Below are 56,140 nucleotides of genomic sequence, written 5' to 3' on the forward strand. Positions count from 1 at the left end.
GCCCTGATCGACAAGGAAGGCATTGCCTACGCCGACATCGATCTGTCGCGCTGCATCCAGCCGCGTCAAATGCACGACATTACGGGTCATTACAACCGTTTTGACGTGTTTGACCTGCGTGTGAACCGCAAGGCTTTGACGCCTGCCCGCTTTTACGAAGGCGATGCCGCGTCCCAGCCCGACCTGAACCCTGCCGAGTTCTCCGTTCTGGACGACAAGGAAGCGTAAGCAGGTTCAAGACGGTCCCCTTCCTGTGTTGGATCGGGACCGTTTTTTGACGGGGCGCTTTGCTCAAGCACCCGGTCAAAAACCGCTGTGGCCTGGCCGCAGTGGTCAAAGATGCACACTGCCCGTTTTTGAAAAAGGGGCAGCGCCAGCCTGGAGGAGTGGGCTGTTTTAACGGCTGCTTCCCTTCCTGCATGGGCAGGACAGGCACTTATAACGATGACATAAGATCCCCGTAGGAGATGAAATGAGCGACAAGAACCCATTGGCAGCCTTTATCCAGGCAATCGACAGCAAACAGGTCCGTTTCGTGGATCTGACCCAGACCCTGTCTCCCAGCTTCCCCGCCTTGCAGCTGCCCCCCCAGTTTGGCCAGACTGCTGGTTTCTCGATTGAGCGCATTAGCCAATACGACGAGAATGGCCCAGGCTGGTACTGGAACAACTTCACCTGTGGCGAACACACCGGTACCCACTTTGACGCGCCCGCTCACTGGATCTCCGGCAAGGATCATCCGGACAACACCGTCGACACCATTCCTGTCGACAACTTTCTGCGTCCCGCCGTTGTGGTGGACGCCTCGGCCGAAGTGGCCCAGAACGAAGACTTCATCCTGACCTCCGAGTTCTTGCAGAACTGGGAAGCCCAGCATGGCCGCATCCCTGAAGGTGCCTGGGTGCTGTTTCGCACCGATTGGTCCAAGCGTGTCAACGATGCCGCCGCGTTTCTGAACATGCGTGAAGACGGCGCTCATACGCCTGGCCCAGCTCAGGAAGCGGTGGAGTGGATGATTCACGAGCGCAAGGTGCACGGCTTTGGCGTTGAAACCATCAATACCGATGCGGGCCAATCCTACGCCTGGCCAGTGGCTTACCCTTGCCACACCCTGATGCACGGCGCCAACCGTTACGGTTTGCAGTGCCTGTGCAACCTGGATCAGTTGCCCCCTCAGGGCGCACTGATCATGTCGGCCCCTCTGAAGATTGAAGGCGGCTCCGGCAGCCCGCTGCGCGTGGTCGCACTGGTAGCTCAGTAAACGCAAAACGGGGAGAAAATGGCAGAATTGTGCACGACACGGTTCTGCTGTTTTCTCACCTAGTGGTTTTCCATTATATTCGGCAGTATATATTTATCCGTAAACTATTCATCAATAAAACAAATTCACGAAAGAATGAATAGAGATCCAGCCGTACAGCCAGTGTCGGTGTCAGGCAGCCGGTTTTAGCGGAGACAGTAGACGAGCCTTACGCAGCCTTTTGGGGCCGTCCCCTTGCCCCCTGCGGCGCTACATGATGCCATGGCTTGGCCGTTTTGGCTGGGTAATTGATGTAGTCATGCTCAATGGTAGGCACACGATGGATACTTTTGAACTCGTCATCCGGGATATCCAGAACGCATCCCCGCTGATTCGCAGTTTTACGCTAGAGCCTGCCCAGGCCGGTTCCCTGCCCGCATTTGCGCCGGGTTCGCACCTGCAGGTACAGATTCCTGATCTGAACGATCACCGCTGCTATTCCCTGATTTCCCTGGACGCTGACATGGCGCAGGGACCCCGCTGCTACCGTCTGGGCGTACGTCTGGAGGACAACAGCTCGGGTGGTTCACGGTACATGCACAGCCTGAAAGTGGGCGATACCTTGCGTGTGGCTGGCCCCAAGAATGATTTCCCTTTGCATGAGGGCGTCGAGGGTGAAACCGAGACCGTGTTGATTGCCGGTGGCATCGGCATCACCCCGATTGCCAGCATGGCCGCGGCCCTGCATCACCAGGGTCGCCCCTATCAGCTGCACTATGCAGGGCGCAGCGTGGAACAGTTGGCTTTCCTGGATGAGCTGAGCGCCTTGTCCGGCCCGGCTCTGCGTCATTACGCGGACGACAGCGAAGGCCGGTTCTGCCTCAATACCCTGCTCGATGGTTTGTCCAAAGATCAGCATATCTACGTTTGCGGTCCCAAAGGCATGATTGATGCCGTGATCGAAGCCTGCAAGCAGCGTGGCTGGCCCAGTGAGCATGTGCATTTTGAGCTGTTCGCGACCGCGGCTGCGCAGGAAGGGGACCAGCCTTTCGAGGTGGAACTGCGCCAGACCGGCGTCACGTTGCAGATCCCCGCCGACAAGACCATTGTTGATGTCATGGAAGAGCAGGGCCTGGACCCCATGATTGATTGCAAGCGCGGCGAATGCGGCGTCTGTACCTGTGATGTGATCGAAGGCGAGGTTGACCACCGCGACTATTTCCTGAGCGATTCGGAAAAAGCCAGCAACAAGGTTATCCAGATCTGTATTTCTCGTGCCAAGACCCCGCGTCTGGTGCTGGATCTATAAAGCCCAACGGCGACGGAGAACATGATGGAAAAGTATCGTGATAATCCCCAGGCCATCCGCGAATTGGTACGCGAGGCCGAGGTCCACAAGGATTTGTACATCAGCCAGGAGCTGTTTGAGCTGGAGATGGAACAGTTGTTCGCCAATACCTGGGTCTACGTTGGCCATGCCAGCCAGGTGCCCAATAAAGGCGACTTCTACACCACGACGGTCGGTACCGAGTCCGTCATTATGGTGCGCCATACAGACGACAGCATCCGTGTGCTGTACAACCGCTGCCCGCATAAAGGCGTGCAAGTGGCCGGTGAAACCTGTGGCAACACGGGCAAATTCTTCCGTTGCCCTTACCATGCCTGGACCTTCAAGACCGATGGCTCCCTGCTGTCCATCCCTTTGAAGAAAGGTTACGAAAATACCGGCTTTGAATGCACCGAAGCCAGCCAGGGCATGGCGGCGGTCAAGAATGTGCGGGTGTACCGCGATTTTGTGTTCTGCCGTCTGGCCGATGAAGGCATTGGCTTTGAAGAGTTCTTTGGCCAGTCCCTGAGCACCATCGACAATATGGTCGATCGCTCCCCCGAAGGCCGCCTGGAAGTGGCCGGTGGCGTGATGCGCTACATGCACCAGTGCAACTGGAAAATGCTGGTCGATAACCAGACCGATACCTGTCACCCCATGGTGGCGCACGAGTCCTCGGCGGGCACCGCCGTAAAAGCCTGGGAAGCGGCCCCTCCAGGTACGCCCAAGCCCATGGCGGTTGAGCTGTTTGCCCCGTTCATGTCGCCTTACGAGTTCTATGAAGGCATGGGTATTCGCGTGTGGGAAAACGGTCACGGCCATACCGGCGTGAGCAACTCCATCCACGCGGATTACTCCGAAATCCCCGGTTACTGGGACCAGATGGTCGAAGCCTACGGTGAAGAGCGTGCCAAAGCCATTTTGGGTGACACGCGTCACAACACCTGTTACTTCCCCAACATCATGGTCAAGGGCCCGATCCAGACCCTGCGTTTGTTCAAGCCCATTGCCGCGGATAAAACCCTGGTGGAGTCCTGGACTTTCCGCCTGGTGGGCGCGCCGGACACACTCCTGGAACGGACCTTGATGTACAACCGCCTGATCAACGCGCCTACTTCGATGGTCGGCCACGACGATCTGGAAATGTATGAACGCGCGCAGCAGGGTTTGCAGTCGCGGGGACGCGACTGGATGAACCTGGCGCGTCTGGTGGAAAAAGACGAAGACCAGCAAAAGAACGTGGTGATCAACGGCACCAGCGAAATGCAGATGCGCGCCCAGTTCCGTGCCTGGCTCAAGTTCATGCTGCCCGAGCAGCAGGCTAAACAAGAAGAGGAATAACCATGAGCGAAATCAGCCGTCAGGCCCTTATCGATTTTGTGTATGCGGAAGCCCGCCTGCTCGATGAAAAGCATTATGAGCAATGGCTCGATCTGTTTACCGAAGATGGTTACTACTGGATGCCGTTGGCACACGATCAGCAAGACGCCCGATTGCATGCCTCCCTGATGCACGAGGACAAGCTTTTGCTGCGTATTCGTGTTGAGCGTCTGGCTGGCCGTCGCACTTTTTCCCAGCAGCCCAAAAGCCGCAGTCATCACCTGCTCCAGCTACCCACGGTGGAAAGCATGGACGAGGAAAAAGGCGAATACACGGTACGTTGCGCCTTCCATTACACGGAAACGCGCGGCGACAAGCAGGATATCTATGTAGGTTGGAGTACCTACACCCTGGTGCGCCAGGACGACGCGTTGAAAATCCGGCTCAAACGGGTGGATCTGCTCAATTGCGACGCGCCCTTTGGCAATATCCAGTTGTTTATGTGACAGGACAGGAGAATTTTTGATGGCCAACACCACGGTCTACCAGGCTTTTCGAGACACCGCCCAGAAATGGGGCGACAAGCCCTTTGTATGTACCCTGCCTGAGACCGCCCAGATCTACGGTATTGAAGCGGGTGAGCTGACCTACGGTCAGGCGCTGGAACGCATTGACGCCCTGCGCGGGGCTTACGCCGCCGCGGGCTATGGCCACGGCCATCGCGTCGGCATTTTGCTGGAGAATCGCCCCGTATTTTTCCTGCACTGGTTTGCCTTGAACAGCCTGGGCGTGTCGATTGTGCCGATCAATCCGGACCTGCGCGCTGCCGAGCTGGAGTACCTGATTGGCCATTCCGAAATGATCATGGCCATTGCCCTGCCCAGCCGTCACCAGGATCTGGTAGAAGCGGCCCAGCGTGCAGGCCAGCCCTTTGCCATCATGGCCGACGGCGATGTGCCGCCCATGGTGGAGCGTGCCGCCGCCCGCTCCTGTGACATTCCCGATGAGCACAGCGAATGTGCCCTGTTGTACACCTCTGGTACGACAGGTCGCCCCAAGGGCTGCATGCTGTCGAACCAGTACTTTCATTATGCCGGTGAGTGGTACCGCGATATTGGTGGTCTGGCCTCGCTGGAGCATGGCAAGGAGCGCATGCTGACCCCGTTGCCCCTGTTTCACATGAACGCCATGGCCTGCTCGACCATGGCCATGGTCAAGACCGGCGGCTGCCTGATCTCCCTGGATCGTTTCCATCCACGCAGCTGGTGGGATTCGGTGCGCGAGTCGGGTGCTACCGTAGTGCATTACCTGGGGGTAATGCCCGCCATTCTGATGAAGGCCGAACCCAGCGAAAAAGACCGTCAACACCACGTGCGCTTTGGTTTTGGCGCCGGTGTGGACCGTGGTCTGCATCCTATTTTTGAAGAACGCTTCGGTTTCCCCTTGCTGGAAGCCTGGGCCATGACGGAAACCGGCGCCGGTGCCAGCATCATCGCCAATCACGAGCCACGCTTTATCGGCACCTCCTGCTTTGGCAAGGAAATGCCGGTGGTGGAAGTGCTGTTGCGCAAGGACGATGGCGAACCGGCCCAAGCCGGTGAAAACGGCGAGCTGCTGGTGCGCTCGGCTGGGGACAACCCACGTTACGGATTTTTCTCCGGCTACTGGAAAGATCCGGCAGCCACCGACGAGGCCTGGGAAGGCGGCTGGTTTCACACCGGCGATATTGTGTGCCGTGACGAGCAAGGCTACCTGCATTTTGTGGACCGCAAAAAGAACGTGATCCGCCGAAGTGGCGAGAACATCGCTGCCGTGGAAGTGGAAAACATCATGCAACAGCATCCGCTGGTGCGCTCCATTGCGGTGGCTGCCGTGCCTGATGCCATTCGTGGCGACGAAGTGATGGCGCTGGTGGTGCCCCACCAACCGATTGAAACCCAGGAGCAGCGTGAACAGGCCGCCCAGGAAATGGTGCGCTGGGGTCTGACCCAACTGGCCTACTTCAAGGTGCCCGGTTACGTCCTGTTTGTGGATGCCCTGCCGCTGACCTCGACCAACAAGATCCAGCGCGGTGAATTGAAAACCGTGGCGCTGGCAGCTTTGGACAACCCGGCCTGCGTGAACACGAATCACCTGAAAAAACGTCAGGAGGCCTGAGCCCATGGCCTTGCCGCAAGCAGCCCGCCAGGGCTATGACGATGTAGTGCTGGTCGCTCCGGTGACCATCCCCTACGAGCGCCATTCCGAGCAAACCGCCCATTGGTGGCTGGGTGCGGCATTGGGCCAGTTGCTGGCCCAATCCGGCCTGCAGAAAGCCGATGTGGACGGCGTGTGCGTGTCCAGCTTCACGCTGGGCAGCGACACCGCCGTGGGCGTGATGCAGCATTTTCAAATGAGCCCACGGTGGCTGGACCATATTCCGATGGGCGGTGCCAGCGGCGTGGTTGCCATGCGTCGTGCGGCGCGTGCCGTGCAATGTGGCGATGCGTCGATCGTGGCGTGCATTGCGGGCGATACCAATCACCGGGAATCGTTTAAGAACACGGTGGCAGGCTTCTCACGTTTCTCGCAGGATGCCGTCTATCCTTACGGTGCCGGTGGCCCCAATGCCAGCTTTGCGCTGCTGACGGACTACTACATGCGTCACTACGGTGCCACGCGTGAAGATTTCGGCAAGCTGTGTGTGGCCCAGCGTGACAATGCGCTGCGCAACCCGCACGCCCTGATGAAAAAGCCGTTGACGCTGGAGCAGTACATGGAGGCGCGCGTCATTGCCGACCCCATTCATCTGTTCGATTGCGTGATGCCTTGCGCGGGTGCCGAAGGCTATCTGGTGATGCGTCGGGAACAGGCTGAAGCACTGGGTCTGTCTTACGTTCGTATCCGCTCCACCATCGAACGTCACAACGCCTTTCCTCAAGACCCTGTTCAGTACCGCGGTGGCTGGGCCATGGACAAGGATGCCTTCTACGAACACGCGGGCCTTAGCCCGGCGGACGTGGACTTTATGGAAACCTACGATGACTACCCCGTCATCAACGTCCTGCAGTTTGAGGACCTGGGTTTTTGCGCCAAGGGCGAAGGTCCGGCATTCATCCGCAAGAACACCTTTACCGTGGATGGCAGCTTCCCCTTTAACACCAGCGGCGGCCAGTTGTCGGTAGGCCAGGCAGGCGCAGCCGGTGGTTATCTGGGGCTGGTTCAGGCCTTGCGCCAATTGACGGGTACCGCGGGTGATATGCAAGTGGCCAATGCCCGCATCGGTCTGGTGTCCGGCTTTGGCATGATCAATTATGACCGTGGCATCTGTACTGCCGCGGCCTTGCTGGAACGGGGGCAGTGATGAGCGATACCCAAATCTTGCCACCGGGCGCACGCAGCGCCACGGCAGTTGGCCTTACCGACGCCGCACGGCGTGGTGAGTTTGCCCTGCAAGTGTGCCCGTCCTGCGGCACGGTGCAGTATCCCGCCCGCGATGTGTGCGGCCATTGTTTGCACACCACGCTGAACTGGCAGGCCGTGCCCGATACGGGCGTGCTGCAGGCCACCACCACCTTGCATCACAGCAACGAGCCCTACTTTCAGGCACGACTGCCCTGGCGTATCGGTACCGTTGCGCTGGATTGCGGCCCGTTCGCCATCGCCCACTTGCCTGAAGGTGGGCAGGCGGACGAGAAAGTGCGCCTGAGTCTGGAACTGGATGCGGGTGGCGTAGCCGTGCTGGTAGCGCGCCCTGCACCCTGAATTTGCCTGGAGACAACAAGATGACACAAGCTCAATACACCGCCATTGTGACGGGCGGCAGCACCGGTATTGGTGAAGACATTTGTCGCAAGATGCTCGATCAGGGTTACACCGTGATCAGCATGGCGCGCAATGTGTTGCCCTGGACGCACGAACGTCTGCACTGCGTGCAGGTGGATCTGCTGGATGCAGCAGCAACCGAGAAGGCGGCAAAAGACATTGCCGAGCGCTTTGATGTGACCCACTTCATTCATAACGCCGGCGTGATCTGGCCGGCCTTGCTCGATGAGGTCAAACTGGAAGATTTGCAGGGTCTGACCCAGATCCACCTGGGTGCTGCCTTGCAGATTACCCAGGCGGTGGTGCCCGGTATGCGCGAGCGCCACTTTGGCCGGATCGTGCTGATGTCCTCGCGCGGCGCGCTGGGTCTGCAAACCCGGACTGCCTATGCAGCGACCAAGGCCGGCATGTTGGGCATGGCTCGCACCTGGGCGCTGGAACTGGCTGACCAGGGCATTACGGTCAACGTGATTGCCCCCGGCCCGATCACCACCAATATGTTTTACGACGTGGTGGAAGCCGGAAGCGAGCGCGAAGCCAAGCTGGCCGCCTCCATTCCGGTCAAACGCCTGGGCCGCGCGGACGATATCAGCCGCGCCACGATGTTCTTTTCAGACCCTGAAAACAGCTTCATCACCGGTCAGACTCTGTATGTCTGCGGTGGTGCCAGTGTGGGCACGTTGATCATCTGACCTGTTTGCGGCTGGGTTGACGATGATCGCGCCCTACGTGCGCGTGAAGCGCAGCCCATTTGCCGGCTTGCCTCTGAAAACCCCCTTGCCGGCTCAAGGGGGTTTTTATTTGGGTGGATTGGATTGGGGTGCAGACCTAGGGCCGCTTGCCTGTTTTTTTTTGGTGCCTGGCTCTGCAGTGGCGTTCAACTGATGGCAAATGTGGGACGTCAGCGCGCGGGTCTGCTCTGTTTTCGGCCCGTCTCAAGCCAATGTTGTCGGGTCCGTGCGCTCGCCCGGCGAGGTTTGAAGGCCGTGTGAAGGGCTGGCTTTTGTCCATGTATCGGCTCAGCCGGACGTCTTGTGACACCAATTCTTGCCATGTGAGATAGAAACCACGAATTCATGATTTTGGATGGAATTAAGGGTTTCTTTCTATTTACCTGGATTTGTTCATCTATAAACTATTTAGAACAGAAATATAACAATGTGACCCTGTTTTACGGGGCGCATGATGACCCAAAAAACAGGCCTTGTCGGGCCAAAATAAGTGGAGCTGTAATGAACGACGATCTGCCAGGAATGGAGCTGGTGCGTTCACGTGGAGTAGTACGGGTTGTTGAGACAATTCTGGATACTGCCTGTGTGGTCATCTTGATCCTGATGACAGGGATCACTACCGTGGACGTGATAGGCCGCTACGTGTTTCACGCCCCTTTACTGGGTGCGTATGAGGCCAGCGAACTGTTGCTGGGGGTGCTGATTTTTTCGGCGTTGCCGCGTGTCACCTGGCACCAGCAACACCTGACCGTCAGTTTGATTGATGCGTGGTTGGGTCCGGCGGCTCGTCGTGTCCAGCAGTTTGTGATCAATCTGATCTCTACCTTCATGCTGGCAGTGCTCACTTTCTATTTGTGGAAGCACGCCACCGAATTGAACGAGTACGGGGATATGAGCAACGCCTTGCAAGTGCCTATTGCCCCCTTTGCCTACATCATCGCCATCATGACCGGCATTGCCACCTTGGCTGCCTTGCTCAAGATTTTTAGCTCTCCACGCCGATAAAGACGGAGTTTTTTCATGTTGATTTCTATTATCGGACTGCTTGTTCTGCTCGGTAGCCTGTTTCTGGGTCTGCCCATTGCCTGGGGCATGTTGCTGGTTGGCACATTGGGTTTTGCCTTTTTTACAGGCATGGAAGCGGCCCTGATCATGGCGGCGCAAACCAGCTATGACACGGCCATGAGCTATAGCTTTACAGTGTTGCCGCTGTTTATCTTGATGGGCAACCTGGTCAACGCCTCGGGTCTGTCCAAAGACCTGTACAAGGCCGCTCACGCCTTTATCGGTCACCTGCGCGGTGGTCTTGCCATGGCAACCATTGTTGCCTGTGGTGCCTTTAGTGCGCTCTGTGGTTCCAGTATGGCCACTACAGCGGCCATGGGCCGGGTGGCCATGCCCAATATGCGCAAGTACAACTATGACGATCGTCTGGCTACCGGCAGTATCGCTGCGGGCGGCACGCTGGGCATTCTGATTCCGCCCAGCGTGATGATGGTGGTGTACGGGATCTTGACCGAAACCGATATCGGCAAGCTGTTCGCGGCGGGTTTCCTGCCCGGCATGGTGGCCATGCTGATGTACCTGATCACGGTCATGATTATTACCGCGATCAACCCCAGTCTGGGCCGTCCCGGTGAGAAAGCCAGCTGGCGCGAACGCTTTGAGGCAACCAAAGGCGTGATGGCCATTACCGTGCTGTTCATTGTCATCATGGGGGGGATTTACGGCGGTGTGTTCACACCGACCGAGGCCGCCGGCATTGGTGCTGCGGCCACCTTCTTGCTGACCCTCAAGCGTCGTGGCTGGCAGCCCCGCATGTACCTGACGGTGCTGATCGAAGCGGCGCAGACCACCGCCATCATGTTTGCGCTGGTCATTGGTGCGCTGGTCTTTACCAACTTCCTGTCCGTTGCGGGCTTGCCCAATCAGTTGCTCAGCTTCATCGAAGGCATTGATGTCTCGCCCATCATGGTGATCCTGATCATTTGTGCCATCTACCTGGTTCTGGGTTGTTTCCTGGAAACCATGTCCATGGTCATGTTGACGGTGCCTATTTTTTACCCGATCGTCGCCTCTCTGGGCTTTGATCTGGTGTGGTTTGGCGTGATCGTGGTGGTCGCGGCTGAAATCAGCCTGATAACCCCACCCTTGGGTCTGAACATTTTCATGATCAAGAACGTGATGCCCGATGTTCCCCTGGGCACCATCATCCGCGGGGTTGCACCCTTTGTCATGATGGACATTCTGCGTTTGCTCTTGCTGGTGTTTGTTCCCTGGATTGTTCTGGTCATTCCAAACAGTATGTAAAACCCGGCCCGGATGCAGTGGTGATCCGGGCAGCAGTACACCGCCGGGCCGTAACGACCCGGCAGCAAAACAATTTACGAGGAGTCGAGATGTGTGTTTTCAAGAAATTGGCCTTGAGCCTGGGCCTGGCGGCGGCAGCGCTGGCACCGACGATGCCGTCGGTGGCTGCTGAAGTGACCACTTTGCGTTTTTCCCAGTGGATGCCACCTGGCCACTTCATTGTGACCAATATGTTCGAGCCCTGGGCCCAGGAAGTGGAAAAAGCCACCGAAGGCCGTGTGAAGGTCGAGTTCATCAATGCGCTGGGCAAGCCGCAGGCGCACATGGATCTGGTGCGCAATGGCATTGCCGATCTGGGCATGTCGGTTCATAGCTACACCGCCAACCGCTTTCCCTTGATCGAGTTTGCTGAGCTGCCGTTCACCACTGATGACGGCGGTGTGAACTCGGTCGCCTACTGGCGCACCTATGAAAAATTCATGATGGATGCGAATGAGCACAAAGGCGTGAAATTGCTGGGCATGTGGACCAGTCCGGCCACGGTGATCTTCACCAGCCAGGACAATGTGCAAAGCATTGACGATCTGAAAGGCAAGAAGCTGCGCTCGCCCAGCCCTCTGTTTGATGCCATCGGCAAAGCACTGGGCATCGTGACCGTGAACGCACCGGCTTCTGACAGCTACGAAATGCTGTCGCGTGGCGTGATCGACGGCATGTACTTCCAGTACGACCAGCTGGATAACTGGAAACTGGACAAATTGGTCAAGACCGCTGTGTCGGTCCCAGGTGGTTTCGGTAAATCCAGCCAGTACCTGTTCATGAACGAGCGCAAGTGGAAGAGCTTGTCCGAGGCCGACCGCGCGGCTATTGAGAAGATCAGTGGCGAGTGGATTGCCAATGATTTCGGTTCCAAATGGCAAGCCGCCGAGCAAAAGGCGATTGAAAAGCACACGGCTGCCGGCTTGAAAACGCTGCGTCTGGAAGGTGAGGCGGCCGATCAATTGAAAGAGCGTCTGGCCTTTGTTGAAGAGGACTGGATCAAGGCGGCTGAAAAGAAAGGCGTGGATGGCAAAGCAGCGCTGGCTTATTTCCGTGAGCAGATCAAAGAGCTGAGCGCGGCCAAGTAAAGCAGCCCGCACAGCGCCCTGCCAGGGACCTGACCCCGCTGTCCAAGAGGACGGCGGGGTTTTTTTCGCGTGCTGACAGGTCCTTGCTTGTGTGGCGTGCTGGCATCGGTACGGTCATGTCGCCCTGGAGCTGGGCATCAGGGCTTGGGCGGTGCTCCTGAACCCAGGTCGTAATGCTGTCTGACTGCGTATTCAGCGATACTGGCCTCGATACCGTAGTACCTGGCCATGGCCTCGCCATTGAAGTAGGTATCGAATCGATCCCTTGAGCGCAGCGTGGTTCTGAAGTGATATCCAGGCAGGTCGATATGGGTGTGACCCTGTTCGATAGCCCGGGCAATAAGGGCTTGCCGTACATGATTTTGTTGCCAGGTGCCGTAATAACTGCGCAGTATCAGAGCAGTGGACACCAGCCAGAGTACGGCGCACACGCCCAGCGTCAAGGTCAGCGCGCGCTGGATGTTTGCGCGATGGGCGGATCGAGCCAGCAGATCATGTCCGTAGATCGACAGGGCCACCAGCAGATACATGAAAGAACCATTCAAGGCCCGTTTGGGGATATTGGGGGCCAGCATCAAGATGGCGTTGGCCAGCAGCGAGGCGGCGACCAGAAGCCAGATCATGCGTCTTGCCGGCGCGCTGGTGGTGGGTCCGCTCCAGACACGCCAGACCAGCATGACCAGGATCACTCCCCAGTAGCGCAACATGGCATCAGGAAAGCGGCGGCTGAAGTGCTCCCAGAGGCGCCAGGTCAGAGGCTGGTCGTACCAGGCGGTAAAGAATTCGGCGCGCACCTGATTGCCGGGCGCCAATACCAGCAGGCTGACTCCGATCCCCATGCATACCAGCCAGATCAGAGGCCAGGTTCCGAGGGATCGCGTGCGCCGGTAATGTTGAATACTCAGGCCGGCCAGCAGGCACCAGCTGATGATACCGGTGTTCTCGTTGGAGCAGCCTGCCAATACGGCAAGCGCACACAGGCCCAGACCGATTGCCGGCGATGTCGTCCCTTTTTGCAGACGCCAGACATAGGCCAGAGCAAAACCAAAATTGAACAGATTGGGCCATAAGTAATTGGCTGACCCCACCAGCCAAAAGGTGGTCTGCCCCAGATCCGGGTTCATGAGCCAATACAGCATGAAAACCAGCAGCACGATGGAAGGACGCAGTGTCTGTCCGGCCAGCCTGGCCCCCAGGGCTGACAGGATCAGGATCACGCCTGCGAGGGCGGCGGTACCCAGGCTGGCCTTTAACCAGGGTGGCGCCAGACTGAGCAGAGCGCTGGAAAGGGTATCCGAGACCAGCCGGCCGCTCCAGTTCAGGTAGTGGCGCGCGATTGCGTCCCAGGCAATGCCTTTGTTGGCATAGCTGAAGTCGTCCGAAATCATCGGCGTGAGTCGGTAGATGGACCAGGTCGCCGTCAGCGCCAGCATCACAAAGAAAATGAAGGTCCAGATAGCAAAACGGGGGCCGAGCAAAGGCAGGCTGAGTCGCGACTCAGCGTAAGGGAGGCTGGAGCTCATTGAAAGGAACAGCGGTACGTGTGAGCAGACCTCGGCCTTGGCATGACACCGTATCCGCGGCCCTGCGTGTTGAAGCCTTGGTAAACAGGAATATCGACCAGGCGGAAAGACAGGAAATTATCGCAGACATTCGTTGAAACGTAGCGTTTAACAGCTTTACCGAATGTCATTCTTTAAATCTAAACCAAATCGGGGTTTTCCCTGCTTTTGCGGCTTCTTGCGCTTATTGGCCAGGCGCTGCGCAAAGTGGATATACCGGCGCAAACGGCACTTCTACCATTGGCTCCATCGTCATATCTAAAAACAAAAGGAGAACGGACGTGGGGGACATGACAAAGAAAATAGCCGCCGTGGCATTGGGAGTGGGTGTTGTGGCTGCAGGCCCGGCCTATGCCATTGAGGGAAACGGTTTGCCGATTTACCCGGACGGTCTGGAAAACTTCATGAGCGGGGCCTTGCCTCCGCCCGGCGTGCATATGCTGATGTATGGCGGTGCCATGCGCTATGACTCGGTGCGCGACAAAAACGGCGACAAGCTGCCTATTCCCGATTTCAAGGTGGATGTGGCCATGGTGGCCCCTCGCCTGGTGTGGGTGACCGATCAGCAAGTCTTGGGTGGGCAACTGGCGTTCCACGCTCTGGCTCCCCTGCTGACCGTCAAGGCGCAAGCGGCTGGTCAGTCCCAGCGCCGCAGCGGTCTGGGCGATGTGGTGTTCGGTCCTGCGCTGGGCTTTCATCCCAGCGAGAAGATGCACTACATCCTGGGCGTGGACTTTGTCGCGCCTACCGGTCGTTACAAGGTGGGCGATAGCGCCAATCTGGGTCGTAACTACTGGGCCATCCAGCCGGCCGCCGCCTTTAGCTACATGCAGCCCAGTGGCATCAACTGGGATGTGAAGTTGATGGTGGACTTCAACATGCGCAACAGCGATACCGAGACCCGCACGGGTAAAGCCATTCATGCGGACTACGCCTTGGGCTGGGGCTTCGGGAACGGTCTGGTGCTGGGTGTGGGTGGTTACGCCTATCAACAGATTGAACGCGACCATGGCCCCATGGCTGGTGATGGCAAGGCCCGTTCCTTTGCCATTGGCCCGAGCCTGCGTTACGCCAACGATAAAGGGCTGCTGATTACGGCCAAGTATCAGCAGGATCTGGGTGTGCGGGGTCGTCCTGAAGGTAAACAGTTTTTTGTAAAAGTAGCGGTTCCGTTCTAAGGGCCCGCGGCAGGAGAGCGACATGAAAGGACTGAAGGATAAGGTAGTCATCGTGACCGGCGGCGCCACGCGAGTGGGCGCCGGCGTGGTCGAGGTGCTGATGGGCTACGGCGCCCGAGTGGCTGTGTTTGACATTGATGCCGCAGGCGGGCAGATCGCCGTTGGCAACGACGTTGCCAAGGCCAGATTCTGGGAAGTGGACATTACCAGCGATGACAGCCTGAATGCCGCCATTGAGCAGGTGAAAGCGCACTTTGGTCGTGTGGATGGTCTGGTCAATCTGGCCTGCTCCTATCTGGATGAAGGCATGGCGTCCAGCCGTGCGGACTGGCTCAAGGCGCTGGACATTAATCTGGTCAGCGCGGTGCAGGCGGCCAAGGCGGTGCGCCCCTTGTTGCCGCGAGGGGGCTCCATCGTCAACTTCACCTCCATCTCCTCGTCAATTGCGCAAACCGGACGCTGGCTCTATCCGGTCTCCAAGGCCGCCCTGCTCCAACTGACACGCAGCATGGCCCTGGACTTTGCCCCTGACGGTATTCGCGTCAACTCGGTCTCGCCCGGCTGGATCTGGTCGCGCGTGATGGATGAGCTGACCGGCGGTGACCGCGCCAAAACTGATCGTGTGGCTTCAGCTTTTCACATGCTGGGCCGCGTGGGTGACCCCCAGGAAGTGGGTGAAGTCGTGGCCTTCCTGCTCTCGGATTCGGCCAGTTTCGTCACCGGGGCGGATTACGCCGTGGATGGCGGTTACTCGGCCATGGGCCCTGAGCAAGGGGTACCGGCCATCCCCAAGCTGGCTGAATAAGAAAAACCGGGATGCCGCGTCGATGGCATCCCTCGCTCCCTCAGAAGGAAAAAATCATGCGTAAAGTTGCTATTGTGGGCGCTGGCCAGGCTGGCATGCCCGTTGCATTCGGTCTTTTGGCCAAGGGCTACGACGTAGCCGTTTTCACCAACCGCAGTCCCGACGATATTCGTGGTGGCCGCGTGATGTCCAGCCAGTGCATGTTTGCCGAGGCGCTGGATGTAGAGCGCCGTCTGGGCCTGAACTTCTGGGACGACGAATGTCCACCCGTGCAGGGCATCGGTTTTGCCCTGCCCAACCCTGAACAGCCTGACACCAAGGCCGTCGATTGGAGTGGCCGTCTGGATCGTGAAGCCCAGGCAACTGACCAGCGCGTAAAGATGCCTTACTGGCTGGAAGTGTTCGAGCAGCGCGGCGGCAAGCTGATCATGGAAGATGTGGGCGTGGCTGAACTGGAGCGCATCACCCAGGAATACGATCTGACCATGTTGGCTGCCGGCAAGGGCGAAGTGGTCAAACTGTTCGAGCGTGACGATGAGCGCTCCATGTACGACAAACCCCAGCGCGCTCTGGCCCTGACCTACGTACACGGTCTGGAGCCTACGCCTGAGTACTCGCGTGTGTCGTTTAACTTCATTCCGGGTGTGGGCGAATACTTTGTGTTTCCTTCGCTGACGCTGTCGGGTCCGTGCGACATCATGGTGTTTGAAGGGGTGCCCGGTGGTCCGCTGGATCGGTTCCGCGAGGCCAAGACGCCAGAGGCGCATCTGGAACAAAGCCTGTCATTCTTGCGTGAATTTCTGCCTTGGGAAGCAGATCGTGCCCGTAATGTTGAACTGACCGATGCCCAGGGTTACCTGTCTGGCGCGTTCCCTCCCACCGTACGCAAACCTGTGCTGACCCTGCCGTCGGGCCGCATGGTGCTGGGCTTGGGTGATGCCGTCGTCGTGAACGATCCCATTACTGGCCAAGGCTCCAATAATGCTGCCAAAGCCGCCCAGGTATATCTGGACAGCATCCTGCAACGCGGTGAAGGCGCGTTTGACCGTGACTGGATGCAGGCCACGTTTGAGCGTTACTGGGATTACGCCAATCTGGTGGTGCGCTGGACCAACTCCATGTTGAAGCCGCCAACCGATTCTTCGTTCGCCTTGCTGACTTCGGCCCAGCAATCGCCTGCTCTGGCCCACTTCCTGGCCAACAGTTTTAACCACCCGCCGGTGCTGTTCCCGGCCTGGGAAGATTTGACCGCCGCTCAGGATTTGATTGAGAAAACGCGCAGTCAGTCTGTGGCTGCCTGATAGACCGTATTCAAGGAGACGTACCATGACCCCCACCGCAACGCTGCAAGACTCCTCGTCCCCCACCGCTGCCCAGCGGCAGGCCGTGTCTGCCCAAGCGTTGGCAGCCGCTGACGCCAAACCCACACCGTCCAATCTGAATGTGGTCGATAGCCGTGCGTTTCGCCAGGCACTGGGCCATTTTCCAACGGGGGTGGCCATTGTCACCACACGTTGTCCTGATGGCCGGGCGGTGGGGCTGACGATCAACTCCTTTACATCCTTGTCGCTGGAGCCGCCATTGGTGATGTGGAGTCTGGTGAATCATTCTCCCAATCTGGCGGTGTTTGAGAACTGCAGCCACTTTGCCATCAACGTGATCAGCCAGGAGCAGGTGCCTGTGGCCCTGGGCTTTGCCAATTCCCAGGTCAAGGACAAGTTTGCGCTGGTCTCGCATGTGGATGGCGAGGAAGGCGTGCCCTTGCTGGACGATTGTGTCGCGACCTTTGTATGCGAGAACTACCGTCAGCACGAAGGGGGTGACCATACCTTGTTCATTGGCCGTGTGGTGCGTCACACCACCTTGACCGAGCACGAGCCCGCGGTATTTCACCGGGGTCGTTTCGCCAGCCTGACCACGCCGGACGGAGAGCGTTGAAATGAGTGACGCGCATAGCGCTGATGTCGTTATTGTCGGCAGCGGGATGAACTCCCTGACCTGCGCCGCCCTATTGGCCCAGCGCGGCCTGTCGGTGACCGTCCTGGAGCGCAATGCGGTGGCGGGAGGCTGTATCCGTACCGAGGAGCTGTTTCCCGGCTTTACCCACGATGTTCTGTCGAGCTGGTATCCCCTCTTTATGGGGGGAGCGTCTTATGCCGCGCTGGCCGAACCCCTGGCCAAGGCGGGACTGGAGTTCGTCAAGGGTGAATACAGCACGGGACTGGCCATTCCGGGGGGACCGGCGCTGGCCTTGCGTCAGGATATGGACGATACGGTACGCCGTTTCAATGCCGTGATGCCGGGTGAAGGCGATGCATTGGGAGCCATGGCGGCCCGCATGTTTGGCCCGGATGCCGGCCTGGTGTTTGGCCTGCTCGGGGGCGAGCCTTACCGCTGGCCGATGGCCAAGCTGGCTTTTGGGGCCTGGCGTGAACGCGGGCTGGATGGCTTGATGTCCTTCGGTTCGCAGGCCCTGGAAAGTTTCCGACGCTGGGCCATGCGCGATCTGCGCAGCGATCTGGCCCGCGCCATGATTGCGCCCTGGGTACTGCACAGTGGCCTGGGCCCGGACGAGGCCAGCTCGGCCCTGATCGGCAAGCTGACCTTCAGTGCCGTGGTCAGCGGCGGCATGCCCGTGGTCAAAGGTGGCAGTGACCAGATTGTGAAAGCGTTTACCCGCATTATTGAACAAGCAGGGGGGGCGGTTCTGACCAACTCGCATGTGGATCGGGTGCTGGTCGAGGGGAACAAGGCGAGCGGCGTGTGTGTCGGCGCCCAGCGCTATCTGGCGCGTCGTGCCGTGGTATGCAATGTCACGCCCGGCCAGCTGTATGGTGATCTGGTGCCGGATGCGCCACCCGCTCTGGTGAAGTCTGCCCAGGATTATCACTATGGCCGGGGCGGCATGCAGATTCATTTTGCCTTGAATGCGCCGCCCGACTGGGTGGACCCGGAATTGCGCCATGTTCCCATGGTGCATGTCACCGAAAGCATGGAGCAGGTTTGCTCCTCGGTGGTGACGGCCAGTAATGGCTATCTGCCCGCCAAACCGACGCTGGCCGTCGGTCAGCCGGTGGCCGTGGATGTGAGCCGCGCGCCGGAAGGACACTGGATTTTGTGGGTTCAAATGCAGGAGTTGCCCCGTCATATCAAAGGTGACGAGGCAGGCGAAATTGCCGTGCCCGCTGATGGGCGCTGGAACGAGGCAGTGCGCGAGGCCATGGCCGACCGTGTGCAGGCCCGACTGGAAACGGTCATGCCCGGCTTGGCCGCCAAGATTATCGGGCGTCGCAGCGTCAGCCCGGCGGACCTGGAAGCCTTGAACATGAATCTGGTCGGGGGCGACCCCTACAGCGGTGTGTGCTCGCCCGATCAGTTCTTTTTCATGCGTCCTTTTGCGGGACACAAGAACGCGCGCAGTGGCGCCACCCCCTGGCGCAATCTGCACCATATTGGTGCGTCGGTGCATCCGGGTCCAGGCCTGGGCGGGCAGTCCGGCTATCTGGCGGCCCAGCGCATCCTGAAAGGGTGAGGCGCTGCTTCAGTGCTGACCGCCGCGCACCCGCTGCAAAGTTTCGCTGGGCGTTTCGCCAAAGCGGTTGCGGTATTCGGCACTGAAACGGCCCTGGTGGGCAAAGCCCCAGCGCATGGCCAGATCGGCCAGTGTCAGATGCGGTTCGTTGGAGTGAATCAGTTCGTGGCGCAGACGATCCAGCCGAACCTGGCGCAGATACTGCATGGGGCTGACCCCGTAGTGATCCCGGAAAGCCTGTTGCAACGTGCGCGAACTGACGCCCGCAATGGCGCTGAGCTCGTCCACCGTGACAGGCAGGTGAGCCTGTTCATGCAAATGGCTGGCGACTTTTTTCAGATGGCGCGGCAGGATGCGGGTCGGGTTGACCGGCTGAATCTGGGCAGGCGGGTGCAGGTCCAGCAGGGTCGTCACGGCCAATTGCTCCAGCTGGTTGATAATCAGCGGAGAGCGTCGGATGTCCTCGTAGTTGCGCGCGCAGTCCAGCACATAACGCAGCATGATTTGCCAGGAAGGCTGGGTATGCGCCTGCAGGCGCACCGGAAACAGCAAACCTTGCGGGCCCACATCCAGGCCCATGCCGCGGGCGGCCTGCTCGACCAGATTGCGATCGATCTTGAGCATTAATTGCTCATTATTGGCGTGCCAGATCATATCCACATCCTCGTTGGGGTTGAGGATGGTGGCCGCATAGGGGCTGGAGTCCACGGTCTGATTGCCGCAGCGCACCTTGGCGGTGCCGTACTGAGGCATCTGGATCAGGTAAAAACCGGCCAGATGATCGGGTTGAATGTGGACGTCGGCGCCATAGCCCAGGCGGCTCAAGGCGACCTGACCAAACTGGGCGTGGCGCAGCCGGGTTTGCAGGGTCTGGTCGGCACGTAACTGCTTGAGCTGGTGCGACTTGATCATGTCGCTGACAGATTTGCGCACCTGTTCCAGGTCAGCAGAAGCTACACGTGCCCAGTGATCGGGCTTATTTTCCATGTTTCATGCGCCTAGATGGTTCTGAAAGACAGGAAGGAGACGTAAAACCTTGAGTTTCAACGGTTTGCAGCGGCTTTATTTTAGTTGTAAAGTATATCAGTGGGCCATCGGGATTTCCCGCAGTCCCGTTTAGTTTCTTGTGTTTATTAATCGAGAGAACCGTGCAGAAAGACTTTCACTTTTATGAACCCACCCAAGGCCATGGACTGCGCCACGACCCCATCAGCTCGATTGTGGGTCCTCGTGTCATTGGTTGGATCGGCACTAAAAGCAAGGATGGCGTGCTGAATCTGGCCCCATACAGTTTCTGCAATGTGTTTAACTACCGCCCTCCCGTCATCGCTTTTTCCAGCGTGGGCTACAAGGATAGCGTGCGCAACGCCATTGAAACCGGCGTTTTTACCTGGAACCTGGCCACGCGTGATCTGGCCGAGCCCATGAACATGACCAGCCTGGAACAGGACGTGCGCGAATTTGAAGTTGCTGGCCTGACACCTGCGGACTCCCGCCTGATCGATGCCCCCCGTGTGGGCGAGAGCCCTGCCTCGCTGGAGTGCAAGGTGACGACCCATTTTCAGTTGAAAGACTCGGAAGGCAAGGACCTGAATACCTGGATGGTTCTGGGTGAAGTGGTGGGTGTGCATGTGTCGCCCAACAGCATTGTGGACGGCATTTACCGCACCGCCATCCCCCGCCCGATTCTGCGTGGTGGCGGCCCCGGCGATTATTTTGAGATTACAGACCTGACCTTGTTTGATATGCCACGCCCCAAGTCCTGAGCGGCATGAAGCAACAGGCGTCAGAAGCGCTGCTGGGCCGCTATTGAGCAGGCTTGCAGGCAAGGATGCCCAGGATGACAAACCAACGGCGCCGCAAGGCGCCGTTGGTTTTATGTGGGCTCAGGGAGAGCCGGAGTGTTTAGGCGGTTTGGCCTGTCGAGGCACATCCGGCGGCCCGGCGCTCCGGCTATCAGGTGTTTCGGTAATGTCGCAGTCGGGCAGGCTCAGCGAACTTGCTGCTTCTCACTAGCCCGATGACCTGTCGATCTGAGCGACCTGAAAGAGGCCGTCAAAGACCCGTCAAGCCGCACTGCGCACCGTAGGCGCAGATCTTAGCCCTTGGACGAACCACCCGCCGCCAGGAATTGTGCCAATCGAGGGCTGCGTGGCGACACCAGCACTTCTTCCGGTGGGCCTTCTTCTTCGATCAGGCCCTCGTGCAGGTACACCACTTTGCTGGACACATTGCGGGCAAAGCTCATTTCGTGAGTGACCACCACCATCGTGCGCCCTTCTTCGGCCAGATTCTGCATAACGCGCAATACCTCACCGACCCGCTCCGGGTCCAGTGCCGAGGTAGGCTCGTCAAACAGCATGACTTCGGGCTCCAGGGCCAGGGCTCGGGCAATGGCCACACGTTGTTGCTGGCCGCCGGACAAAAAGGCCGGGTACTGCTTGGCCAGATCGCGCGACAGCCCCACTTTGTCCAGATACTGTTCGGCTTTGGCAATGGCCTGGGCCTTGTCCATGCCCTGTACATGAATGGGCGTGGCCGTAATGTTCTCCAGCACGGTCATGTGAGACCACAGGTTGAAGTGCTGAAAAACCATGGCCAGACTGGTACGCAAGCGTTTGAGTTGTTGCTTGTCGACCGCAACCAGCTCGTCCGTTTTGGGGTCCAGACGGGTTTTCAGCTCCTCGCCCTTGATGACGATACGGCCGGAGTTGGGTGTTTCCAGGAAATTGATGCAACGCAGGAAAGTACTTTTGCCCGAACCGCTGGAACCGATCAGGCTGATGACGTCACCGGGTTCCGCGCTGAGAGAGACTCCCTTGAGGACCTCCAGGGAGCCGTAGCGTTTGTGAATATTCTCGATGAGCAGGTTGGGCATGGAAAGCGGTATCGTATTGAAAATAAAAAAGACCGGTGCGAGGCGGCAGAGGGGATTACAGCACAGACTGGCCGCCAGGAAAATCATTGGACCTGTGGTTTTCCCGTACAAATCTGTGGGTCTAAACGGATTTGCGCGCATTTCTGGGTTTATGATGCAGTCTTTCCCCCAGCCCTGATCGGGCTAAGGGCGCGGCGCAAACCGCGTGTTAGCCAAGCTTAGGTGTCCGTATTCGGGGACCTGTTTCTAGAGAGTGTTGTCATGAAAAAAGTGGTCCGTGCCAAGCTGCATGGTATCAAGGTGACCGGTGCCGACTTGAACTATCACGGCTCGATCACCCTGGATCCGGAAATCTGCGAACAAGCGGGCATTTTACCCATGGAGTTTGTGGAAATCTGGAATAAGGACAGCGGAGCCCGTATTTCTACATATGTGATTTTCGGTGAACCCGGCTCGCGCTGCGTGGTGTTGAACGGCGCGGCAGCCCGCACCTGTCAAAAAGGCGACACCGTCATCATTTGCGCCACTGAATACGTGATGAACTCCGAAGATCTGTATTCCCTGCGCCCTACCGTGCTGACGTTTACGCCTGAAAATGAAGTGGACGAAGTCATGCATTATGAAGTGGCCAAAACGGCCCAGCGTGATTACGACTTCCGTGTGGTACGCGACGAGCGTCCTCGCGGTGCCGAGCGCCCACTGGCCCGGGTCGACGTGGATGCCCTGTCCGCGGATCTGCGTTCGCGTGGCCTGGATGATCGTGCTATTGCCGATATCCTGTCCTGCCATCTGGCTGATTTCGCGCCTGCCGCTGCACAAAACTGATCTGGCAGTGCCGGGCCGTCATGGCCCGGCTGTTCATCAGGACATCCTCACCCTGCGCATTCAGGCGTGGTTGTCGACAAGAATAAAAGAAACGCTGCACCCACTGCCTTTGACAGTGACCGCAGCGTTTTTACATCAAGCCTGATCGCGCCCTTCTTCTACGGCATGACAAGCCACTTCCTGCGGCCCGGTTTGCAGCAAGGCCGGGGCTTCGCGGCGACAGCGATCATTGGCCAGCGGGCAGCGCGGGTGAAATGTACAGCCCGAAGGTGGGTTTAGCGGGTTGGGGACTTCGCCCGCTACCGGAATGCGGCTTTTACCCGCCCCGCTCATGTCGGGAATGGCTCCCAGCAACATGCGCGTGTAGGGGTGACGGGGCTGTGCGAACAAGTCGTCGCGTGGCGCAATTTCCACAATTCGGCCCAAATACATGACACCCACCCGGTCGGCTACGTGGTGCACCACGGCCAGGTTGTGCGAGATGAACAGATAGGTCAGCCCCAGCTCGCGCTGCAAATCCTTCATCAGGTTCAGGACCTGTGCCTGCACCGACACGTCCAGCGCCGAGGTCGGTTCGTCGCAGACGATGAACTCGGGCTGCAAGGCCAGAGCACGGGCAATCGAGATGCGCTGACGCTGACCGCCGGAGAACTGGTGCGGATAGCGCTGGGCATCACTGGCGTTCAGGCCTACCTGGGTGAGCAGCTCGGCCACTTTGGTTTGCTGCTGGGCAGGGCTCATGTCCGTGTGGGTAACCAGCGGCTCGGCAATAATGCGGCCCACGCGCCAGCGTGGATTCAGACTGGCATAGGGGTCCTGAAAAATCATCTGACGGCGCTTGCGCATGGCTTTCTGGCTGGCCTTGTCCATGGATTGCAGGGACTGACCATCAAACAGAATGTCGCCGCGTGTCAGCGAATACAGGCCCGTCAGCAAACGGGCCACCGTGGATTTGCCGCAGCCCGATTCGCCCACCAGCGCCAGGGTTTCACCCTTGTTCAAGGTGAAGCTGACACCATCGACCGCGCGCAGATTGACTTTGGGTTTGCGGTAGACCAGACGTTCCAGCAAGGGCGGGGACACATCAAACCAGCAGGCGGCGTCCTTGACCTGGACCAGGGCTTGTTTTGGGGCGCTCATGCGGACTCCTGTGCATGCAGCCAGCAGGCTGCCTGTGTCTGAGGGGGAACGGGCATCAGCTCGGGGCGTTCGACCAGGCAGCGATCAAAACGTCGGTCGCAGCGTGGATTGAACGCACAGCCGGGCGGAATGGCATTTAGCCGCGGCATGCTGCCGGGGATTTGTTCCAGACGTTCCAGCCCACCGTGCAGATTGGGGATGGAACGCATCAGACCACGGGTATAGGGGTGGCTGGGCTGTTGAATGACATCTTGCACCGGGCCCACTTCGATGATGCGACCGGCGTACATCACCGCCACGCGGTCGGCGGTTTCGGCAATCACCCCCATATCGTGGGTAATCAGCATGACCGAAGTGCCTTGCGAGCGACAGAGTGTTTTGAGCAGGTCGATAATCTGCGCCTGAATGGACACGTCCAGGGCGGTGGTAGGTTCGTCGGCCACGATCAGCTTGGGCTCGGCCGCCAGGGCCAGCGCAATCACCACCCGTTGGCGCATGCCGCCGGAGAACTGGTGCGGATAGTGGTCGATACGCTCACGCGCGGCCGGGATGCCGGTGGCTTCCAGCAATTCGATGGCGCGCTCCCGTGCCTGTTTCCAGGACAGGGGCAGGTGCGTGACGATGGTCTCGGCTAACTGATGGCCTACGGTATAGAGCGGGTTCAGCGACGTGAGCGGGTCCTGGAAAATCGCGCCAATCTTGCGGCCACGAATCTTGCGCATCTGGTCCTGATTCAGATTGTCGATGCGCTCGCCTTCCAGCAGGATCTGGCCACCGCTGATGCGGCCGGGGGCATCGAGCAAACCAATAATGGAGGAACCCGTCAGGGATTTGCCGGCGCCGGACTCGCCCACCACGCCCAGCACCTCGCCGGGAGCGATGGAAAAGGACACATGATCCAGGGCTTGGAGCACGCCGCGCCGGGTCGGAAATTCGACACACAGGTCTTGGACAGTTAAGAGTGCAGTCATGGCTCAGCTCAATTTGGGGTTCAGGGCGTCACGCAACCAGTCGCCCAGGAGGTTGACCGACAGCACCAGCAGTACCAGCATCAGGCCGGGGAAGATCGTGATCCACCATTCGCCCGAGAACAGGAAGTCGTTACCGATGCGGATCAGGGTGCCCAGCGACGGCGAGGTGGCTGGAACGCCCACGCCCAGAAAGGACAGGGTGGCCTCGGTAATGATGGCGGTGGCCAGATGCACGGTAGCCAGGACCAGAACCGGACCCATGACGTTGGGCAGTACATGGCTGAACATGATGCGTGGCGAGGACACGCCAATGACACGAGCAGCCTGCACGTATTCACGGTTCTTTTCCACCAGCGTGGAACCGCGCACGGTACGGGCATATTGTGGCCAGCCGGCCAGCGCGATGGCCCCGATCAGCACAGGAAAGGCCACAACATCGTGCATGCTCAAGGGGAAGACGGCACGGGCCACGCCGTCGATCAGCAAGGCAATCAGGATGGCCGGGAAAGACAGCTGTACATCGGCCACCCGCATGATGAAGGCATCGACACGGCCACCGGAGTAACCGGCCAGAAGCCCCAGCACGATGCCCACGATCATGGACAGGGCCACCGAGGCCAGTCCGATCAGCAAGGAGGTACGCGTCCCGTACAGCAGCGCCGAAAACAGATCGCGGCCCTGGCTGTCGGTCCCCAACCAGTATTGGGGGGAGCCGTTTTCCGACCAGGCCGGGGCCAGCAAGGCATCCATGAGGTCGATGGAGGTCAGATCGAATGGGTCGTAAGGAGCAACCCAGCGGGCACCCAGTGCGCCGATAAACAGCAGCAGGGCCATGATGGTGGCCGCAATGGCCACGGGGGAGTGACGCCAGGACCAGACCAGATCGCTATCCCAGGCATTTTTCAATTTAGCGAACATATTAATGCCCCTTGGCGCCCGACAATTGGGTGCGCAGACGTGGATCGACCAGGAAATACAGCAAGTCCACCAGCAGGTTGATCACCACAAAGACCAGGGCAATCAGACAGAGGTAGGCGGCCATCACGGGGATGTCGGCAAACTGCACGGCCTGGATAAACAGCAGACCCATGCCTGGCCATTGGAAAACGGTTTCTGTCACGATGGCAAAAGCGATAATGCCGCCCAGTTGCAGACCCGTAATGGTGATGACCGGCACCATGGTGTTTTTCAGGGCGTGACCAAAGTGGATGGCGCGTTGTGACAAGCCACGGGCACGAGCAAATTTAATGTAGTCGGCGCGCAGCACTTCCAGCATCTCCGAGCGCACCAGACGCAGGATCAAGGTGAGCTGGAACAAACAGAGCGTGATGGCGGGCAGGATTAAATGCTTGATCCCGTCCCAGCTAAGCAGGCCGGTACTCCACCAGCCAAACTTCAGAACTTCCCCGCGGCCATAGCTGGGCAGCCAGCCCAGCTGTACCGAGAAGATCAGGATCAGCAAGATACCGATCAGGAAGGTGGGCAGAGAGATCCCCAGCAGGGAAAAGGCCAGAATGCTCTGTGCCATGAACCCATTGCGCTTCAAGGCGGTGTAGACGCCCAGTGGCAGGCCAATGAGCAGGGCCAGTATGGCGGCCACCACGGACAGTTCTACCGTGGCAGGCAGGCGGTCTTTCAGTAGCGTGGAAACAGGTTGGGCTTGCCGCAGGGACAGACCAAATTCGCCTTGTACGGCCTGGGAGACAAAGCGGGCGAATTGCACGGGGGCGGGTTGGTCCAGCCCCAGGCTGGCACGCAGTTCCACGCGATCTTGTTCGGTGGCGTCCTGTCCGAGCATGATGGTGACCGGGTCACCAATGTAGCGGAACAGCACAAAAGCCAGAAGGCTGACCGTCAGCATCACCAGAACAGCCTGGATGAGACGGCGAATAATAAATACCAGCATAGGCGGTCTCCTGGTAGAGCGCGAGGATCACTCGCGACCAGTGTCGTCCTTAATGTGTAGAAAGGGCCCGGCAAGGGGGCTGGTGTAGAAACGGATGACTACAAGGTAATGGGAACCAGCCCCGCACGAAGGCGGGGCTGGGGTGGGGAAAAACTTAGTCGATAGTGGTCCATTGAGCCAGCAGGCGGTTGTCCGCACGGTGGATCACGTTGACCTTCTTGGCCATGGCCCAGGGAATGATCTGGTCATGCAAGGGGATGTGGCCCACTTCCTTGGCATGGATTTCCAGAACCTTGTGGATGGCAGCATCGCGTTTGGCCACGTCGGTTTCGGTCTTGATCTGATCGATCAAGGCGTCCACTTCGGCGTTTTCGTAATTACCGAAGTTAAAGGAGCCGTCAGCGCCCTCGCCCTTGCTGTGCATCAGGCTTTGCAGGGTGTAGAGCGCATCAAAGGTCGGCACGCCCCAGCCAAACATGTAGGCGCTGCTGTCGTAGCTCTGAACTTTGGGGAAGTAGGTGGCGCGTGGCATGGCGTTCAGGTTGGCTTTCACGCCGACCTTGGCCCACATGCCCACGATGGCCTGGCAGATGGCTTCATCGTTGATGTAGCGATCGTTCGGGCAATCCAGGGTAAAGGTCAGGGAATTGTCGTAACCGGCTTCTTTCAGCAGTTCCTTGGCGCGATCCTGGCTGTAAGGCAGGCGCTGGGCCAGCTCTTTGGTGTAGCCGTGAACCTGAGGGGCCACCATGGTGCCGGTGGGGGCGGAGGAACCGCGCATCACGGCTTTCTTGATGGCTTCAATGTCGATGGCCACATACAGGGCTTCACGGACACGCTGGTCGGCAAACGGGTTCTTGCCCTTGATGCTGCTGTATTTCAGCTCGGGGCTCTTTTGATCCAGACCCAGGTAGATGGTGCGGTATTCGTTGCCTTCCACAATCTTGGACTGTTGGCGCAGGCGTTGCAAATCCTGTGCCGGTGGGTCCAGAACCAGGTCCACTTCGCCGGACAGCAAGGCGGCGGTGCGGGTGGCGTTCTGCTTGATCGGCACATAGACCACTTCGGTGATGTTGCCTACCTTGTTGCCCTTGTTCCACCATTCTTCGTTTTCGACAAAGACAGTGCGCACGTCCACTTCACGCGACTTCAGCTTGTAAGGACCAGTACCGTTGGTGTTGCGAGCCGAAAAGGTTTCTTCGTTCTTGTTGAAGTCCTGGGGCTGGGTGACCTTGTTCTTTTCAGCCCAGTCCTTGTTCATCATGAACACGCTGGTCAACTGGCGCAGCAGTACGGGGTTGGGGGCGGCGGTGATGATATCCACCGTCTTGTCGTCCACCTTTTCTGCTTTGACGATACCGTTGACGTAGGCCTTGAAGTTGGACGTTGGCGCCATGGCGCGCTGGATGGAAAACACCACGTCGTCAGCCGTAAAAGGTTCGCCATTGTGGAACTTCACACCCTCGCGCAAGGTAAAGCGCCAGACGGTGGGTTCACGCTGCTCCCAGGCGGTAGCCAGGCTGGGCACGATCTGGAAGTCTTTGTCGTAGTCCACCAGGGGCTCATAGACATACATGCTGCCCGTGATGGTGAGGTTTTCGTTCTGAGCATGGGGGTCCAGGGTCATGAAGTCACCCTGGCTGGACCAGGTAAGCGTCTTGCTGTGGCCTACCAGGGGCAGGGAGACCAGAGCTGCCAGCGCAGCAGCCAATACTGTTTTTTTCATGAAAACCTCCTGTTGGGGTGCTTGGTGTCGCTGATAGAGAGGCTGCATAGTAACCGGGCGCTTGGCACAGGTTCAATACGTAGTTTCAGCTCGCCGTCAGCGTAACGATAATTAGTGATTTATATCATCTTGCCGCTTATTCAGTAGCCCCCAGCGTCCAGCCCGCTTGTCGCTATAATGGTGTACGTATATACAGTTAACAGGCTGGCCGTGGTGACGGGACAAGAAGAAACCCCTCTGGAGCGACGCATCGCTCATGTGGATATGGATGCGTTTTATGCCTCGGTAGAGCTGCTGCGCTACCCGCATTTGCGTGGCCGCCCCGTGGTGATCGGCGGGCGCAGTGCTGATGCGCCGCGTCAGTTGCCTGACGGCAGCTGGCAACATGCCCGTCTGGCCGATTACGTGGGGCGCGGGGTGGCCACGACTTCTACCTATGAAGCACGCCAGTTGGGCGTGTTCTCGGCCATGGGTTTAATGAAGGCGGCTCAACTGGCTCCCGACGCCATCTTGCTGCCTGCGGATTTTCAAGCCTATCGCCATTATTCGCGTCTGTTTAAACAGGCCGTGGCCACGGTCTCGGACCATATCGAGGACCGGGGCATCGACGAGATCTATGTAGACCTCAGTCATAAGACCGAAGACAGCCACGCACTGGCCGAGCAGATCCGCCAAGCGGTGAACCAGGCCACGGGCCTGACCTGCTCCGTGGGCATTACTCCCAACAAGCTGCTCTCCAAGATTGCCTCGGAGCTGAACAAGCCCAATGGGGCCTGCGTGCTGACCATGGACGATGTGCCTACCCGCATCTGGCCGCTGGCGGTGGGCAAGATCAATGGGATTGGCCCCAAGTCGGTACTCAAGCTGACAGAGCTGGGCATTGGGCAGATTGGAGAGCTGGCGGCCACCCCGGCGGAGAAGCTGCAGGAGCATTTTGGCCTGCGGTATGCACAGTGGCTGATGGCCGTGGCCCACGGCCAGGACGACCGTCCCCTGACGACGGATCGCACCCCCAAGTCCATCAGCCGTGAAACCACGTTTGAGCGTGATCTGCACGTGCGCATGGATCGCTCCCGCCTGTCCTCGGTGCTGGAGTCCTTGTGTGAAAAGCTGGAGCAGGATCTGCGCAAATCTGCCATGTGCGCCCAAACCATAGGCATCAAGCTGAAGTTCGAGGACTTCAAAATCGTGACGCGCGACCTGTCCCTGCCCACTCCGGTGCTGGCGGCCGATGCCATTCTGGCCGCCGCCCGCCAGAATTTGAAACGCGCCGTGCTGGACAGACGTTTGCGCTTGCTGGGTGTGAAAGCCAGCGCTTTGCTGCCTATCAGTGAAATGCCGCAGGAGCAGCCTCGGCAACTGGATCTGGACGGTTTGTTTTAGGCAGGCAGCGCTTTGCCAGGCTGCTGCCTGGATGACAGGTTTTAGACAGACGTGCCTTAGCCACCTCCACCCCGTTACTGCGTAAAGACTTCAGGCTTAAAACGCTTTGGCGCCTGCCAGGGCGCGGATGTGTACCAGAAAAGGGACAATCCGCGGCCAGATGACCATTGTCCCAGGCATAAGCGTCCTGCCGGGGGTGGGCTGCGTTAGAATAAATTGTCCAGCCGCCGGGCTGGTTTATTTTTTTTTCATTTTCATCAAGGTTTGCCGTTATGGAATTCGATCGGGCCGGTGTACGTGCATTAATGGAAATTACCCAGCGTCCGGAGTTGGTCTTTGTGCGAGGAGAAGGTTCCTGGCTGCAAGATCACAACGGCAAGCGATACCTGGATACGGTCCAGGGCTGGGCCGTGAACGCGCTGGGCCACAGCCCTGCCAACGTGATCAAGGCGATCACCGAACAGGCGTCCAAATTGATCAATCCTTCGCCTGCGTTCTACAACGAGCCCTCTATTGAGCTGGCCAAACGCATCGTGGAGCACTCCTGCTTTGACCGCGTGTTCTTTGCCAACAGCGGTGGTGAAGCCAACGAGGGTGCCATCAAGCTGGCGCGCAAATGGGGTCAGATCAACAAGAACAACGCTTACAAGATCATTTCTTTTGAGCACTCCTTCCATGGCCGTACCCTGGCTACCATGTCCCTGTCCGGCAAACCCGGTTGGGATCGCATGTTTGCTCCTCAGGTTGAAGGCTTTCCGAAAGCCAAGCTGAACGATCTGGAATCCGTGCGCGCGCTGATCGACGATCAAACCGTGGGCATCATGCTCGAACCCGTGCAGGGCGAGGCCGGTGTCATTCCTGCTACCGTGGAATTCATGAAGGGTCTGCGCGCCTTGGCCGACGAGCACAAGCTGCTGCTGATCGTGGACGAAGTGCAAACCGGCATGGGCCGCACCGGTACCCTGTTTGCCTACGAGCACTCGGGCGTCCGTCCGGACATCATGACGCTGGGTAAAGGCATTGGTGGTGGCGTGCCGCTGTCGGCACTGTGCGCCCGCGAAGAAGTGTCCTGCTTCCAGCCTGGTGACCAGGGCGGCACCTACAATGGCAACCCCTTGATGACCGCGGCTGGCGTGGCTGTGTTCGATGAATTGACGGCTCCCGGCTTTCTGGAGTCGGTCAATGCCCGCGCCAAGCAGTTGTCCGAAGGCTTGCTGGCCATCAGCGCCAAGTGGGGCATGAACGGCGAGCGTGGCGAAGGCTTGCTGCGTGCCCTGATCCTGGATCAGGACGACGGCCCGGAAATCGTGGCTGCTGCCCGCGACCGCGCTCCAGAAGGCATGCTGCTGAATTCGCCACGTCCGAACCTGCTGCGTTTCATGCCAGCGCTGAACATCACAGCTGACGAAATCGACCTGATGCTGGCCTGGCTGGACGAAATCCTGGTCAAGGTTCGCGGCTAAGCTGTGTTGCTGCCATAAAGAATCCGCCTTCGGGCGGATTTTTTATGGTCTTTGGATTTTTGTAGCCCTGCGGGTCTGGTGGGCTTGCAAACCGCCGTTCCTGGCTTAGAAGTCGAGTTGCTCAGGTGTAATCCCAAGCGCGGCGGCAATGCGCTCCAGGCTGCTTTTGCGTAGCCGCTCGCTGCTCTCTTGCTGAGCATAGGCAGATTGGCTGATACCCAGGCGAGCGGCCAGCTCTGCCTGTGTCAGCCCAAGGTGTTCACGCCATGCCCGAACCGGCGTTGCACCGTCGATCGTGCTGCTGACGACGGCGTGGGGGATTAGCCCGCCGTCCTGGGCCTGGCTGGCGATGTAGTCCTGGTAGGGAATCACGACAAAAGCGGGATTGCCGTCCGGGCCATTGATGATCTGAATGTTAGTACGTACGTTCATCGCGCTTTCTCACTTCCTGGATGTCGATAATTCTTATTTCTGCGTCCCAATCAAACAGGACGCGATAGTTTCCGATGCGCAGGCGATAGCCATACGGGTGATTCGTCAGCGCTTTGATGTTTTGCGATCCGGAGCAATTGGGCATATCAGCCAAGTTGCCGACACCGTCGCGGATAGCGCCTTGGTGTTGCCTGTCGATCTTGCGCAGTTGTTTGGCGGCTTTGGGTGTCCAGAATATCGAGTTCATGGACAGAATATAAGTTAATTATAAGTTAAGTTTCTTGATATAAGTTTGGAAAAATTGCGCGGAGGCCGACAAAAAACCATTTGTGACCTTTGTCCTTGCTCTCCCACGACTAACTTGAAACGCGCATGAAATAGCACAGACCTCATCGTTGCCAGTGTTTAGTTTATTTAAAAAAATAATATAAATATCAATAACTTGAAGTAATTTTATCCAGCCATTAGCCAGCATAAGTAAATGATTGTTCTGTTGTGGTGCCAGGGGAAGGGAGTCGATGTAATAGAAGCTTCCAAGATTTGCCTGCAAGCGCAGGCCCACCCTTTGAGGCACTGTTTACCATGCTCCAGCATCTGTCCAAACTTATCGTAGCTAGTGCCCTTGTGCTGGCTGTTTCTCCGGCCATCGCCGCCGACTCCTTACGCATTGGGGTGGTACCCGGTGCCTATGCCGATTCCATCAATGCGGCGGCTCAGGATGCCAAGGCCCAAGGCATCAATGTCGAGGTGATTGAGTTCACCGACTGGACCACGCCCAATGTGGCAGTGGATAACGGCGATATTGATATCAACTATTTCCAGCACCAGCCTTTTCTGAAAAACGCCATTGAGAAAAACGGCTACAAGCTGGCCAGCGCGGGCACGGGCATTCTGGCCAATGTGGGGCTGTATTCGCTCAAGCATCAGGCGGTAGAACAGGTTCCCCAAGGCGGCAAGGTAGGCATCGCCAACGATCCCGTGAACCAGGGCCGTGGCCTGTTATTGCTGCAGAAGGTCGGGCTGATCACGCTCAAGCCGGAGGTCGGTTACCTGGGCAGTCTGAATGACATTGTCGAGAACCCCAAAAAGCTCAGCTTTGTGGAAGTGGAAGGCCCGCAACTGGTGCGTATTACGGGGGATGTGGATATTGCCCAGGGCTATCCGCATTTCATCGTGGCGGCCAAGGCCTTTGATCCTTCCAGTGGGCTGGCCTACTCGGGTATTGAAGATGCGCAGTTTGCGATCCAGTTCGTGGTGAAAGCAGACCGTACTCGCGACCCCGTCATTCAAAAGTTCATTTCCATCTATCAAAACGCCCAGTCCGTGCGTGATGTGTCGCGAGCCGCGTTCAATAACGACGAACGACTCTACACCCTGGCCTGGTTGAACAAGCAAGAAGGAGCGAAGTAATGACTGCGATTTTTTCTGCTCGCCTGCCGCGCTGGGCGCTGGGCATGGTGTTGGCTGCCGTCCTTCCTTGGAACAGTGTGGCAGCGGTAATCAAAGTGGGCTCTCTTCCTGGCGCTACCGCGGATGCGGTACAAGCGCTGATCCCGGAAGGCAGGAAGCATGGTCTGGATATTGAGCTGGTCGAGTTTACGGATTGGACGCTGCCCAACGAGGCTGTCAATAACCGCGATATTGATGTGAATTTCTTTCAGCACCAAGCCTTTCTGAACAATGCCATCAAGGAGCGTGGCTACGAGCTGGAATTGATTGGTCTGGGCTTGCTGCAAAACATTGGCCTGTACTCGAACAAGTATCAGTCTCTGGACCAGGTTCCCAAGGGCGCCACTGTGTCTTTACCGAATGATCCGGTCAATCAGGGCCGGGGTCTTTTGCTGTTGCAACAAGCAGGCTTGATCACCTTGCGTCATGGTCTGGATACCGGTGCCACGGTCAATGATGTGGTGGATAACCCCAAGCAACTCAAGCTGGTGGAAATTGAAGGCCCGCAACTGATTCATTCCCTGCCAGATGTAGATCTGGCCGTGGTCTGGCCCAGCTATTTTGTCAGCGCAGGTCGCAAGGCGGATGCGGGCAAGGCCCTGGTCTATTCCGGTATTGCCGACACCTTTTACGCCATGGGTTTTGCCACGCGCAAAGACCGCGTCAATGACCCGGCACTGAAACAGTTTGTCGAACTGTTTCAGCAGTCGCAGGCGGTGCGCAACACGATTGCAGACCGTTTTGATCACAACCCCAATCTGTACACCTTGCCCTGGCAAGGTGGCAGCGCAGCGAGCAAGTGATATGGCCTACACATCCGTATTACGGCGTCATGCCGATCTAGTGCGCGACACCGCCGAACAGGCCGCCGGCCAGCGTGAGCTTCACAAGGCCAGTGCGTCTGTCAAAGTGGAACGGGAACCGCGGTCCAGTGCCGTGAAGGCAGGCAGCGTGGCCTTTCGTAATCTGTCCAAAATCTATCAGTCCTCGGCAGGCGCTGTGCCTGCTTTGCAGGACATTGATCTGGACATCGAGCCGGGCAGCATTTTCGGCATTATTGGCCGCAGTGGTGCGGGTAAATCCAGCTTGCTGCGGACCATTAATCGGCTGGAGCGCCCAAGCAGCGGCCAGGTGTTGGTCGATGGCGTGGACATTGCCCGTCTGAATGAATCGGAGCTGGTGCAGCTGCGTCGCCGCATCGGCATGATTTTTCAGCATTTCAATTTGCTGTCAGCCAAGACGGTGTTCGAGAACGTGGCCCTGCCCTTGAAGGTGGCGGGTGTGTCCGCGCAGCACATCGCCCAGCGCGTTCAGGAACTGCTGCAACTGGTCGGCTTGCAAGACAAGGCCGATACCTATCCCAGTCGTTTGTCGGGTGGGCAAAAGCAGCGTGTGGGCATTGCTCGCGCCTTGGCCACCGGCCCGGAGATTTTGCTGTGCGATGAAGCGACTTCGGCTCTGGACCCGGAAACCACACAGTCCATCCTGAGCCTGCTCAAGGACATTAACCGCCGTCTGGGCATCACCGTCGTGCTGATTACGCACGAGATGAGCGTGATCCGTGAAATCGCCGACCGCGTGCTGGTGCTGGAAAAAGGCCGCATTGCCGAGCTGGGCGAGGTCTGGCGTGTATTTGGCAAACCGCAGCATGACGCCACCAAGGCGCTGTTGGCACCTTTGCAACATAGCTTGCCGGAGGATTTGCAGGCACGACTGGTGCAAGAGCCGCCTAAAACCGGAACATACAGCCGCATTTTGCAACTGAGCTACAGCGGCGAAGGCGGCTGGGAGCCCGACTTGTTGCACATTGCCCGCAGCCTGCCCGGCCAGCCCCAACTGGTTCATGGCGGCGTGGACCGTATTCAAGGCCATGCACACGGACGTTTGCTGGTCGCCATTGAAGGGCATGTAAGCCTGCCCGATTTGACATCCCTGACGCAAGGCCCGGCGGCCATCGCGCATCACATTGAGGACATTGGATATGTTGTGGAATCTGAGTATCCCCGTTGAGCGATACGGGCAGGCTTTTCTGGACACACTGATGATGGTGGGCGTGTCGGGGGCGATCGCCTTTCTGGCCGGCATTCCGCTGGCGGTGCTTTTGATCGTGACGGCTCCTCATGGCTTTTGGGAGTCGCCCAAGATCAACCGGGCGGTGGGTAGCGTAGTGAATGGTTTTCGGGCCACGCCCTTTATTGTTTTGCTGGTCGCCTTGATCCCCTTCACGCGTTTGCTGGCCGGCACCACGATTGGCGTGTGGGCGGCCATTGTGCCCCTGGCAATCAGCGCGACTCCTTTTTTCGCCCGTATTGCGGAAGTCAGTCTGCGTGAGGTGGACTCGGGCCTGATTGAAGCGGCTCAAGCCATGGGCTGCAAGAAGTGGGACATCGTGCGCCATGTCTATTTGCCCGAGGCGCTGCCCGGCATTGTGGGTGGCTTCACCATCACCATCGTGGCCTTGATCAGTTCCTCGGCCATGGCCGGTGCGGTCGGTGCCGGTGGCCTGGGGGACTTGGCGATCCGCTATGGCTATCAGCGCTTTGACACGCAGGTGATGCTGATTGTCATTGCGGTGCTGATTGCCCTGGTCACAGCGGTGCAGTTTGCGGGAGACCGTTACGTGCAAAGGCTGCGTGCCCGTTGATCCGAGTTCAGCCAAGGGCTGGCGCACGTAGTGGCGTCGCCTTGGTAATGAATGTGATGTTCTTTGTTTGCTCGGACGCTCTGTCTTGAGCTGGGACGCAGGTGCTGGCAGCTGCGTCTATCCCTACCGTTTTTAGTCATTGAAAAGAGTGCCGTATGAATGATCGGATTACTCAGGGCGGAGCTTTGCCCGAAGCATCTGCAAAGCCGCGTCTGCCCTTGCCCCCCCAACAGCCTCATGTGATTGGCAGTGAAGCCGAAGCCCTCGCCATTGCTCGGCAATTGGCCACTGAATTTGCGCAAACTGCTGCCGAGCGCGACCGCCTGCGCCAGCTTCCCTGGGACGAGATAGAGCGCTATACCGCCCGTGGCCTGGGTGCCATCACTATCCCCAAAGCCTATGGCGGTCTGGAAGCTTCCAACGAAACGCTGGTGCAGGTGTTTGCCATCATCAGCGCGGCTGATCCTTCCCTGGGTCAGATTCCGCAAAACCATTTCGCGCTGATCCAGAACCTGAAAGATACCGGCACCGAATCTCAAAAGCAGCGTTGGTTCAAGGCGGTGCTGCAAGGCGCACGTTTAGGCAATGGCGGGCCGGAGAAAAAGGGCAAGGCAGCGGTGATTACCGACATCACTGCCCATCTTGCGCGGGCAGCGGATGGCAGCTTGCGTGTCAGCGGTACACGCTTTTATTCAACCGGCGCCTTGTTCGCGCATTGGATTCCTTTCCGGGCTGCGGATGAGCAAGGCCGTGGCGTGCAAGTCTGGGTACGCCGCGATGCGCCTGGTGTGCAGGTGATTGATGACTGGAATGCCTTTGGGCAACGCACCACCGCCAGTGGCAGCGTGGTGTTCGATCAGGTTTTGGTCGAGGAAGACCATGTGCTGGAAAGCTGGCGTTTTGCGGACAAGCCTTCCCTGTCAGGCCCGATTTCTCAACTGATTCAAGCCAGTATTGATGCCGGTATCGCCCAGGGTGCCTTGCAGGATGCGCTGGAATTTGTCCGCAATCGTGCGCGCCCCTGGACCGATTCGGGTGTGGCCAGTGCCACGCAGGACCCTCACATCATTCAGGAAGTGGGTGCCTTGCAGATTGAGGTGGATGCCGCTCAGGAAGTTTTGCTGGAGGCAGCGCGTTTGCTGGATGAGTTGGCCGCCAAGCCCGTGGATGCAGACAGCAGCGCCCGTGCGTCGGTGGCTGTTGCCGAGGCCAAAATCCTGACGACGGAAGCGGCCTTGAATGCCAGCGAACAGCTCTTTGCCTTGGCTGGCTCGTCGTCCACCCGTGCGGCTCATAACCTGGATCGCCACTGGCGCAACGCCCGCGTGCACACCTTGCATGACCCGGTGCGCTGGAAATATCACTTGCTGGGCAATTACCTGTTCAATGGCGCCTCGCCGTCTTATCACCAATGGAATTGAGGCCATGACTACACAGCTTTCTACATCCGTACACATCATCCAGTCCGAGGCCGAAGCGCTGCAAGCCGCCGAGCAGTTTGCACAATTCATTGCCCAGGATGCGCTGGAACGTGACCGCGACCGTATCTTGCCGCATCGAGAGGTGGAGCAATTCAGTCAAAGTGGCTTATGGGGCATTACGGTCCCCAAAGAATACGGCGGCGCGGGCGTTTCCGCCGATGTGCTCACCCGTGTCGTGCAGCGCATTGCCAAGGCCGATGGCAACTTTGGCCATATCCCGCAAAACCACTACTACGCCTTGGAAGTGTTGCGCGTGGGGGCGACGCACGAGCAAAAGGCCTTTTTCTACGATCAGGTGCTGCAAGGCAAACGCTTTGGCAATGCATTGGCAGAGATCGGCAAGAAGGACTTTGTCCGTCGCACGCAATTGCTGAAAGAACCCGATGGCTGGTTTGTGGATGGCCGCAAATTCTATTGCACGGGTTCGCTGTTTGCACACTGGATTCCCACGCTGACGACCTCGCCTGATGATGGCCGCCTGTATCTGGTTTTTGTACCGCGTGGGGCTGCAGGCGTCACGCTGACAGACGATTGGGACGGCTTTGGCCAACGAGTGACAGGCAGCGGCTCGGTGGAGTTCACACGTGTTCCTGTGCAGCCACAATGGGTCGTGCCGTTCACGGACTCCTTCGAGCGTCCGACCACTATTGGTCCCTATGCCCAGATCATCCATGCAGCACTGGATTTGGGCATAGGCCAAGGGGCTTTCGAGGCCACCTTGCCCTTTATCCGCGAGCACAGCCGCCCCTGGATTACCGCTGGCGTGGATACCGCCGCACAGGACCCCTTGCTGCTGCAGGAGGTGGGCAATGTGCATGTGCGTTTGCGTGCCGCGCAAGCGCTGCTGGCCCGCGCCGCCCGCTATGTGGATGCCGCCCAGCACGCCCCGGATGAGGACAGCGTGGCCCAGGCTTCCATTGCCGTGGCGCAGGCCAAAGCCTTGTCCACCAGCGCCAGCCTGCTGGCAGGCAGCAAGCTGTTTGAACTGGGGGGCACCAGCGCTACGCAAGCCCAGCATGGCCTCGATCGCTACTGGCGCAATGCACGCGTCCATACCCTGCATGACCCGGTGCGCTGGAAGTACCACGCCATTGGCAACTATGCCCTGAATGGCGTGCGTCCGCCGCGTCATGGGGCCTTGTGATGCCATTTTGCTTCGATATGGCCTGTTTTTTTAGGCCACGAGCCTTTCTCTTTTATCTGGATTTTGATTGATGACTATCTCGCGATTTCTTAAAAAACTGACGGCATTCAGCCTTGTCTCGACCGCCGTCTTGTTGAGTAGCACAGCGACCGCAGCTCCTTTGAAAATCGGTGTTGTGCCCGGCATTTTTGCGGACTCGGTGGTCGTTGCCGCTCAGGAGGCCAAGCAGCAGGGTGTGGATGTGCAGGTGATCGAATTTACCGATTGGGCTACACCGAATGTGGCGCTGGACGCGGGCGATATTGATCTGAACTACTACCAGAACAGCAACTACCTGGCCAATGCGGTGCGCGACAAGGGCTTCAAGCTGGTCAGCGTGCAGCCGGGCATTTTGTCTTACCTGGGTCTGTATTCCCTCAAGCACGCCACCCTGGCCGACTTGCCCGATGGCGCAAAAGTGGCGATTGCCAGTGACGCCGTCAACGTAGGCCGTGGGTTGCGTCTGTTACAGCATGCAGGTTTGATCACGCTGCGCCCCGAGACCGGCTTGCTGGGCACGCCCGATGACATTGTTTCCAACCCCAAGAACCTGAAGTTTGTGGAAGTGGAAGGCCCGCAATTGGCACGTGCCACGCAGGACGTGGATCTGGCTCAAGGCTTTCCGTATTTCATCCTGGCCTCCAAAGCCTTTGATGCTACGAAAGCCTTGTCCTTGACCAGTTACGAGGACGACTCCTGGGCGATTCAGTTTGTGGCCCGTAGCGACAAGACGAAAGACCCGCGCATTGCCCAGTTCCTGGAGGTCTACAAAACATCGCCTGCGGTGCGCGAGGCAATCGATCAGTTCTACCAGGGCGAGAAAAAGCTGTATCGCCTGACCTGGTTGCCGCATTAAGCAAGGAGAATGCCCCATGACGCAGCCCAAGAAACACATCCATATCAACGCTTTCAACATGAATTGCGTGGGCCATATTCATCATGGTTTGTGGACGCATCCGCGTGATCAATCCACGCAGTATCACACTCTGAAGTACTGGACTGATCTGGCCAAAACGCTGGAAAAAGGCTTGTTCGACGGCATCTTTCTGGCGGATGTGGTCGGCTATTACGACGTTTACCAGCAAGGTGTGGACTTGACGCTGCGCGAGGGTATTCAACTACCGGTGAACAACCCCTGGCTGCTGGTCTCGGCCATGGCAGCCGTCACGCAACATATTGGCTTTGGTCTGACAGCGTCAGTGGCGGCTCATCACCCCTACACCTTCGCACGCGATGTCAGCACGCTGGATCAGCTAAGCAATGGCCGCATAGGCTGGAACATCGTGACGGGTTATGTGGATAGCGGGGCGCGGGGTTTGGGGCAGGATGGTCTGGATGCACACGACAGCCGTTACGACCGGGCCGAGGACTTTCTGCAATTGGCTTACAAGCTGTGGGAAGGCAGCTGGGAAGATGGCGCGCTGATTGCCGACAAGCAGCGTCGTATCCATGCCCTACCCGAGAAAGTGCATACCGTGCATCACGAAGGGCCGTTTTATCGCAGCAATGCAATTCATATGAGCGCGCCTTCTCCCCAGCGCACCCCCTTGTTGTTCCAGGCGGGAACCTCGGCGCGGGGGCTGCAGTTTGCCGGACAACATGCCGAAGGCGTATTCATCGGTGCGCGGGACCCGGAAGCGGCCAGGGACTCGTCCCGCAAGCTGCGTCAGGCAGCGGTCAATGCGGGACGGCAAGCGCAGGACCTGAAGATTTATGCGGGTGTAGCGGTCGTCACGGGTGCCACGGAAGCCGAGGCTAAAGAAAAATACGCCGACTATCTGGCCCATGCCAGCTCCGAAGGCGGCCTGGCGCACTTTGCGGCCAGTACGGGTGTGGATTTTGCCCAGTATGACCTGGACGAACCCATCCACTTTGGCTCCAGCAACGCGATTCAGTCCGCAGCGGCAGCGGCCCAGAAACAAGGCTGGACGACACGCCGTAAGCTGCTGGAGCAATTCACGCTGGGCAGCCGCTACAAAACCATTGTGGGCGACCCGCAGCAAGTGGCGGATGCGCTCAGCACCTGGATCGATGAGGGCGAGATCGATGGCTTCAACCTGACCCGCATCGTCGTGCCTGAAACCTGGGAGGACTTTGCTCACTACATCGTGCCCGAGCTGCAAAACCGGGGCCGCTATCGCACGGCGTATGAAGGTGGAACCCTGCGCCAGCAATTGTTTGGACAAGGAGATCGGGTATCTGCCACGCACCCTGCCGCGCAGTGGCGGCATTTGGTGCCCGGTTCGACCCCGGAGGCGGGATCGGATGAGGCGGCTACCTCTGCCTTGCAGGCAAGCTGATTAGGGCGAGAAAGAGCCAGTATCTGCTGCGTTGAATCATTTTTTACGACCCCTTTTATAAGGTCAGGACCATGTTGTTTGCCCGTTTTTCTATTCGTGCCGTGTTTGCCTTGGCAGCTTTGAGCCTAGCGGGCCATGTGTCTGCTGCTGCATTGAAAATCGGCGTCACGCCCGGCTCTTTGGCCGATTCTGTTGCCGTGGCAGCCAAGGAGGCCAAGAAACAGGGCCTGGAGGTCGAGGTGATTGAGTTCACCGACTGGACCACGCCCAATACGGCCTTGGCCTCCGGGGATCTGGATTTGAATTACTTCCAGCATCAGGCTTTCCTGGACAATGCCGTCAAGGAAGGCGGCTATGCCATTGAAAGTGTGGCTTATGGTTTATTGCCCAATATTGGCTTGTATTCCAAGCAGTATTCGTCCTTGGATGCGCTGCCCGAAGGCGCTTCTGTTGGGGTGGCGAGTGATCCGGTGAATCAGGCGCGCGGCCTGCTGCTTTTGCAGACGGCTGGCCTGATTCAGCTGAAAGAGGGGGCAGCTGCGCGTGCCTCGATTCATGATGTGACGGCCAACCCCAGAAAGCTGCGCATTGTGGAAGTCGAAGGGCCGCAATTGGTGCGCGCAGCCGATGACCTGCCCTTGGTCCAAGGCTATCCAGCCCATTTTGTGAACGCCGGGCAGGCCGAGCTAGCCAGCAAGGCCTTGCAGTATTCCACGGTAGATGACCTGTACTACGCCATCCGCTTTGTCGCGCGGAGCGGCCATAGAGATGATCCGCGCATACGCCAGTTTGTGGATCTTTATCAAAACTCCCCTGCCGTGGCCGCGCAGATCGACACGTCTTTTGCGGGGGACAAAAAGCTGTATGCCTTGCCGTGGAAGACGACCGGTCATGCCTCCATTACGCAGGTTCCTTGAGGGCTGCACATCATGATGACTGACACTGTCGTTTTTACCTCTGATGTTGCGCCACGCCGGACTGTGCCAGAAAGGGCAGCGCCAGCAAGTGCACGAGCTTCCGATCTGGGCGCCTTGCGTGCCCGTTTCAGCGCCCTCTTTCAGCGCATTGCCGATACTGCGGCGGAGCGCGAGCATACCCGTACCTTGGCCTATGCGCCCATTCTGTGGCTGAAAGACAGCGGTTTCACGGCTCTGCGTGTACCGCCCCAATGGGGTGGCAGTGGGGTTTCCATCCCGGTGTTCTTTGAGCTGTTTCAGGAACTGGCCGCGGCGGATTCAAACGTCGCTCAAATTCTGCGGCCTCATTTTGGCTTCATCGATCGACTGTTGATTGATCGGGATGAGACTACGCAAGCGCAATGGCTGCCGCTGGCAGGCCAAGGAGCGATTTTTGGCAATGCCACCACCGAGACTGGCCTGGGTGCTGTCGGGCAACTGCACACCACGCTGGAACCTGATCCTGAGCAGGCCGGACAGTGGCGTTTGAATGGCCGCAAGTTCTATAGCACAGGCACCTTGTACGCAGATTGGGTCACGGTGGTGGCCCGCAGTACCGGGACGGAGCAGGAGGATGAAACGGTACATGCCGTGGTGGCCACCAATCAGGAAGGGGTGGAGCGTCTGGATGACTGGCATGGTTTTGGGCAAAGGCTGACGGGGTCCGGTACAACGGTACTGACCGATGTGCTCGTGCCCGAGAGCGCCATCATCCGTTTCCCGCATCAGGAACCTACCCCCTTGGTGGCCTATTTTCAGCTGGTGCATTTGGCGACCTTGGCGGGTATTGCCCAAGCCTTGCAGCGGGATGCGGTGGCTTATGTACAGGCGCGCAAACGTGTCTTTAGCCACGGCAGTGCGGCGTTGCCCAAGGATGATCCTTTGGTGCAGCATATCGTGGGCGAGCTGGCCAGCACGGCTTATATTGCCCAGCTGGCGGTGCGTGATGTGGCGGCTCATTTGCAGAATATTGCGGATCAGCGGCGGGCGGATGTGGCGGTTCCCCGCGAGACTTTGGATGCCCTGGAACTGCGAACGGCACAGGCGCAAGTGGCGGTGGTGGAGCCGGTTTTGCGGGCGGCCACGCGTCTATTCGACGTGGGTGGTTCCACGGCCCTGGAGGAATCCCGTCGTCTGGATAGACACTGGCGTAATGCGCGGGCTCTGGCCTCGCACAATCCGGTGATCTACAAGGCCCGTTCGGTGGGGGATATTTTGTTGAACGAGGCCGAGCCAGTGTATTACTGGCATGTGGGGACGAAGGAGAGTTGAGCCGATGCGGCCAGAGGCGGGGCCGCCTCTTGGAAACATAAAGGGCACGAATTAATCGTGCCCTTTATGTTGTCAGCTGTGAGCGCGCAGCCTCTCAGGGTAAATCAACGACAAAATAGTACGCTAAGCGCGTGATGAGGCTGGCACCCAGCGATAAAGCGTAGGAACGGATACGTCCAGGTTCTTGGCCACGTCCTTGAGTGGTACACCGCTGGCCAGCAGCTTCTTGGCTGACTTGATTTTGTTGTCGTTCATCTTGGGTTTGCGACCACCCTTGCGGCCAAGCTGCTTGGCGACTTCCAGCCCGGTACGGGTACGTTCGATTGTCAGTTCGCGCTCCATCTCGGCCAGGCTGGCCATGACGTGGAAGAAGGACCGACCAGACGGCGTGCTGGTGTCGATGGAGTCGGTGAGGCTTCTGAACTGGATACCTTGTGTGCGCAGTTTGTTGACCAGATCGACCAGTTGCTTGACTGAGTGGCCCAAGCGGTCCAGCTTCCAGACCACCAATGTGTCGCCCTCGCGCAGCATTTCGAGCGCTTTGACCAAGTCTGGACTATTTGCTCGTGTGCCACTTACCTTGTCTTCAAAGACCTTCTGGCACCCGGCCTGAATCAAAGCTTTGCATTGCAATTCAAGGTTCTGATCTTGCGTCGAGACGCGCGCATAGCCGATCAGCATGGCGTGTCGCCGTCTGCATCCTGACGAACGGCAAGTAACTGTTGAAGCAATTCCGGTAGTGCTGTCTGCACGGTGTCCCACACCACCTCGAGGTTGACGTCGAAGTAGCCGTGGGCGATGCGGTTGCGCATACCGCGCATATTACGCCACGGTACTTGTTCGTGTGTCTGAGCGAATTCGATATAGCCATCGATTACCTTCGTAGCAGCCTCGCCAATAATGATAAGGCTCATGATGACAGCTTGCTGGGTTCGTTTGTCCTCAAGAAAATCTTCTCTGGTCAGGCCCTCTATGAAACCGCATGCATCGGCTGCAGCTTGCTGCATGTGGTCAAGGTAATCCGGAAGACGGTACTTGCTCATACCGGTTGCGCCTCTGCAAGCACTTTGGCCCGGAATTTAGGCGGCAGGTCGCCGGGCGTCAGCAAATCGACGTGAATACCAAGCAGCGATTCTAGCTCGTCTTGCAGGCCTCCCAGGTCGAACAGCGTCGCACCAGGCAGTGCGTCAACCAGCAAATCAATGTCGCTGCCATCCTGGTCGGTGCCATGTAGGATTGAGCCGAAGACGCGTGGATTCGCCGTGCGAAAGCGGCTTACGGCTTCACGCACTGCATCTCGGTTCATGTCGAGCACAACAGATGGTCGCATGGTCATCCCTTGTTATCAAAACTCATCAAAATGGTAAGTTATTGAGAATGGGATTTCAAGACCTGGTTTCTCAGATCGAAATTATTACGAGAGTTGAAACAACCTGGCCGCATTGCCATAAAACAGCTTGTCCAGAATCGCATCCTTGAAACCCAGCTGCTGGAAGTCTTCAATACTCTGGCGAATCGGGCGGAAGGTATAGGACGAACCAAACAGCAATTGCTCGGACAAGAAGCTATTGGCTGCCTGCACATAGCCCTCATTGCCTGGCTGGAAAATGTACATATCCGGCACCAGATGCACGTTCTCGTGCAGAAAGGCCAGGCCTATGGCCTGTTGCACATTGGGCCAATAGCCGTGATAGACCACCAAAGGCAGGTCCGGGAAGGCTTTGGCCACTTTGGCCAGACCAGCCGGGTCGTTATAGCGTGGGTCTGGCGTGGTAGGGCCACTCATCAAAAAGACGGGCACGTTCAGGTGACGGGCCAACTCGTAAACCGGCCAGTAAATGGGATCATCAGGATGACGTGCCGGCACACCAAAACCCGGCTCGATATCAATGCCGGACAAGCCCAGCTCCTTGATGGCGCGTTCCGCCTCGGCCAGGGCCTCCTGCTCGCCTTGCAGAGCCGGGTCTATACCGGCAATGCCCAGCAATGCTTCGTGCCCATGCACGATCTGGTGAATGGTGTCGTTGGGCAAATGTTGTGATGGCGTGTGGCGGCCGACGACGACCGCTTTGCTCAGCCCGGCCTGGCGTACTTCTTCCAGAAAGCCTTCCTGACTCAGCGATCTTTCAAAGTGGGTATCGCTGCCACGAGTGCCGACACGGCGATTCAGCCAACGCGCAGTGGCATGTTCCGGTGAGCCGGGTTCGGCTCCGAAAAACTTGTGCAGAAAGGCAGGTCGGCAGCGTAGATCGATTATTTTTTGGCTCATGATGCAGAAGAAAGTTGCTGGTTTTGAACGCCGCGCGCGTCAAAGGCGCCACCGGTCTGGGCACGATCACGGACGGTGACGGCCCGTTTGCCCAGAAGTGGAAACACCAGCTCGGCAAAGCGTATGGATTCTTCCAGATGGGGGTAGCCCGAGAGCACAAAGGAGTCCGCACCCAGGTCTATGTATTCCTGCAAGCGCTGGGCCACGGTTTGGGCATCGCCCACCAGTGCGGTGCCTGCTCCGCCCCGTACCAGCCCCACCCCTGCCCACAGATTGGGCGAGACTTCCAGCTGATCGCGACGGCCACCATGCAAGGCGGCCATGCGCTTCTGGCCTACCGAGTCCATGCTGGCGTAGTTGGCCTGTGCCTTGGCAATGTCCTCGTCCGTTAATTTGCTGATCAGACGATCCGCCTCGGCCCAGGCTTCTTCATTGGTTTCACGTACGATCACGTGCAAGCGCACCCCCAGCCTCAATTTGCGGCCACGGGCGGCGGCACGGCGGCGGATGTCCTCAAATTTCTTGCCCACCGCAGCCGGTGGTTCGCCCCAGGTGAGGTAAGCATCGACATGCTCGGCAGCCAGTTCATGGGCGGCGTCTGAGGAGCCGCCAAAGTACAAGGGCGGATAGGGTTTTTGCACAGGCGGGAAGAAGTTGCGGCCATTCTCCACCTTGAAGTGCTTACCCTGAAAATTTACGGTGTCGCCAGAGAGCAATTGACGCCAGATCGTCAGGTATTCATGGGCGTATTCATAACGGGCATCGTGGTCCAGAAACACGCCTTCGGCGGCCAGTTCGGTGGCATCGCCGCCGGGCACCACATTCAGCAGCAAACGGCCATGCAGGGCCTGGTCCAGGGACGCTGCCTGACGTGCGCTGGAAACGGGTGCGCCCAAAGAGGTACGCAGTGCCACCAGCAGCTTGATGCGCTGGGTAACAGGAACCAGGCTGGCCGCCACCACCCAGGGGTCCAGGCAAGAGGCGCCGGTAGGAATCAGCAAGCCGTCGTAGCCCAGGTTCTCGCTGGTAACGGCAATGCTGCGCAGATACTCGTTAGTGGGTGCCCGGCCAAAGTCGGATTTGCCCAGGTAACGGGTGTCGCCCGAAGTGGGCAGGAACCAGAAAATATCGGGTGTGGTGGAGGTGATTTGGCTCATGCTGCCTGCGCCTCCAGAACAGAGTTTCGCAGCGGCAAACGCGTTTGAATACTGTGCAGTACCGGCACGGCCAGATCAACGGTGCGCTGGATGTGCTGTTGCAGGGCGGCGCTGGTGACTTCGCCGTCCTGAATCTCCTCGGGCGTGGCATAGACCCCGATGGGCAGGGTCAGCGCCTGGAAGAAGCTGAACAGGGGACGCAGCTGATGTTCGATGACCAGGGCATGGCGTTGGCTGCCGCCAGTGGCGGCCAGCAGTACAGGCGTGCCGTTCAGGGCATTCATGTCGACCAGATCGAACAGGTGCTTGAGCAGGCCCGGAATGCCTGCGCGAAAGATGGGCGAACCCACGATCAGAAAGTCGGCCTGTTCAATGGCCTGGATGGCCTGATGCGCATGGGTGGGCAAGGCGTCGGTGGACAGGGCTGCGCCCAGTTCGGGCAGCAGACTGAGCAGCTCGATGTGTTGCACGTCCAGTGCCAGTTGATCGTTCAGTGTGTCACGCAGCGCATCCAGCAGCACTTGGGTGCGGGAGGGACGATGCAGGCTTCCATTCACAATAACGGTTTTCAGAGGGCGGCTCATGGCAATTCCTTGCAGTGAAATCAGGACAAGGTGCCACCAGAAAACGGGGGCACCTGTGCGAGTCAATGTCTGGTATTACATGCCTGATCGTTGCTGCCACGAAAGACAATTCGCTCATGTGTTTATGGCTGACCTGCGCCCTTAGTCTTTTGATTTGCTTATGAAAATCAGTAGGCTTGAATGTGAAAAAATGTGCTGCCAAGTGGCATGCCCTTGAACCGCGATGCAAACCTTATGAGGTATCAGGCAAAAGACGGGAGCACAGATTTTGAGCGGTGCGTTTGGGGTGCGGACAGACAGGTCTGATGCAGGAGTGCCAGAATTGGATAGTGGGCCATCTGCTTGTGCCAGAGTTGGATAGTTTGGCGGCAAATGAATTTTTAGAATAAAAACAGGCCAATCAGGAGGGATTGGCCCCCGACTGTGTGGCAAACACAGCGGTTTTTATTTCCAAGAGAGAGACAAACCATGACTCAACACAGCCCCCCGCCCTATATCGAAATCGAAAAGCGTATCGACAAGGTACGCGACGAATACGCTCTGGTTGAAGGCCACTTCGATACGTCTGAAGAAACCTCCCCCTGGATTCCTTTCGGCCCCAATATCTGGTTGCGTCATCTGAGCTTTGATATTCGCAACAACACCTCGGTGCACATTATGCGTGCCGACAAGGGTGGCTCCCTGGGTCGTCACCGTCACCGCGCCGTGGTGACCGGCTACATCCTGTCCGGCAGCCTGCGTTACGAGGAATACGATTGGGTGGCCCGTGCCGGTCATTACATCCACGAAAGCCCCGGTCGCACTCACACCCTGGTGTCGGACGAAGGCATGGAAACCCTATTTCACCTGGGCACGCCCATCGAGTTCCTGGACGAGAACGACAACATTCTGGAAATTATTGACGTGTTCTGGATGATCGATCACTACACCAGCTACTGTAAGAAGCACAATCTGCCCATCAACCAGTCCATGTTCATCTAAGACGGTTTGAGGCTTGTGTGCCGGGTCTGCCCCGTTTGATGGGGCAGTTCCTTGAAGCGCTGTTGATAGTAGGCAGAAAAGCGGCCCAGATGCCCAAAACCATGCGCCAGTGCGACATCGGTGACGTTGGGGCGGGGACGGGTTTTCAGAACCTGATGAGCGGCATCCAGTCGCACATTACGCACCCAGTTCATGGGAGATAGCTGATAGTGGCGACGGCACAGCAGATGCAGGAAGCGGGGACTCACACCTGCTGCCTGAGCCAGATCATCCAGTGAGATGTTGCTGTGCAAATGCGCCAGCACATAGTTCCTGGCCTGGAGTAGACGCATTTTCCCTGCCCGGGCTGCGGCTCCCATGGACTCATCCACCAGAACCTGGGCAGCCTGTTCATCGGCGGGATGACACAGCAGGAATAAGGCCAGGCTGCTTTCAATATGCTGCGTCCAGCTGGCTGAGCGGTCGCCGTTCTGCGCCGGGAGCAGAAGCAGGTGCTGGATGAGGTTGGCCCATTGCGGGCCCCTACAGGGGTCCAGCTTGTAGACACAGCCTCGGGTCATGCCCTCTTGTGCCAGAGTCTGATGCCCCACACCATCAAACAGGCTGTAGGGGATTTTCACGATCAACTGTTCGCAACCGGCTTGCCACAAGGTGCGCACATGATGGCGGGGGGAAACTACCGCAATATCACCCGGATAGGCAGTCAGCTTGTGATGCCCGTCGCTGATAAATTCGGCCGTGCCCTGCAATGCCATCTGCACCAGGCAGAAATCTCCAAAGGCGTCGGCCTGGATTTCCACTTCGGCGCCATAGCCCAGTTTCATTACGCTGATCTGATCAATATCACGCCGATACAGACGGGTGTTGATGCGCCCTCGGCCCCAGTTCAGGGCATGCCTGGAAATGGCTCGACTCAACGGTTGATGGGACAGCTCGGCGCTGTGTGAATGAAAGACTGGATGACGGTACAACACCGACAGATCCAGGCCATTTTCTGCCGGCATGGGGAACCCCTGTTCCAGAACGTAATAAGGCGCGTGAACAGTGCCTAGTGTAGAAGTTGCCCAATTTGGCGGGCATGGGGGCTATCCCTTATCAGGGCAGATGGGTTTGGAAATATCCTTTATTTACAAAAGACTAACCTTTTTGGCTATTTTGTTTAAGTTTAAATAAAACTACTGGTTTCTCCATGAAGTTATCCAGGCTTGTAGGAGTCAGAGGAGGCTGCGCTTTGACCACTGCTCTTTCTGGCTCATGAAGGTGCTTTTAGCATTGTCATGGTGTGGGCATTCTCGTGCCGGCCTTTTTTTGCGACCCTGGCTGACACAGCGTGATCTGGGGTGTTGTGTCATGCCATCCCTTCCATTTTGCTCATGACAAGCGGCTCTTGCGATTGTGCTGGCTCTGTCAGGCTGACTTGCACACCAATGTCTGCTGGTTTGGCGTAGTGCAGACTGCTGGTTACCAGAGCGTTCACGCCCGTTGCGGCATAGGCGGCGGCATTACCGGCATGAATCCCGCCCGCAGCCAGAATGGTGAGCGTAGGATGGGCCTTGCGCAATGCAGGTACGATTTGCATCAGGGTTTCGGGCGGTATCTTGTCGAACTGCACCACGTCCGCGCCCGCCTGGGCGGCGCTATAGGCTTCGCGCAGATCCGCCGCTTCGATCACGATTTTCTTCTCGCACAAGGCATATTTGTGGTGGGCAATCGCACGGCCGACTTCTTCCCAGCCGCCCATCAGTGCTCGATGCTGCGGGAAGATCAAAATGGTTTCCCCCAGGCCCAGACGATGCGGCATGGCCCCGCCCGACAGGGTGGCTTTCAAGGCCAGCTTGCGTACGCCGGGGGCATGTTTGCGGGTGGTCAGCACGGCTACCGAGGCATTGACTGTTTGCACGGCCTGCACGACTTGCTGGGTCAGGGTAGCGATGCCACAGGCAAACTCCAGCAGGTTCTGGCCGACTTTCCAGGCACGCAGCAGGGACTGAGCCGAGCCTTGGGCCAGCAGGACCGTCTGACCGGGCAAGGCTGCCACGCCGCTGGGGGTGTAGTGCTGGGTCTGCCCGCCGCAAGAGCGCACAATCTCGGCTACCTCCTCTGTGCCCGCCACGCGAATGTGCTTACGGACTACGTAACGCAGTGTGGTGTTCTGCTTGTGCAGGCCCAGCATATGGCTGGTCAGATCCAGGTAGGACGCATCCTCGCCAATCCATTGGTCGATTTGGCTTTGTTCAAAAAAAACCGTCATTGTTGATTCCCGTAGCGCCGCAGCGCCCAAAAGCAGGCTAATGCCGTCAGACCCAGTAAGCAGGACAGCGCATTGGCACAATCTGTGTTGCCATCCAGGACGGCGTTATAAATGGATAAAGACAGGGTTTCGGTCCGGCCTGCGATATTGCCCCCCACCATCAGCGATATCCCGACTTCGCCTAGCGCCCTGCCACCGGACAGGATCAGGCCCGTGGCCAGGGCGGGTCGCAGCAAGGGCAGCTCCACCCGGAAGAAGTAGGACCAAGTGCCGTGGCCCAGTGTGGCCGCGGCTTCGCGTAGCCGTGGCGACAGGCTGTTCATGCTGTTTTGCACAGGTTTGACCATTAAAGGCAGCCCGGCGATAAATGCGGCAATCAACAAGGCCGCCGGCTGAAAAACAATATTGGGCGACCAGCCGGCGGCACTGGCCAGCCAGCCTTGCCTGCCCAAGGCAAGCAGCAACAAATAGCCGATGACAATCGGCGGAAAAACCAGCGGCAGACTCACCAGCGAATCCAGTAATCCGTGGCCCGGGAAGCGTTTTCTGGCCAGAACCCAGGCCAGTGCCAGCCCTAGCACCAGCTGTGCCGCCAGGGTGGCGGCCAGCACAGACACACTCAGGCCCAGTGAGCTGCTGGAGCAGCTCATCCAGGCAGACATTACAGACCGTGACGCTCAAGAATGGATTTGGCCGTGCCCGAGCCCAGGAACTGGGTCCAGGATTGCAGCGCGGGGTTTGCAGGACGGTTCTTGAGTATGGCCAGGCTCAGATCGATCGGGTCGTGGCAGGAGGCTGGCAGGGGCAGGATGGTGCCCAGCTTGTCCTTGTGGGCCAGCGCCTCGCTGCGGTTGATGAAACCGGCATCCACTTCGCCGTTCAGCAAATAAGCCGACACTTGCGGCAGCATGGCGACTTCAAGGGTGCGTCCATCGGCCTGGACTTTTTCACGTTCCATGCAGGTGGTGGCGGCGCGGCCATAAACCGTTTTCTTGGCATCGCCAATCGCGATGCGTGCGTAGCTGGGCTGCTGTAAATCCTGGATGGAATCAATGGTCTTGCCCTTGGGCACGGCCAGCATCAGGGCGCCCTGGCTGATGTTCACGAACTGCTGGGCAATGCCCATGGGTTCCAGAAAAAAGCGGTCGCCAATGATGGCGGCAATGTCTGGATTTTGCTCGCTCTGGGCGCGAACCTGTTGCATATTGCCAAAGCTGCTCTCTACCGTCAGGCCGGTTTCTTTATGGAAGGCTTGAATCAGTTCGGTGACGGGTTTGCGATAGCCTGCGCCGGTGGCAATCAGCAGGTCGGAAGCGTGGGCCGTGGTGGTGATCGCCAGCAGACAAGCGGCGGAAAACAGCAAAGATTTCATCGGATATCCTGTCGCTAAATTTCGCTATGAGCTTTAGTTTATAGCGAGAGAGGGCTGACAGGGATGTTCGCCACGCGCCGGGGCCGGAGCCACCAGACTCAAACCTGCTTGAAAACTGGGAAAAGCGGCTTGTGCCCAGCGACGATGCACGTTTCTCGTTGCCGCAAAGCTGGAAACAGAAGGCGAAAAAAATCCCCATCCTGAACCAGTAAGATGGGGATTTTGGGGGGCACCCCCACCCGGAGTGACACTCCGGGTGACATGGTGTGCGTTAGGCTTGAGCGGCCTTGAATGCCAGACGCCATTGGTGCAGCAAAGGCTCGGTGTAGCCGTTAGGCTGTTCCAGACCTTTCAGAACCAGATCCTGAGCGGCGCGGAAGGCAAAGGAGCCTTCAAAGTTGCCGGCCATCTTCTGGTAGGCAGGGTCGCCCGCGTTTTGCTGGTCCACCACAGCGGCCATGCGCTGCAGGGTTTCAACCACTTGTTCGTGGGTAACGATGCCGTGCAGCAGCCAGTTGGCAATGTGCTGGCTGGAGATACGCAGGGTCGCGCGGTCTTCCATCAGACCGACGTCGTGGATGTCCGGTACTTTGGAGCAGCCCACGCCCTGGTCAATCCAGCGCACCACGTAACCCAGGATGCCCTGGGCGTTGTTGTCCAGCTCTTCCTGGATTTCCTTGGCGGACCAGTTGGTGTCCGTCGCTACGGGAATGGTCAGGATGCTGTCCAGGTAGTCGTTGGTGTCGCCTTCCAGACCCTTCTGGACGTCGACCACGTTGACTTGGTGGTAGTGCAAGGCGTGCAGCGTGGCAGCGGTAGGCGATGGTACCCAGGCGGTGTTGCCACCGGCCTTCACGTGACCAATCTTTTGCTCCAGCATTTCAGCCATCAGGTCGGGCATGGCCCACATGCCTTTACCGATCTGGGCACGGCCACGCAGACCGCATTGCAGACCGATCTGAACGTTATTGCGCTCGTAGGCAGGCTGCCACTCGGCCTGTTTCATGTCGGCCTTGCGCACGACGGCACCCGCTCGCATGCAGGTGTGGATTTCATCGCCGGTGCGGTCCAGGAAGCCGGTGTTGATGAACACAACACGTTCGGTGGCCTGAGCAATCGCTGCCTTCAAGTTCACGCTGGTGCGGCGCTCTTCGTCCATGATGCCCAGCTTGACGGTGTTGGGAGCCAGGCCCAGCAGGCTTTCCACACGATCAAAAATTTCGCTGGCAAACGCCACTTCGTCAGGACCGTGCATTTTGGGCTTGACGATGTACAGCGAGCCGCTGCGCGAGTTCTTCTTCAGCTGCAGATCACGCATGCCGATCAGGGTGGTGACCACCGCATCCAGAATGCCTTCTGGGATTTCACGGCCTTCGCCATCCAGAATGGCAGGGTTGCTCATCAGGTGACCGACGTTACGCACGAACATCAGCGAGCGGCCAGCCAGCGTTTGGGTGGTGCCCGTCAGATCGGTGTACTGGCGATCGTCGGCCAGACGACGGGTAAAGACCTTGCCGTCTTTCTTGATTTCTTCAGTCAGCGAACCGGTAACCAGACCCAGCCAGTTGCGGTAGGCCAGGACCTTGTCGTCAGCGTCCACGGCAGCCACGGAATCTTCGCAGTCCATGATGGTGGTCAGCGCGGCTTCCAGAACAATGTCTTTCACACCAGCCGGATCGGTCTTGCCAATCGGGCTGTTGGGGTCGATCTGCAATTCAAAGTGCAGGCCGTTGTGCAGGAATACGATGGCTTCAGGCGCATCAGGCTGACCACGGTAACCCAGCAGGGTCGAGGTGTCTTTCAGGCCGGTGGTGCCGCCATTTTCCAGGGTGACGCGCAGGGCGCCATCAGCGATGGTGTAGGAGGTCGCCTGGTCATGGCTGCCCTGGGCCAGAGGAATGGTGTCGTTCAGGAACTGGCGGCCAAAGGCGATGACCTTGGCGCCACGCACCGCATTGTAGCCACCGCCGCGCTGGGCACCGTCGGTGTCGGGAATGGCGTTGGTGCCATACAGCGCGTCGTACAGGCTGCCCCAACGTGCGTTCACAGCGTTCAGCGCGTAACGGGCGTTCATGATAGGTACGACCAGCTGGGGGCCGCCCTGCTCGGTGATTTCGGTGTCGACGTTGGCGGTGTTGACCTTGACGTTGGCAGGCGCGTCTTTCAGATAGCCGATGGAGCTCAGAAAGCGCTTGTAGGCCGGCATGTCGGTGATGGGGCCCGGGTTGGCCGTGTGCCACTTGTCCAGTTCGACTTGCAAGCGGTCGCGTTCGGCCAGCAAGGCGCGGTTTTTAGGTGCCAGATCATGGACCAGCTTGTCGAAACCAGCCCAGAAGGCTTCGGAGGAGATACCTGTGCCGGGCAGGGCTTCTTGTTCGATGAACTGATGAAGCACCTCGGCGACTTGCAATCGCTGGCAGGAGATTCGAGTGGTCATGTGTACCCTTGCTGATAGTTAAAAGTGATTCGGTACAGCGGCAGGCCGCAAGGGCTCGTTCGCTGCGATTACCTGGTCAAGCGCGCTTCAGAACAGGCTGACATCGCGGGTAGATTGACCCGCGCGGCACCGGGAGACAAAGGACATCAGAGGGCGAGCAGATTGCACAAGGCAAAAACCACTAAAAAACGCTAACCCATAGTAAATCAGCCTAAATGCAAGCCAATTTGCGCGATGTCGAACTATGTCTCACACGCATGCCAAACACACTGCCAGGTTGAATAACGTAAATTATGAAGGACTGATGCAAGCTGGATTTAATACTCAAAGTATTAAGACTACATACTTAATGTATTTACTGGTTTTGGGCAAGTCTTATATATGAGGTAGAAGACAGTGCCTGCCCTTGCACCGGGTGATTAGCGGCCATATCCGACAAGGCATGTAAGCCACGCTCAGTTCGCCAAGCCGCTGATTTAGCGCCATTCGCACCCAATGCGGGCGTGAGGGGCAGCGATCTTGGTGGGATTTGTCACTGCCTTGGGTAAAACCTGAAATCCGCCCGAAAGCGGGATAAAGGGCCAGATTTCAAGCAGATTGATGAGTCAATTTCGCGTCAAAATCACAAATAGCTGTGTCCATCAGGCGGACAGTGGGGCTTGTGGTTCAGGCAAAAACCAGTCAGTACATTTGGGGTAGCCGCCAGGCCCCTCTTCCTTGCTCCATCCCTTGTGCTCTGGTCTGAAACCAGTCCTGGACTGTCGCTATGGCAGGAGCGGTGACTTCGGTTTATCAGCAGCCCCACGGTCAGGCTCAGACGGTGGCGGGCGGGAATCGGGTTGAATAAGCGCGACAGCACGGCGCCCCCGAAGGGAGAGAGGCGATCGGGCAAGCAAGAAGAAGGCCGGCCGGAGATGGCTGAATTTGTCATGGAGCCGTGTAGGAGGCGACACGATAAACAGCTTATGATGCTTGCAGATCTGCTTGTCTGTGTTTTCCCTTGGAATACTTGTTATGTCTGATCCCAGCGGTTTTTCCCGTATTACGTCCACGCCTGAACTGATTCCATTCACGGGTTATCTGGACGCCGGCCAGGCTTTGGAACAGTTGCGTCATATTTACGATCGCAACACCGCTTTCTTGCGTGATTCTTTTGCCCAGTGCCTGGAGACCGGTTTTCCACGCGGGCAGCGTTTTAGGGCCTGCTACCCTGCTGTACGTTTGCGAGTCGAGACCTATCAGGAAGTGGACAGCCGTCTGTCGTATGGGCATGTGGTCGAGCCTGGTGTGTACATGACCACCATTACCGCTCCCGGCCTGTATCACGATTACTTGCTGGAGCAGCTGGAGCTGCTGCTACGCAATCACGGCGTGCAGGTGGAAGTGGGCGAGTCCTCCGTGCCCATCCCGCTGCATTTCGCGCTGAACAATGGCGTGCAGTCTACCGTGACGAGTGTGCCCGAATCGCCAGGGGATACCTTGCGCGATCACTTCGATGTGCCCGATCTGGCCTATATGGACGATGCCATTGTTAACGGCACCTGGGAGCGTGTCCACAACGAGCCCTTGCCGCTGGCTCCCTTTACCGCGCCACGCATTGACTACTCTTTGCACCGTCTGCAGCATTACAGTGCCACCCGGCCCGAGTATTTCCAGAACTTTGTCTTGTTCACCAATTACCAGTTCTATGTGGACGAATTTTGCCAGTGGGCGCGTGAAGTGCTGCAGGCTGATGAGCAAGGCTATATCGATCTGGTGGAGCCGGGCAATATCATCACCCCCGCAGGTGCGAATGCTTCAACAACAGGCTCGCCCCTGGCTCGGGCGCCGCAGATGCCCTCTTACCATTTGCGCCGTGCCGATCATTCTGGCATCACGCTGATCAATATCGGTGTGGGACCATCCAATGCCAAGACCATTACCGATCACGTGGCCGTCTTGCGACCTGCTGCCTGGCTGATGCTGGGCCACTGCGCCGGTTTGCGCACCACCCAGCGTTTGGGCGATTACGTGCTGGCCCATGGCTATGTACGTCAGGATCACGTGCTGGACGAGGATTTGCCCACCTGGGTACCCATTCCTCCCCTGGCCGAAATCCAGGTCGCGCTGGAGCAGGCAGTGGCTGAGGTCGCCGGCTTGTCAGG

General features: G+C 58.3%; 54 protein-coding genes (2 of these 54 only partly in view). 33 read left to right on the forward strand and 21 right to left on the reverse strand.

Annotation, left to right across the window (positions count from 1 at the left end):
• From ACOZ42_RS00250 to ACOZ42_RS00305, 12 genes are all read left to right on the forward strand, one after another.
• Positions 1 to 228: the 3' portion of a carbon-nitrogen hydrolase family protein gene (locus ACOZ42_RS00250; RefSeq protein WP_003800676.1), read on the forward strand. It extends 801 nt beyond the left edge of the window; only the last 228 of its 1,029 coding nucleotides appear in the window; its start codon lies beyond the left edge, outside the window; it ends in the stop codon at positions 226 to 228.
• 244 nt (positions 229 to 472) lie between these two features.
• The gene (locus tag ACOZ42_RS00255; protein ID WP_003800674.1) at positions 473 to 1,261 is read left to right on the forward strand and encodes a cyclase family protein; all 789 of its coding nucleotides are present in this window, start codon (positions 473 to 475) and stop codon (positions 1,259 to 1,261) included.
• Positions 1,262 to 1,580: 319 nt separating this feature from the next.
• A complete protein-coding gene (locus ACOZ42_RS00260; protein ID WP_059318411.1) occupies positions 1,581 to 2,549 on the forward strand; it encodes a PDR/VanB family oxidoreductase in 969 nt (322 codons plus the stop codon).
• A 24-nt stretch (positions 2,550 to 2,573) separates the two neighbouring features.
• Positions 2,574 to 3,908: an aromatic ring-hydroxylating dioxygenase subunit alpha gene (locus ACOZ42_RS00265; RefSeq protein ID WP_003800670.1), complete on the forward strand. Its 1,335-nt coding sequence runs from the start codon at positions 2,574 to 2,576 to the stop codon at positions 3,906 to 3,908.
• Between the two features lie 2 nt (positions 3,909 to 3,910).
• Positions 3,911 to 4,393, forward strand: coding sequence for an aromatic-ring-hydroxylating dioxygenase subunit beta (locus tag ACOZ42_RS00270; RefSeq protein WP_426345405.1), 483 nt, complete (start codon positions 3,911 to 3,913; stop codon positions 4,391 to 4,393).
• A gap of 19 nt (positions 4,394 to 4,412) precedes the next feature.
• Positions 4,413 to 6,044, forward strand: a complete 1,632-nt coding sequence (locus ACOZ42_RS00275) for an AMP-binding protein (protein ID WP_059318409.1) — start codon at positions 4,413 to 4,415, stop codon at positions 6,042 to 6,044.
• 4 nt (positions 6,045 to 6,048) lie between these two features.
• Complete coding sequence (locus ACOZ42_RS00280) at positions 6,049 to 7,230, forward strand: thiolase family protein (RefSeq protein ID WP_003800664.1); 1,182 nt, start codon at positions 6,049 to 6,051, stop codon at positions 7,228 to 7,230.
• Positions 7,230 to 7,631, forward strand: coding sequence for a Zn-ribbon domain-containing OB-fold protein (locus ACOZ42_RS00285; RefSeq protein ID WP_003800661.1), 402 nt, complete (start codon positions 7,230 to 7,232; stop codon positions 7,629 to 7,631). The genes ACOZ42_RS00280 and ACOZ42_RS00285 overlap by 1 nt, the downstream gene beginning before the upstream one ends.
• Positions 7,632 to 7,651: 20 nt before the next feature.
• Positions 7,652 to 8,383: an SDR family NAD(P)-dependent oxidoreductase gene (locus tag ACOZ42_RS00290; protein WP_003800659.1), complete on the forward strand. Its 732-nt coding sequence runs from the start codon at positions 7,652 to 7,654 to the stop codon at positions 8,381 to 8,383.
• A 540-nt stretch (positions 8,384 to 8,923) separates the two neighbouring features.
• Positions 8,924 to 9,427 (forward strand): TRAP transporter small permease, encoded by a 504-nt coding sequence (locus ACOZ42_RS00295; protein WP_003800657.1) that lies wholly within the window; start codon positions 8,924 to 8,926, stop codon positions 9,425 to 9,427.
• A gap of 15 nt (positions 9,428 to 9,442) precedes the next feature.
• Positions 9,443 to 10,732 (forward strand): TRAP transporter large permease, encoded by a 1,290-nt coding sequence (locus tag ACOZ42_RS00300; protein ID WP_003800654.1) that lies wholly within the window; start codon positions 9,443 to 9,445, stop codon positions 10,730 to 10,732.
• A gap of 89 nt (positions 10,733 to 10,821) precedes the next feature.
• Entirely contained in the window at positions 10,822 to 11,859 is a 1,038-nt protein-coding gene (locus tag ACOZ42_RS00305) for a TRAP transporter substrate-binding protein (protein WP_426345406.1), read from the forward strand.
• Between the two features lie 137 nt (positions 11,860 to 11,996).
• On the opposite strand, the gene ACOZ42_RS00310 is transcribed toward ACOZ42_RS00305, so the two are convergent.
• Positions 11,997 to 13,382: a DUF6056 family protein gene (locus tag ACOZ42_RS00310; RefSeq protein ID WP_003800650.1), complete on the reverse strand. Its 1,386-nt coding sequence runs from the start codon at positions 13,380 to 13,382 to the stop codon at positions 11,997 to 11,999.
• A gap of 329 nt (positions 13,383 to 13,711) precedes the next feature.
• Here ACOZ42_RS00310 and ACOZ42_RS00315 point away from each other — a divergent pair, with 329 nt between their 5' ends.
• The 5 genes from ACOZ42_RS00315 to ACOZ42_RS00335 are packed head-to-tail and all read left to right on the forward strand — an operon-like array spanning position 13,712 to position 18,936.
• Positions 13,712 to 14,599, forward strand: coding sequence for a SphA family protein (locus ACOZ42_RS00315; protein WP_003800647.1), 888 nt, complete (start codon positions 13,712 to 13,714; stop codon positions 14,597 to 14,599).
• Positions 14,600 to 14,621: 22 nt separating this feature from the next.
• On the forward strand, positions 14,622 to 15,404 hold the full coding sequence (locus tag ACOZ42_RS00320) for an SDR family oxidoreductase (protein ID WP_003800645.1): 783 nt from the start codon (positions 14,622 to 14,624) through the stop codon (positions 15,402 to 15,404).
• 56 nt (positions 15,405 to 15,460) lie between these two features.
• Entirely contained in the window at positions 15,461 to 16,705 is a 1,245-nt protein-coding gene (locus tag ACOZ42_RS00325; protein ID WP_003800644.1) for a styrene monooxygenase/indole monooxygenase family protein, read from the forward strand.
• A gap of 25 nt (positions 16,706 to 16,730) precedes the next feature.
• On the forward strand, positions 16,731 to 17,342 hold the full coding sequence (locus ACOZ42_RS00330; protein WP_003800641.1) for a flavin reductase family protein: 612 nt from the start codon (positions 16,731 to 16,733) through the stop codon (positions 17,340 to 17,342).
• A gap of 1 nt (position 17,343) precedes the next feature.
• Positions 17,344 to 18,936, forward strand: a complete 1,593-nt coding sequence (locus tag ACOZ42_RS00335) for a phytoene desaturase family protein (protein WP_059318405.1) — start codon at positions 17,344 to 17,346, stop codon at positions 18,934 to 18,936.
• A 9-nt stretch (positions 18,937 to 18,945) separates the two neighbouring features.
• Here ACOZ42_RS00335 and ACOZ42_RS00340 read toward each other — a convergent pair whose 3' ends face one another.
• On the reverse strand, positions 18,946 to 19,923 hold the full coding sequence (locus ACOZ42_RS00340; RefSeq protein ID WP_003800638.1) for an AraC family transcriptional regulator: 978 nt from the start codon (positions 19,921 to 19,923) through the stop codon (positions 18,946 to 18,948).
• 161 nt (positions 19,924 to 20,084) lie between these two features.
• On the opposite strand from ACOZ42_RS00340, the gene ACOZ42_RS00345 reads away from it, so the two are divergent.
• Entirely contained in the window at positions 20,085 to 20,702 is a 618-nt protein-coding gene (locus ACOZ42_RS00345) for a flavin reductase family protein (protein WP_003800637.1), read from the forward strand.
• Between the two features lie 332 nt (positions 20,703 to 21,034).
• Here ACOZ42_RS00345 and ACOZ42_RS00350 read toward each other — a convergent pair whose 3' ends face one another.
• On the reverse strand, positions 21,035 to 21,814 hold the full coding sequence (locus tag ACOZ42_RS00350; protein ID WP_003800636.1) for an ABC transporter ATP-binding protein: 780 nt from the start codon (positions 21,812 to 21,814) through the stop codon (positions 21,035 to 21,037).
• 261 nt (positions 21,815 to 22,075) lie between these two features.
• On the opposite strand from ACOZ42_RS00350, the gene panD reads away from it, so the two are divergent.
• Complete coding sequence (gene panD / locus ACOZ42_RS00355; RefSeq protein WP_003800635.1) at positions 22,076 to 22,639, forward strand: aspartate 1-decarboxylase; 564 nt, start codon at positions 22,076 to 22,078, stop codon at positions 22,637 to 22,639.
• Between the two features lie 135 nt (positions 22,640 to 22,774).
• Here the strand turns inward: panD and ACOZ42_RS00360 are convergent, their stop codons facing one another.
• The 5 genes from ACOZ42_RS00360 to ACOZ42_RS00380 form a co-directional block, all read right to left on the reverse strand.
• Positions 22,775 to 23,779, reverse strand: a complete 1,005-nt coding sequence (locus tag ACOZ42_RS00360; protein WP_426345407.1) for an ABC transporter ATP-binding protein — start codon at positions 23,777 to 23,779, stop codon at positions 22,775 to 22,777.
• Positions 23,776 to 24,750, reverse strand: a complete 975-nt coding sequence (locus tag ACOZ42_RS00365; protein ID WP_003800633.1) for an ABC transporter ATP-binding protein — start codon at positions 24,748 to 24,750, stop codon at positions 23,776 to 23,778. The genes ACOZ42_RS00360 and ACOZ42_RS00365 overlap by 4 nt, the downstream gene beginning before the upstream one ends.
• A gap of 3 nt (positions 24,751 to 24,753) precedes the next feature.
• Complete coding sequence (locus ACOZ42_RS00370) at positions 24,754 to 25,668, reverse strand: ABC transporter permease (protein ID WP_003800632.1); 915 nt, start codon at positions 25,666 to 25,668, stop codon at positions 24,754 to 24,756.
• A 1-nt stretch (position 25,669) separates the two neighbouring features.
• A complete protein-coding gene (locus ACOZ42_RS00375; protein WP_131071126.1) occupies positions 25,670 to 26,656 on the reverse strand; it encodes an ABC transporter permease in 987 nt (328 codons plus the stop codon).
• A gap of 154 nt (positions 26,657 to 26,810) precedes the next feature.
• Complete coding sequence (locus tag ACOZ42_RS00380; protein WP_003800630.1) at positions 26,811 to 28,382, reverse strand: ABC transporter substrate-binding protein; 1,572 nt, start codon at positions 28,380 to 28,382, stop codon at positions 26,811 to 26,813.
• A gap of 264 nt (positions 28,383 to 28,646) precedes the next feature.
• Between ACOZ42_RS00380 and dinB the strand changes: the two genes are divergently transcribed.
• Both dinB and ACOZ42_RS00390 read left to right on the forward strand, forming a co-directional pair.
• Positions 28,647 to 29,765 (forward strand): DNA polymerase IV, encoded by a 1,119-nt coding sequence (gene dinB / locus ACOZ42_RS00385; RefSeq protein ID WP_230406345.1) that lies wholly within the window; start codon positions 28,647 to 28,649, stop codon positions 29,763 to 29,765.
• Between the two features lie 272 nt (positions 29,766 to 30,037).
• Entirely contained in the window at positions 30,038 to 31,228 is a 1,191-nt protein-coding gene (locus ACOZ42_RS00390; RefSeq protein ID WP_240209160.1) for an acetylornithine transaminase, read from the forward strand.
• A gap of 105 nt (positions 31,229 to 31,333) precedes the next feature.
• Here the strand turns inward: ACOZ42_RS00390 and ACOZ42_RS00395 are convergent, their stop codons facing one another.
• Together ACOZ42_RS00395 and ACOZ42_RS00400 are read right to left on the reverse strand one after the other, a co-directional pair.
• On the reverse strand, positions 31,334 to 31,660 hold the full coding sequence (locus tag ACOZ42_RS00395) for a helix-turn-helix domain-containing protein (RefSeq protein WP_415302029.1): 327 nt from the start codon (positions 31,658 to 31,660) through the stop codon (positions 31,334 to 31,336).
• Positions 31,644 to 31,907, reverse strand: a complete 264-nt coding sequence (locus ACOZ42_RS00400; RefSeq protein ID WP_003800623.1) for a type II toxin-antitoxin system RelE family toxin — start codon at positions 31,905 to 31,907, stop codon at positions 31,644 to 31,646. The genes ACOZ42_RS00395 and ACOZ42_RS00400 overlap by 17 nt, the downstream gene beginning before the upstream one ends.
• Before the next feature lie 335 nt (positions 31,908 to 32,242).
• Here ACOZ42_RS00400 and ACOZ42_RS00405 point away from each other — a divergent pair, with 335 nt between their 5' ends.
• From ACOZ42_RS00405 to ACOZ42_RS00450, 10 genes are all read left to right on the forward strand, one after another.
• The gene (locus tag ACOZ42_RS00405) at positions 32,243 to 33,070 is read left to right on the forward strand and encodes a MetQ/NlpA family ABC transporter substrate-binding protein (RefSeq protein ID WP_003800621.1); all 828 of its coding nucleotides are present in this window, start codon (positions 32,243 to 32,245) and stop codon (positions 33,068 to 33,070) included.
• Complete coding sequence (locus ACOZ42_RS00410) at positions 33,070 to 33,912, forward strand: MetQ/NlpA family ABC transporter substrate-binding protein (RefSeq protein ID WP_003800619.1); 843 nt, start codon at positions 33,070 to 33,072, stop codon at positions 33,910 to 33,912. Before ACOZ42_RS00405 ends, ACOZ42_RS00410 begins: the two co-directional genes overlap by 1 nt.
• Position 33,913: 1 nt before the next feature.
• Positions 33,914 to 35,119, forward strand: a complete 1,206-nt coding sequence (locus ACOZ42_RS00415) for a methionine ABC transporter ATP-binding protein (RefSeq protein WP_426345408.1) — start codon at positions 33,914 to 33,916, stop codon at positions 35,117 to 35,119.
• Complete coding sequence (locus ACOZ42_RS00420; RefSeq protein ID WP_003800613.1) at positions 35,091 to 35,753, forward strand: methionine ABC transporter permease; 663 nt, start codon at positions 35,091 to 35,093, stop codon at positions 35,751 to 35,753. The genes ACOZ42_RS00415 and ACOZ42_RS00420 overlap by 29 nt, the downstream gene beginning before the upstream one ends.
• A 155-nt stretch (positions 35,754 to 35,908) precedes the next feature.
• On the forward strand, positions 35,909 to 37,174 hold the full coding sequence (locus tag ACOZ42_RS00425) for an SfnB family sulfur acquisition oxidoreductase (protein ID WP_426345409.1): 1,266 nt from the start codon (positions 35,909 to 35,911) through the stop codon (positions 37,172 to 37,174).
• Between the two features lie 4 nt (positions 37,175 to 37,178).
• On the forward strand, positions 37,179 to 38,378 hold the full coding sequence (locus ACOZ42_RS00430; protein WP_426345410.1) for an SfnB family sulfur acquisition oxidoreductase: 1,200 nt from the start codon (positions 37,179 to 37,181) through the stop codon (positions 38,376 to 38,378).
• Positions 38,379 to 38,448: 70 nt separating this feature from the next.
• Positions 38,449 to 39,273, forward strand: a complete 825-nt coding sequence (locus tag ACOZ42_RS00435; protein WP_426345411.1) for a MetQ/NlpA family ABC transporter substrate-binding protein — start codon at positions 38,449 to 38,451, stop codon at positions 39,271 to 39,273.
• Between the two features lie 16 nt (positions 39,274 to 39,289).
• Positions 39,290 to 40,717, forward strand: coding sequence for an LLM class flavin-dependent oxidoreductase (locus ACOZ42_RS00440; RefSeq protein ID WP_426345412.1), 1,428 nt, complete (start codon positions 39,290 to 39,292; stop codon positions 40,715 to 40,717).
• 71 nt (positions 40,718 to 40,788) lie between these two features.
• The gene (locus tag ACOZ42_RS00445) at positions 40,789 to 41,634 is read left to right on the forward strand and encodes a MetQ/NlpA family ABC transporter substrate-binding protein (protein WP_336580038.1); all 846 of its coding nucleotides are present in this window, start codon (positions 40,789 to 40,791) and stop codon (positions 41,632 to 41,634) included.
• Positions 41,635 to 41,646: 12 nt separating this feature from the next.
• A complete protein-coding gene (locus tag ACOZ42_RS00450) occupies positions 41,647 to 42,945 on the forward strand; it encodes an acyl-CoA dehydrogenase family protein (RefSeq protein ID WP_426345413.1) in 1,299 nt (432 codons plus the stop codon).
• Positions 42,946 to 43,068: 123 nt separating this feature from the next.
• On the opposite strand, the gene ACOZ42_RS00455 is transcribed toward ACOZ42_RS00450, so the two are convergent.
• The 6 genes from ACOZ42_RS00455 to msuE form a co-directional block, all read right to left on the reverse strand.
• On the reverse strand, positions 43,069 to 43,626 hold the full coding sequence (locus tag ACOZ42_RS00455; protein ID WP_426345414.1) for a recombinase family protein: 558 nt from the start codon (positions 43,624 to 43,626) through the stop codon (positions 43,069 to 43,071).
• Positions 43,620 to 43,988 carry a DUF86 domain-containing protein gene (locus tag ACOZ42_RS00460; RefSeq protein ID WP_426345415.1) on the reverse strand — a complete coding sequence of 123 codons (369 nt, stop codon included), beginning with the start codon at positions 43,986 to 43,988 and terminating at the stop codon, positions 43,620 to 43,622. The genes ACOZ42_RS00455 and ACOZ42_RS00460 overlap by 7 nt, the downstream gene beginning before the upstream one ends.
• A complete protein-coding gene (locus tag ACOZ42_RS00465) occupies positions 43,985 to 44,275 on the reverse strand; it encodes a nucleotidyltransferase family protein (protein ID WP_042485281.1) in 291 nt (96 codons plus the stop codon). The genes ACOZ42_RS00460 and ACOZ42_RS00465 overlap by 4 nt, the downstream gene beginning before the upstream one ends.
• Before the next feature lie 84 nt (positions 44,276 to 44,359).
• Entirely contained in the window at positions 44,360 to 45,214 is an 855-nt protein-coding gene (locus ACOZ42_RS00470) for an amidohydrolase family protein (RefSeq protein WP_426345416.1), read from the reverse strand.
• On the reverse strand, positions 45,211 to 46,371 hold the full coding sequence (ssuD, locus tag ACOZ42_RS00475; RefSeq protein ID WP_426345417.1) for an FMNH2-dependent alkanesulfonate monooxygenase: 1,161 nt from the start codon (positions 46,369 to 46,371) through the stop codon (positions 45,211 to 45,213). Before ssuD ends, ACOZ42_RS00470 begins: the two co-directional genes overlap by 4 nt.
• Positions 46,368 to 46,955, reverse strand: coding sequence for an FMN reductase (gene msuE / locus ACOZ42_RS00480; RefSeq protein ID WP_426345418.1), 588 nt, complete (start codon positions 46,953 to 46,955; stop codon positions 46,368 to 46,370). The genes ssuD and msuE overlap by 4 nt, the downstream gene beginning before the upstream one ends.
• A gap of 468 nt (positions 46,956 to 47,423) precedes the next feature.
• Here msuE and ACOZ42_RS00485 point away from each other — a divergent pair, with 468 nt between their 5' ends.
• On the forward strand, positions 47,424 to 47,936 hold the full coding sequence (locus tag ACOZ42_RS00485) for a 2,4'-dihydroxyacetophenone dioxygenase family protein (protein WP_003800590.1): 513 nt from the start codon (positions 47,424 to 47,426) through the stop codon (positions 47,934 to 47,936).
• Here ACOZ42_RS00485 and ACOZ42_RS00490 read toward each other — a convergent pair.
• The 5 genes from ACOZ42_RS00490 to ACOZ42_RS00510 form a co-directional block, all read right to left on the reverse strand.
• Positions 47,933 to 48,940 (reverse strand): AraC family transcriptional regulator, encoded by a 1,008-nt coding sequence (locus ACOZ42_RS00490; protein WP_003800588.1) that lies wholly within the window; start codon positions 48,938 to 48,940, stop codon positions 47,933 to 47,935. The two genes, ACOZ42_RS00485 and ACOZ42_RS00490, sit on opposite strands and share 4 nt — an antisense overlap.
• 344 nt (positions 48,941 to 49,284) lie before the next feature.
• Positions 49,285 to 50,187 (reverse strand): ModD protein, encoded by a 903-nt coding sequence (gene modD / locus ACOZ42_RS00495; RefSeq protein ID WP_426345419.1) that lies wholly within the window; start codon positions 50,185 to 50,187, stop codon positions 49,285 to 49,287.
• Complete coding sequence (modB, locus tag ACOZ42_RS00500; protein WP_426345420.1) at positions 50,184 to 50,849, reverse strand: molybdate ABC transporter permease subunit; 666 nt, start codon at positions 50,847 to 50,849, stop codon at positions 50,184 to 50,186. Before modB ends, modD begins: the two co-directional genes overlap by 4 nt.
• On the reverse strand, positions 50,849 to 51,559 hold the full coding sequence (modA, locus tag ACOZ42_RS00505) for a molybdate ABC transporter substrate-binding protein (RefSeq protein ID WP_426345421.1): 711 nt from the start codon (positions 51,557 to 51,559) through the stop codon (positions 50,849 to 50,851). The genes modB and modA overlap by 1 nt, the downstream gene beginning before the upstream one ends.
• Before the next feature lie 271 nt (positions 51,560 to 51,830).
• On the reverse strand, positions 51,831 to 53,996 hold the full coding sequence (locus ACOZ42_RS00510) for a malate synthase G (RefSeq protein ID WP_003800583.1): 2,166 nt from the start codon (positions 53,994 to 53,996) through the stop codon (positions 51,831 to 51,833).
• A 1,014-nt stretch (positions 53,997 to 55,010) separates the two neighbouring features.
• Here ACOZ42_RS00510 and ACOZ42_RS00515 point away from each other — a divergent pair.
• Positions 55,011 to 56,140 carry the 5' portion of an AMP nucleosidase gene (locus tag ACOZ42_RS00515; RefSeq protein WP_003800581.1) on the forward strand. It continues 373 nt past the right edge of the window, so only the first 1,130 of its 1,503 coding nucleotides appear in the window; it begins with the start codon at positions 55,011 to 55,013; the stop codon falls past the right edge of the window.

The organism is Alcaligenes sp. HNGD-HTN06, assembly GCF_049932565.1.
In the GTDB taxonomy this organism is placed as follows: Bacteria; Pseudomonadota; Gammaproteobacteria; order Burkholderiales; family Burkholderiaceae_B; genus Alcaligenes; species Alcaligenes ammonioxydans.

Excerpts from the sequence above, each read along its gene's own strand:
- ACOZ42_RS00470 (WP_426345416.1), bottom strand. The coding sequence starts at position 45,214 with ATGAGCCAAAAAATAATCGATCTACGCTGCCGACCTGCCTTTCTGCAC.
- ACOZ42_RS00320 (WP_003800645.1), top strand. The coding sequence starts at position 14,622 with ATGAAAGGACTGAAGGATAAGGTAGTCATCGTGACCGGCGGCGCCACG.
- ACOZ42_RS00395 (WP_415302029.1), bottom strand. The coding sequence starts at position 31,660 with ATGAACGTACGTACTAACATTCAGATCATCAATGGCCCGGACGGCAAT.
- ACOZ42_RS00390 (WP_240209160.1), top strand. The coding sequence starts at position 30,038 with ATGGAATTCGATCGGGCCGGTGTACGTGCATTAATGGAAATTACCCAG.
- ACOZ42_RS00445 (WP_336580038.1), top strand. The coding sequence starts at position 40,789 with ATGTTGTTTGCCCGTTTTTCTATTCGTGCCGTGTTTGCCTTGGCAGCT.
- ACOZ42_RS00415 (WP_426345408.1), top strand. The coding sequence starts at position 33,914 with ATGGCCTACACATCCGTATTACGGCGTCATGCCGATCTAGTGCGCGAC.
- ACOZ42_RS00315 (WP_003800647.1), top strand. The coding sequence starts at position 13,712 with ATGACAAAGAAAATAGCCGCCGTGGCATTGGGAGTGGGTGTTGTGGCT.
- ACOZ42_RS00290 (WP_003800659.1), top strand. The coding sequence starts at position 7,652 with ATGACACAAGCTCAATACACCGCCATTGTGACGGGCGGCAGCACCGGT.
- modD (WP_426345419.1), bottom strand. The coding sequence starts at position 50,187 with ATGACGGTTTTTTTTGAACAAAGCCAAATCGACCAATGGATTGGCGAG.
- ACOZ42_RS00420 (WP_003800613.1), top strand. The coding sequence starts at position 35,091 with ATGTTGTGGAATCTGAGTATCCCCGTTGAGCGATACGGGCAGGCTTTT.
- ACOZ42_RS00330 (WP_003800641.1), top strand. The coding sequence starts at position 16,731 with ATGACCCCCACCGCAACGCTGCAAGACTCCTCGTCCCCCACCGCTGCC.
- ACOZ42_RS00275 (WP_059318409.1), top strand. The coding sequence starts at position 4,413 with ATGGCCAACACCACGGTCTACCAGGCTTTTCGAGACACCGCCCAGAAA.
- ACOZ42_RS00455 (WP_426345414.1), bottom strand. The coding sequence starts at position 43,626 with ATGCTGATCGGCTATGCGCGCGTCTCGACGCAAGATCAGAACCTTGAA.
- msuE (WP_426345418.1), bottom strand. The coding sequence starts at position 46,955 with ATGAGCCGCCCTCTGAAAACCGTTATTGTGAATGGAAGCCTGCATCGT.
- ACOZ42_RS00295 (WP_003800657.1), top strand. The coding sequence starts at position 8,924 with ATGAACGACGATCTGCCAGGAATGGAGCTGGTGCGTTCACGTGGAGTA.
- panD (WP_003800635.1), top strand. The coding sequence starts at position 22,076 with ATGAAAAAAGTGGTCCGTGCCAAGCTGCATGGTATCAAGGTGACCGGT.
- ACOZ42_RS00405 (WP_003800621.1), top strand. The coding sequence starts at position 32,243 with ATGCTCCAGCATCTGTCCAAACTTATCGTAGCTAGTGCCCTTGTGCTG.
- ACOZ42_RS00460 (WP_426345415.1), bottom strand. The coding sequence starts at position 43,988 with ATGAGCAAGTACCGTCTTCCGGATTACCTTGACCACATGCAGCAAGCT.
- ACOZ42_RS00270 (WP_426345405.1), top strand. The coding sequence starts at position 3,911 with ATGAGCGAAATCAGCCGTCAGGCCCTTATCGATTTTGTGTATGCGGAA.
- ACOZ42_RS00425 (WP_426345409.1), top strand. The coding sequence starts at position 35,909 with ATGAATGATCGGATTACTCAGGGCGGAGCTTTGCCCGAAGCATCTGCA.
- ACOZ42_RS00440 (WP_426345412.1), top strand. The coding sequence starts at position 39,290 with ATGACGCAGCCCAAGAAACACATCCATATCAACGCTTTCAACATGAAT.
- ACOZ42_RS00510 (WP_003800583.1), bottom strand. The coding sequence starts at position 53,996 with ATGACCACTCGAATCTCCTGCCAGCGATTGCAAGTCGCCGAGGTGCTT.
- ACOZ42_RS00360 (WP_426345407.1), bottom strand. The coding sequence starts at position 23,779 with ATGAGCGCCCCAAAACAAGCCCTGGTCCAGGTCAAGGACGCCGCCTGC.
- ACOZ42_RS00490 (WP_003800588.1), bottom strand. The coding sequence starts at position 48,940 with ATGCCGGCAGAAAATGGCCTGGATCTGTCGGTGTTGTACCGTCATCCA.
- modB (WP_426345420.1), bottom strand. The coding sequence starts at position 50,849 with ATGTCTGCCTGGATGAGCTGCTCCAGCAGCTCACTGGGCCTGAGTGTG.
- ACOZ42_RS00310 (WP_003800650.1), bottom strand. The coding sequence starts at position 13,382 with ATGAGCTCCAGCCTCCCTTACGCTGAGTCGCGACTCAGCCTGCCTTTG.
- ACOZ42_RS00255 (WP_003800674.1), top strand. The coding sequence starts at position 473 with ATGAGCGACAAGAACCCATTGGCAGCCTTTATCCAGGCAATCGACAGC.
- ACOZ42_RS00365 (WP_003800633.1), bottom strand. The coding sequence starts at position 24,750 with ATGACTGCACTCTTAACTGTCCAAGACCTGTGTGTCGAATTTCCGACC.
- ACOZ42_RS00465 (WP_042485281.1), bottom strand. The coding sequence starts at position 44,275 with ATGCGACCATCTGTTGTGCTCGACATGAACCGAGATGCAGTGCGTGAA.
- ACOZ42_RS00260 (WP_059318411.1), top strand. The coding sequence starts at position 1,581 with ATGGATACTTTTGAACTCGTCATCCGGGATATCCAGAACGCATCCCCG.
- ACOZ42_RS00340 (WP_003800638.1), bottom strand. The coding sequence starts at position 19,923 with ATGGAAAATAAGCCCGATCACTGGGCACGTGTAGCTTCTGCTGACCTG.
- ACOZ42_RS00430 (WP_426345410.1), top strand. The coding sequence starts at position 37,179 with ATGACTACACAGCTTTCTACATCCGTACACATCATCCAGTCCGAGGCC.
- ACOZ42_RS00375 (WP_131071126.1), bottom strand. The coding sequence starts at position 26,656 with ATGCTGGTATTTATTATTCGCCGTCTCATCCAGGCTGTTCTGGTGATG.
- ACOZ42_RS00450 (WP_426345413.1), top strand. The coding sequence starts at position 41,647 with ATGATGACTGACACTGTCGTTTTTACCTCTGATGTTGCGCCACGCCGG.
- ACOZ42_RS00280 (WP_003800664.1), top strand. The coding sequence starts at position 6,049 with ATGGCCTTGCCGCAAGCAGCCCGCCAGGGCTATGACGATGTAGTGCTG.
- ACOZ42_RS00485 (WP_003800590.1), top strand. The coding sequence starts at position 47,424 with ATGACTCAACACAGCCCCCCGCCCTATATCGAAATCGAAAAGCGTATC.
- ACOZ42_RS00410 (WP_003800619.1), top strand. The coding sequence starts at position 33,070 with ATGACTGCGATTTTTTCTGCTCGCCTGCCGCGCTGGGCGCTGGGCATG.
- ssuD (WP_426345417.1), bottom strand. The coding sequence starts at position 46,371 with ATGAGCCAAATCACCTCCACCACACCCGATATTTTCTGGTTCCTGCCC.
- ACOZ42_RS00380 (WP_003800630.1), bottom strand. The coding sequence starts at position 28,382 with ATGAAAAAAACAGTATTGGCTGCTGCGCTGGCAGCTCTGGTCTCCCTG.
- modA (WP_426345421.1), bottom strand. The coding sequence starts at position 51,559 with ATGAAATCTTTGCTGTTTTCCGCCGCTTGTCTGCTGGCGATCACCACC.
- ACOZ42_RS00265 (WP_003800670.1), top strand. The coding sequence starts at position 2,574 with ATGGAAAAGTATCGTGATAATCCCCAGGCCATCCGCGAATTGGTACGC.
- ACOZ42_RS00325 (WP_003800644.1), top strand. The coding sequence starts at position 15,461 with ATGCGTAAAGTTGCTATTGTGGGCGCTGGCCAGGCTGGCATGCCCGTT.
- ACOZ42_RS00400 (WP_003800623.1), bottom strand. The coding sequence starts at position 31,907 with ATGAACTCGATATTCTGGACACCCAAAGCCGCCAAACAACTGCGCAAG.
- ACOZ42_RS00435 (WP_426345411.1), top strand. The coding sequence starts at position 38,449 with ATGACTATCTCGCGATTTCTTAAAAAACTGACGGCATTCAGCCTTGTC.
- ACOZ42_RS00350 (WP_003800636.1), bottom strand. The coding sequence starts at position 21,814 with ATGCCCAACCTGCTCATCGAGAATATTCACAAACGCTACGGCTCCCTG.
- ACOZ42_RS00300 (WP_003800654.1), top strand. The coding sequence starts at position 9,443 with ATGTTGATTTCTATTATCGGACTGCTTGTTCTGCTCGGTAGCCTGTTT.
- ACOZ42_RS00370 (WP_003800632.1), bottom strand. The coding sequence starts at position 25,668 with ATGTTCGCTAAATTGAAAAATGCCTGGGATAGCGATCTGGTCTGGTCC.
- ACOZ42_RS00335 (WP_059318405.1), top strand. The coding sequence starts at position 17,344 with ATGAGTGACGCGCATAGCGCTGATGTCGTTATTGTCGGCAGCGGGATG.
- ACOZ42_RS00305 (WP_426345406.1), top strand. The coding sequence starts at position 10,822 with ATGTGTGTTTTCAAGAAATTGGCCTTGAGCCTGGGCCTGGCGGCGGCA.
- dinB (WP_230406345.1), top strand. The coding sequence starts at position 28,647 with ATGGATGCGTTTTATGCCTCGGTAGAGCTGCTGCGCTACCCGCATTTG.
- ACOZ42_RS00285 (WP_003800661.1), top strand. The coding sequence starts at position 7,230 with ATGAGCGATACCCAAATCTTGCCACCGGGCGCACGCAGCGCCACGGCA.